The 55675-nt window shown below is 62.1% G+C and carries 57 protein-coding genes (2 of these 57 running past the window's edge); 43 read left to right on the top strand and 14 right to left on the bottom strand.

Features of this window, described 5'->3' with window-relative positions; all coding sequences use genetic code 11:
* Positions 1-300, top strand: partial view of an aminopeptidase gene (locus AC5PZ0_RS07365; protein ID WP_493854594.1) — the 3' portion only. It extends 792 nt beyond the left edge of the window; only the last 300 of its 1092 coding nucleotides appear in the window; its start codon lies beyond the left edge, outside the window; it ends in the stop codon at positions 298-300.
* Positions 301-436: 136 nt separating this feature from the next.
* Here AC5PZ0_RS07365 and AC5PZ0_RS07370 read toward each other — a convergent pair whose 3' ends face one another.
* Positions 437-1087 (bottom strand): HAD family hydrolase, encoded by a 651-nt coding sequence (locus AC5PZ0_RS07370; protein WP_027592022.1) that lies wholly within the window; start codon positions 1085-1087, stop codon positions 437-439.
* 19 nt (positions 1088-1106) lie between these two features.
* Positions 1107-1655 (bottom strand): gamma carbonic anhydrase family protein, encoded by a 549-nt coding sequence (locus AC5PZ0_RS07375; RefSeq protein WP_274884390.1) that lies wholly within the window; start codon positions 1653-1655, stop codon positions 1107-1109.
* 66 nt (positions 1656-1721) lie between these two features.
* Here AC5PZ0_RS07375 and prlC point away from each other — a divergent pair, with 66 nt between their 5' ends.
* The 25 genes from prlC to AC5PZ0_RS07500 all read left to right on the top strand — a co-directional run bounded on the left by prlC (position 1722) and on the right by AC5PZ0_RS07500 (position 28351).
* Complete coding sequence (gene prlC, locus AC5PZ0_RS07380; RefSeq protein WP_493854595.1) at positions 1722-3809, top strand: oligopeptidase A; 2088 nt, start codon at positions 1722-1724, stop codon at positions 3807-3809.
* A complete protein-coding gene (locus tag AC5PZ0_RS07385; protein ID WP_252826323.1) occupies positions 3806-4087 on the top strand; it encodes a YheV family putative zinc ribbon protein in 282 nt (93 codons plus the stop codon). Before prlC ends, AC5PZ0_RS07385 begins: the two co-directional genes overlap by 4 nt.
* A gap of 97 nt (positions 4088-4184) precedes the next feature.
* Complete coding sequence (locus tag AC5PZ0_RS07390; protein ID WP_493854596.1) at positions 4185-6179, top strand: M3 family metallopeptidase; 1995 nt, start codon at positions 4185-4187, stop codon at positions 6177-6179.
* A gap of 65 nt (positions 6180-6244) precedes the next feature.
* Entirely contained in the window at positions 6245-7303 is a 1059-nt protein-coding gene (locus tag AC5PZ0_RS07395) for a PA0069 family radical SAM protein (protein ID WP_099452528.1), read from the top strand.
* 562 nt (positions 7304-7865) lie between these two features.
* Positions 7866-8822: a P-type conjugative transfer ATPase TrbB gene (gene trbB / locus AC5PZ0_RS07400; protein ID WP_027592016.1), complete on the top strand. Its 957-nt coding sequence runs from the start codon at positions 7866-7868 to the stop codon at positions 8820-8822.
* 14 nt (positions 8823-8836) lie between these two features.
* Positions 8837-9229 carry a TrbC/VirB2 family protein gene (locus AC5PZ0_RS07405; protein WP_186679219.1) on the top strand — a complete coding sequence of 131 codons (393 nt, stop codon included), beginning with the start codon at positions 8837-8839 and terminating at the stop codon, positions 9227-9229.
* Between the two features lie 3 nt (positions 9230-9232).
* Positions 9233-9544, top strand: a complete 312-nt coding sequence (locus AC5PZ0_RS07410) for a conjugal transfer protein TrbD (RefSeq protein WP_186679215.1) — start codon at positions 9233-9235, stop codon at positions 9542-9544.
* Complete coding sequence (locus AC5PZ0_RS07415; RefSeq protein WP_186679213.1) at positions 9541-12099, top strand: VirB4 family type IV secretion/conjugal transfer ATPase; 2559 nt, start codon at positions 9541-9543, stop codon at positions 12097-12099. The genes AC5PZ0_RS07410 and AC5PZ0_RS07415 overlap by 4 nt, the downstream gene beginning before the upstream one ends.
* Entirely contained in the window at positions 12096-12845 is a 750-nt protein-coding gene (locus tag AC5PZ0_RS07420; RefSeq protein WP_186679210.1) for a conjugal transfer protein TrbF, read from the top strand. The genes AC5PZ0_RS07415 and AC5PZ0_RS07420 overlap by 4 nt, the downstream gene beginning before the upstream one ends.
* 10 nt (positions 12846-12855) lie before the next feature.
* The gene (trbG, locus tag AC5PZ0_RS07425) at positions 12856-13746 is read left to right on the top strand and encodes a P-type conjugative transfer protein TrbG (protein ID WP_186679206.1); all 891 of its coding nucleotides are present in this window, start codon (positions 12856-12858) and stop codon (positions 13744-13746) included.
* A gap of 2 nt (positions 13747-13748) precedes the next feature.
* On the top strand, positions 13749-14192 hold the full coding sequence (locus AC5PZ0_RS07430; protein ID WP_238209840.1) for a conjugal transfer protein TrbH: 444 nt from the start codon (positions 13749-13751) through the stop codon (positions 14190-14192).
* Positions 14193-14198: 6 nt separating this feature from the next.
* Positions 14199-15584: a TrbI/VirB10 family protein gene (locus tag AC5PZ0_RS07435; RefSeq protein WP_186679190.1), complete on the top strand. Its 1386-nt coding sequence runs from the start codon at positions 14199-14201 to the stop codon at positions 15582-15584.
* A 22-nt stretch (positions 15585-15606) separates the two neighbouring features.
* Entirely contained in the window at positions 15607-16407 is an 801-nt protein-coding gene (gene trbJ / locus AC5PZ0_RS07440) for a P-type conjugative transfer protein TrbJ (RefSeq protein ID WP_238209836.1), read from the top strand.
* A 10-nt stretch (positions 16408-16417) separates the two neighbouring features.
* The gene (gene trbK / locus AC5PZ0_RS07445) at positions 16418-16663 is read left to right on the top strand and encodes an entry exclusion lipoprotein TrbK (protein ID WP_186679188.1); all 246 of its coding nucleotides are present in this window, start codon (positions 16418-16420) and stop codon (positions 16661-16663) included.
* A gap of 15 nt (positions 16664-16678) precedes the next feature.
* Positions 16679-18442, top strand: a complete 1764-nt coding sequence (gene trbL, locus AC5PZ0_RS07450) for a P-type conjugative transfer protein TrbL (RefSeq protein ID WP_493854597.1) — start codon at positions 16679-16681, stop codon at positions 18440-18442.
* Between the two features lie 13 nt (positions 18443-18455).
* Positions 18456-18758 carry a TrbM/KikA/MpfK family conjugal transfer protein gene (locus AC5PZ0_RS07455; RefSeq protein WP_274884378.1) on the top strand — a complete coding sequence of 101 codons (303 nt, stop codon included), beginning with the start codon at positions 18456-18458 and terminating at the stop codon, positions 18756-18758.
* Positions 18759-18769: 11 nt separating this feature from the next.
* Entirely contained in the window at positions 18770-19375 is a 606-nt protein-coding gene (locus AC5PZ0_RS07460) for a lysozyme family protein (protein ID WP_493854598.1), read from the top strand.
* A gap of 77 nt (positions 19376-19452) precedes the next feature.
* Positions 19453-20079 carry a hypothetical protein gene (locus AC5PZ0_RS07465; RefSeq protein ID WP_493854599.1) on the top strand — a complete coding sequence of 209 codons (627 nt, stop codon included), beginning with the start codon at positions 19453-19455 and terminating at the stop codon, positions 20077-20079.
* A 68-nt stretch (positions 20080-20147) separates the two neighbouring features.
* Positions 20148-21842: a phospholipase effector Tle1 domain-containing protein gene (locus AC5PZ0_RS07470; RefSeq protein ID WP_493854600.1), complete on the top strand. Its 1695-nt coding sequence runs from the start codon at positions 20148-20150 to the stop codon at positions 21840-21842.
* A gap of 5 nt (positions 21843-21847) precedes the next feature.
* Entirely contained in the window at positions 21848-22558 is a 711-nt protein-coding gene (locus AC5PZ0_RS07475; protein ID WP_493854601.1) for a TraX family protein, read from the top strand.
* A gap of 11 nt (positions 22559-22569) precedes the next feature.
* Positions 22570-23109, top strand: a complete 540-nt coding sequence (locus AC5PZ0_RS07480) for an IncP plasmid survival protein KfrC family protein (protein WP_493854602.1) — start codon at positions 22570-22572, stop codon at positions 23107-23109.
* Positions 23110-23154: 45 nt separating this feature from the next.
* Positions 23155-24978 (top strand): type IV secretory system conjugative DNA transfer family protein, encoded by a 1824-nt coding sequence (locus AC5PZ0_RS07485; RefSeq protein WP_027592001.1) that lies wholly within the window; start codon positions 23155-23157, stop codon positions 24976-24978.
* On the top strand, positions 24975-25514 hold the full coding sequence (gene traF, locus AC5PZ0_RS07490; RefSeq protein WP_493854603.1) for a conjugative transfer signal peptidase TraF: 540 nt from the start codon (positions 24975-24977) through the stop codon (positions 25512-25514). Before AC5PZ0_RS07485 ends, traF begins: the two co-directional genes overlap by 4 nt.
* 392 nt (positions 25515-25906) lie before the next feature.
* Complete coding sequence (locus AC5PZ0_RS07495; RefSeq protein ID WP_099428002.1) at positions 25907-26626, top strand: carbonic anhydrase; 720 nt, start codon at positions 25907-25909, stop codon at positions 26624-26626.
* 198 nt (positions 26627-26824) lie between these two features.
* On the top strand, positions 26825-28351 hold the full coding sequence (locus tag AC5PZ0_RS07500; RefSeq protein WP_265967501.1) for a SulP family inorganic anion transporter: 1527 nt from the start codon (positions 26825-26827) through the stop codon (positions 28349-28351).
* A gap of 118 nt (positions 28352-28469) precedes the next feature.
* On the opposite strand, the gene AC5PZ0_RS07505 is transcribed toward AC5PZ0_RS07500, so the two are convergent.
* On the bottom strand, positions 28470-29111 hold the full coding sequence (locus tag AC5PZ0_RS07505) for a hypothetical protein (RefSeq protein ID WP_027591997.1): 642 nt from the start codon (positions 29109-29111) through the stop codon (positions 28470-28472).
* Between the two features lie 368 nt (positions 29112-29479).
* On the opposite strand from AC5PZ0_RS07505, the gene coxB reads away from it, so the two are divergent.
* The 4 genes from coxB to AC5PZ0_RS07525 are packed head-to-tail and all read left to right on the top strand — an operon-like array spanning position 29480 to position 33713.
* Complete coding sequence (gene coxB, locus AC5PZ0_RS07510; protein ID WP_085272114.1) at positions 29480-30607, top strand: cytochrome c oxidase subunit II; 1128 nt, start codon at positions 29480-29482, stop codon at positions 30605-30607.
* A 43-nt stretch (positions 30608-30650) separates the two neighbouring features.
* Positions 30651-32240, top strand: coding sequence for a cytochrome c oxidase subunit I (gene ctaD, locus AC5PZ0_RS07515; protein WP_027591995.1), 1590 nt, complete (start codon positions 30651-30653; stop codon positions 32238-32240).
* A gap of 2 nt (positions 32241-32242) precedes the next feature.
* A complete protein-coding gene (locus tag AC5PZ0_RS07520) occupies positions 32243-32809 on the top strand; it encodes a cytochrome c oxidase assembly protein (RefSeq protein ID WP_027591994.1) in 567 nt (188 codons plus the stop codon).
* Between the two features lie 16 nt (positions 32810-32825).
* Positions 32826-33713, top strand: a complete 888-nt coding sequence (locus AC5PZ0_RS07525) for a cytochrome c oxidase subunit 3 (RefSeq protein WP_027591993.1) — start codon at positions 32826-32828, stop codon at positions 33711-33713.
* A gap of 32 nt (positions 33714-33745) precedes the next feature.
* On the opposite strand, the gene AC5PZ0_RS07530 is transcribed toward AC5PZ0_RS07525, so the two are convergent.
* The gene (locus AC5PZ0_RS07530; RefSeq protein WP_027591992.1) at positions 33746-33949 is read right to left on the bottom strand and encodes a twin transmembrane helix small protein; all 204 of its coding nucleotides are present in this window, start codon (positions 33947-33949) and stop codon (positions 33746-33748) included.
* Between the two features lie 51 nt (positions 33950-34000).
* On the opposite strand from AC5PZ0_RS07530, the gene AC5PZ0_RS07535 reads away from it, so the two are divergent.
* From AC5PZ0_RS07535 to AC5PZ0_RS07560, 6 genes are all read left to right on the top strand, one after another.
* Entirely contained in the window at positions 34001-34744 is a 744-nt protein-coding gene (locus AC5PZ0_RS07535) for an SURF1 family protein (protein WP_493854622.1), read from the top strand.
* On the top strand, positions 34710-35294 hold the full coding sequence (locus tag AC5PZ0_RS07540) for a PA_0111/PP_0108 family redox-active disulfide protein (RefSeq protein WP_493854604.1): 585 nt from the start codon (positions 34710-34712) through the stop codon (positions 35292-35294). The genes AC5PZ0_RS07535 and AC5PZ0_RS07540 overlap by 35 nt, the downstream gene beginning before the upstream one ends.
* 9 nt (positions 35295-35303) lie before the next feature.
* Entirely contained in the window at positions 35304-36377 is a 1074-nt protein-coding gene (locus AC5PZ0_RS07545) for a COX15/CtaA family protein (protein WP_027591989.1), read from the top strand.
* Positions 36362-37255, top strand: a complete 894-nt coding sequence (cyoE, locus tag AC5PZ0_RS07550; RefSeq protein WP_265967457.1) for a heme o synthase — start codon at positions 36362-36364, stop codon at positions 37253-37255. Before AC5PZ0_RS07545 ends, cyoE begins: the two co-directional genes overlap by 16 nt.
* The gene (locus AC5PZ0_RS07555) at positions 37252-37884 is read left to right on the top strand and encodes an SCO family protein (RefSeq protein ID WP_339549289.1); all 633 of its coding nucleotides are present in this window, start codon (positions 37252-37254) and stop codon (positions 37882-37884) included. Before cyoE ends, AC5PZ0_RS07555 begins: the two co-directional genes overlap by 4 nt.
* Before the next feature lie 157 nt (positions 37885-38041).
* The gene (locus AC5PZ0_RS07560) at positions 38042-38950 is read left to right on the top strand and encodes an RHS repeat-associated core domain-containing protein (RefSeq protein WP_493854605.1); all 909 of its coding nucleotides are present in this window, start codon (positions 38042-38044) and stop codon (positions 38948-38950) included.
* Positions 38951-39128: 178 nt separating this feature from the next.
* Here AC5PZ0_RS07560 and AC5PZ0_RS07565 read toward each other — a convergent pair whose 3' ends face one another.
* The 3 genes from AC5PZ0_RS07565 to AC5PZ0_RS07575 all read right to left on the bottom strand — a co-directional run bounded on the left by AC5PZ0_RS07565 (position 39129) and on the right by AC5PZ0_RS07575 (position 41642).
* Entirely contained in the window at positions 39129-39899 is a 771-nt protein-coding gene (locus AC5PZ0_RS07565) for a MetQ/NlpA family ABC transporter substrate-binding protein (protein ID WP_493854606.1), read from the bottom strand.
* Between the two features lie 64 nt (positions 39900-39963).
* On the bottom strand, positions 39964-40635 hold the full coding sequence (locus tag AC5PZ0_RS07570) for a methionine ABC transporter permease (RefSeq protein WP_027591985.1): 672 nt from the start codon (positions 40633-40635) through the stop codon (positions 39964-39966).
* Entirely contained in the window at positions 40635-41642 is a 1008-nt protein-coding gene (locus AC5PZ0_RS07575) for a methionine ABC transporter ATP-binding protein (protein ID WP_493854607.1), read from the bottom strand. The genes AC5PZ0_RS07570 and AC5PZ0_RS07575 overlap by 1 nt, the downstream gene beginning before the upstream one ends.
* Before the next feature lie 226 nt (positions 41643-41868).
* Between AC5PZ0_RS07575 and katE the strand changes: the two genes are divergently transcribed.
* Complete coding sequence (gene katE / locus AC5PZ0_RS07580) at positions 41869-44013, top strand: catalase HPII (protein ID WP_493854608.1); 2145 nt, start codon at positions 41869-41871, stop codon at positions 44011-44013.
* Between the two features lie 250 nt (positions 44014-44263).
* Here the strand turns inward: katE and AC5PZ0_RS07585 are convergent, their stop codons facing one another.
* The 4 genes from AC5PZ0_RS07585 to zur all read right to left on the bottom strand — a co-directional run bounded on the left by AC5PZ0_RS07585 (position 44264) and on the right by zur (position 47129).
* Positions 44264-44971 (bottom strand): PA5502 family lipoprotein, encoded by a 708-nt coding sequence (locus AC5PZ0_RS07585; protein WP_085272111.1) that lies wholly within the window; start codon positions 44969-44971, stop codon positions 44264-44266.
* A 127-nt stretch (positions 44972-45098) separates the two neighbouring features.
* A complete protein-coding gene (znuB, locus tag AC5PZ0_RS07590) occupies positions 45099-45881 on the bottom strand; it encodes a zinc ABC transporter permease subunit ZnuB (protein ID WP_027591981.1) in 783 nt (260 codons plus the stop codon).
* Complete coding sequence (gene znuC / locus AC5PZ0_RS07595; RefSeq protein WP_027591980.1) at positions 45874-46647, bottom strand: zinc ABC transporter ATP-binding protein ZnuC; 774 nt, start codon at positions 46645-46647, stop codon at positions 45874-45876. The genes znuB and znuC overlap by 8 nt, the downstream gene beginning before the upstream one ends.
* Positions 46644-47129 (bottom strand): zinc uptake transcriptional repressor Zur, encoded by a 486-nt coding sequence (gene zur / locus AC5PZ0_RS07600; protein ID WP_027591979.1) that lies wholly within the window; start codon positions 47127-47129, stop codon positions 46644-46646. Before zur ends, znuC begins: the two co-directional genes overlap by 4 nt.
* A gap of 18 nt (positions 47130-47147) precedes the next feature.
* Between zur and AC5PZ0_RS07605 the strand changes: the two genes are divergently transcribed.
* Positions 47148-48104, top strand: a complete 957-nt coding sequence (locus AC5PZ0_RS07605) for a zinc ABC transporter substrate-binding protein (protein ID WP_265967453.1) — start codon at positions 47148-47150, stop codon at positions 48102-48104.
* 173 nt (positions 48105-48277) lie between these two features.
* On the opposite strand, the gene AC5PZ0_RS07610 is transcribed toward AC5PZ0_RS07605, so the two are convergent.
* Both AC5PZ0_RS07610 and AC5PZ0_RS07615 read right to left on the bottom strand, forming a co-directional pair.
* On the bottom strand, positions 48278-49228 hold the full coding sequence (locus AC5PZ0_RS07610; RefSeq protein ID WP_099428011.1) for a homoserine kinase: 951 nt from the start codon (positions 49226-49228) through the stop codon (positions 48278-48280).
* A 68-nt stretch (positions 49229-49296) separates the two neighbouring features.
* Complete coding sequence (locus tag AC5PZ0_RS07615; protein WP_010951520.1) at positions 49297-49584, bottom strand: DUF2782 domain-containing protein; 288 nt, start codon at positions 49582-49584, stop codon at positions 49297-49299.
* Positions 49585-49658: 74 nt separating this feature from the next.
* On the opposite strand from AC5PZ0_RS07615, the gene polA reads away from it, so the two are divergent.
* The gene (gene polA, locus AC5PZ0_RS07620; RefSeq protein WP_454242704.1) at positions 49659-52412 is read left to right on the top strand and encodes a DNA polymerase I; all 2754 of its coding nucleotides are present in this window, start codon (positions 49659-49661) and stop codon (positions 52410-52412) included.
* Between the two features lie 427 nt (positions 52413-52839).
* On the opposite strand, the gene yihA is transcribed toward polA, so the two are convergent.
* On the bottom strand, positions 52840-53472 hold the full coding sequence (gene yihA, locus AC5PZ0_RS07625; RefSeq protein WP_252826349.1) for a ribosome biogenesis GTP-binding protein YihA/YsxC: 633 nt from the start codon (positions 53470-53472) through the stop codon (positions 52840-52842).
* Between the two features lie 201 nt (positions 53473-53673).
* Between yihA and AC5PZ0_RS07630 the strand changes: the two genes are divergently transcribed.
* The 4 genes from AC5PZ0_RS07630 to AC5PZ0_RS07645 all read left to right on the top strand — a co-directional run.
* Positions 53674-53976, top strand: coding sequence for a c-type cytochrome (locus tag AC5PZ0_RS07630; protein ID WP_027591974.1), 303 nt, complete (start codon positions 53674-53676; stop codon positions 53974-53976).
* A gap of 31 nt (positions 53977-54007) precedes the next feature.
* A complete protein-coding gene (locus AC5PZ0_RS07635) occupies positions 54008-54625 on the top strand; it encodes a c-type cytochrome (RefSeq protein WP_085272106.1) in 618 nt (205 codons plus the stop codon).
* 203 nt (positions 54626-54828) lie between these two features.
* A complete protein-coding gene (gene dsbA / locus AC5PZ0_RS07640) occupies positions 54829-55461 on the top strand; it encodes a thiol:disulfide interchange protein DsbA (protein WP_085272105.1) in 633 nt (210 codons plus the stop codon).
* Between the two features lie 11 nt (positions 55462-55472).
* Positions 55473-55675 carry the 5' end (the start) of an endonuclease/exonuclease/phosphatase family protein gene (locus AC5PZ0_RS07645; RefSeq protein ID WP_027591971.1) on the top strand. Its footprint extends 652 nt past the window's final position, so 203 of the gene's 855 nt are visible here — the first part of the coding sequence; the start codon lies at positions 55473-55475; its stop codon lies beyond the right edge, outside the window.

The raw sequence follows: 55675 nt of genomic DNA on the forward strand, positions 1-55675 counted from the left end.
GACGCGAGCAAGCGTGTGGCGAAGCAGGCGGAGTTCGAGCGGTTGCGGCGCGAGTACCGAGCCGTGCGTGATAGCCAGTGGGCGGGCGACACGCGTTATGACGCCTGGATGTATGGGCCGATGAGCAATGCCAAGCTGCTGCCGTTTGGGCTGTATGACCAATGGGTGCCGGCGTTTGCGGCGGTGTTTGGTGAGGTTGGGGGGGATTGGGGGCGGTTTTATGAGCGCGTTGAGGCGCTTGGGCGGTTGCCGGTTGAAGCGCGTAAGGCGGCGTTGGCGCGGTTTGTGGTTACCCAATGAGATTTTGGGGCCGCTGTGCGGCCCATTCGCGGGGCAAGCCCGCTCCCACAAGTTTTGCACTGCCATTCATAGCGATGCGGTACCTGTGGGAGCGGGCTTGCCCCGCGAATGGGCTGCAAAGCAGCCCCAATCATTATCAGGCGTTAATGAAGGCCCGATGCATCTCGGCCAACGTAGCGAAATGAAACTCCGGCGCTTGGGCCGTCAACTCTTCTTCGCTACCAAACCCATACCCCACCGCCACCGCCTGCAGCCCATTGCTGCGGGCGCCGATCAGGTCGTGCTTGCGATCGCCGATCATCAGCGTTTGCGCCGGGTCCAGCCCTTCCTCGTCGAGCAAGTGGCGAATCAACTCGACCTTGTTGGTACGGGTGCCGTCCAGCTCACTGCCATAAATCACCTTGAAGTGATGGTCGAACGCAAAGTGTCGAGCAATCTCGCGGGCGAATTCCCAAGGCTTGGAGGTGGCTACATACAGTGTGCGCCCTTGGCCATTGAGGGCCTCGAGCAGCTCCGGTACGCCCTCGAACACCTGGTTTTCGTACAGGCCAGTGACGCGGAAACGCTCGCGATAAAAATTGACCGCCTCCCACGCCTTGGCTTCGTCAAAGCCATAGAACTGCATGAACGCCTGCAGCAAGGGCGGGCCGATGAAGTGTTCGAGGCGGGCCAGGTCGGGTTCATCGATGCCCAGTTTGGCCAAGGCGTACTGGATGGAGCGGGTGATGCCCAACCGTGGGTCGGTCAGGGTGCCATCAAGGTCGAAGAGGATGTTCTGCTGGTGCATGTAAGCGATTCCACTCAAGTCATTCTGGTTGGTCGTAGCCTTCGGCCAGGTGCTGGTCCTTGAGCTTGACGTAATTGCTGGCGCTGTACGGGAAGAACGCGCGTTCTTTGTCGGTCAGCGGCCGGGCCTGTTTTACCGGGCTGCCCACATACAGGAAGCCGCTCTCCAGGCGCTTGCCGGGCGGTACCAGGCTGCCGGCGCCGATGATCACCTCGTCCTCGACGATGGCGCCGTCCATGATGGTGCTGCCCATGCCGACCAGGATCCGGTTGCCCAGGGTACAGCCATGCAGCATCACCTTATGACCGATGGTCACTTCATCGCCGATGATCAGCGGGAAGCCATCCGGGTTGAAAGGGCCGGCATGGGTGATGTGCAGCACGCTGCCGTCCTGCACGCTGGTGCGTGCGCCGATGCGGATGCGGTGCATGTCGCCGCGTACTACAGTCAAGGGCCAGACCGAGCTGTCTTCGCCAATCTCCACGTCGCCCATCACCACCGCCGAGCGGTCGACGAAGGCCCGTGGTGCAACTATCGGAGTGTGTTGCTGGAAGCTTCGAATGGCCATGATAGGGTCTCTCATCTGTGCCGATAGGCAGGCTGCCTGCTGCGGTCGGCGTCGATTGTAATTAAGATGGTCCAGTGTTTCTTCTGCCAAGGTATCCAAACCGTGAGTGCGACCAACCCGCTTCTGCAGCCCTACGATCTGCCGCCCTTCTCGGCGATCCGCGCCGAACACGTGCTGCCGGCGATCGAAGAGATCCTGGCCGACAACCGCAAAGCCATTGCCGATATCCTCGAAAAGCAGGGCAAGAACCCTACCTGGGCTGGCCTGGTGCTGGCCATGGACGAACTGAATGACCGCCTGGGCGCTGCCTGGAGCCCGGTCAGCCACCTCAATGCTGTGTGCAACAGCAAGGAATTGCGCGAGGCCTACGAGTCTTGCCTGCCAGCGCTGAGTGCCTACTCTACCGAACTGGGCCAGAACCGTGCGCTGTTCGAAGCCTACGAGGCGCTGGTCAACAGCCCGGAAGCGGCGAGTTTCGACGTGGCGCAGAAGACCATCCTCGAACATGCCCTGCGCGACTTCCGCCTGTCGGGCATCGACCTGCCGGCCGACAAGCAGCAGCGCTATGCCGAAGTGCAGAGCAAGCTCAGCGAGCTTGGCAGCCGGTTCTCCAACCAGCTGCTCGATGCCACCCAGGCCTGGACCAAGCACGTCACCGACGAAGCCGTGCTGGACGGCCTGACCGATTCGGCCAAGGCACAGATGGCGGCCGCAGCCCAGGCCAAAGACCTGGACGGCTGGCTGATCACCCTGGAATTCCCCAGCTATTACGCGGTGATGACCTACGCCAGCGACCGCGCCCTGCGCGAAGAGCTGTATGCCGCCTACTGCACCCGCGCCTCGGACCAAGGCCCTAATGCCGGCCAGTTCGACAATGGCCCGGTGATGCAGGAAATCCTCGACTTGCGTCAGGAACTGGCCAAGCTGCTGGGCTACCCGAACTACGCCGAGCTGAGCCTGGCCACCAAGATGGCCGAGTCCAGCGACCAGGTGCTGAGCTTCCTGCGTGACCTGGCCAAGCGCTCCAAGCCGTTCGCTGCCCAAGACCTGGAGCAGCTCAAGGCTTACGCTGCCGAGCAGGGCTGTCCGCAGCTGTCCAGCTGGGATGCCGGTTACTTTGGTGAGAAGCTGCGCGAGCAACGCTACAGCGTGTCGCAGGAAACCCTGCGTGCCTACTTCCCGATCGACAAGGTACTGTCGGGCCTGTTCAGCATCGTTCAGCGCCTGTACGGCATCGAAATCGCCGAGCTCAAAGGCTTCGACAGCTGGCACCCGGATGTACGTCTGTTCGAAATCAAGGAAAACGGCCAACACGTCGGCCGCTTCTTCTTCGACCTGTATGCCCGCGCCAACAAGCGCGGTGGCGCCTGGATGGACGGTGCCCGTGACCGTCGCCGCACCGTTGAAGGCGCGCTGCAGAGCCCGGTGGCCAACCTGGTGTGCAACTTCACCCCTGCCGCACCCGGCAAGCCAGCGCTGTTGACCCACGATGAAGTCACCACCCTGTTCCACGAGTTCGGCCACGGCCTGCACCACCTGCTGACCCGCATCGAACATGCCGGTGTGTCTGGCATCAATGGCGTGGCCTGGGACGCGGTCGAGTTGCCGAGCCAGTTCATGGAGAACTGGTGCTGGGAGCCGGAAGGCCTGGCGCTGATCTCCGGCCATTACGAAACGGGCGCTGCCCTGCCCCAAGACCTGCTGAACAAGATGCTGGCGGCGAAAAACTTCCAGTCGGGCATGATGATGGTGCGCCAGCTGGAATTCTCGCTGTTCGACTTCGAGCTGCACGCCACCCACGGCGATGGCCGTAGCGTGCTGGACGTGCTCGAAGGCGTGCGCGACGAGGTCACAGTGATGCGTCCACCGGCGTACAACCGTTTCCCCAACAGCTTCGCGCACATCTTCGCGGGCGGTTATGCCGCGGGCTACTACAGCTACAAGTGGGCTGAAGTGCTGTCGGCTGACGCGTTCTCGCGCTTTGAGGAAGAAGGCGTGCTGAATGCCGAGACCGGCCGTGCCTTCCGCGAGGCGATCTTGGCGCGGGGTGGTTCGCGTGAGCCGATGGTGCTGTTCGTCGACTTCCGTGGCCGTGAGCCTTCCATTGATGCATTGCTGCGCCACTGCGGGCTGAGCGAGGACGCGGCGGCATGAGTGAGGTAGCTGTGAACAAGACCAAGAAGCGCTTTATCGCCGGGGCGGTCTGCCCGGCGTGCAGCGAGCCCGACAAGCTGATGATGTGGAACGAAGATGGCGTGCCGCACCGCGAGTGCGTGGCCTGCGGCTTCACCGATACCCTGAATGAACAAGGGCTGTCGGTGCCTTCGGAGCTCGGCACGCGGGTCAACCACCTGGCGCCCAAGCCGGCGCCGGCCAAGGTGCAGACCGTGCAGTTCTTCCCCAATCCGAAGCTGAAGAAACCGGCCGAATAAGGCCGGCCTGCCTGGCCGGGTGGTAGATAATCAAGCCTCTACCGCCCTGCCAGGTAGGCATGCTCGCCCGCTCCCCCACTGAGCAAGGCGATGCGTCATGGACAATCCCCTCCTGCAAGGCAGCAAGACCCCCGTCGATTATTCCGCGATCACCCTGCAGAACATGCAGGCGGCATTCGATCATGTGCTGAACGCGCACGAACAAGGCATCGCTCGCATCATCGAACGGCAACAGGCGCTGCCCACCTGGGATGACCTGGTGTTGGCAGTCGATGAGCTGGATGCGCAATTGCTGGCGGTGCTCTATGCCGTGATGCCACTGATGGGTAAGGCGCCGAGCTGGGGCGAGGCGGTTATCGACTTCTACGCCCGAACGGTCGCACGCTTCGATCAAAAATTCACCAACGCCAGCCTGCAGGCACTCTACGCACGCTTGGCCAGCAGTGCCCATGGCGTGAACCTGGCTGCGCAGCAGCGCGCCACCCTGAGTTGGCACCTGGACAAGTTCGCCAGCAGTGGCGTTGCGCTCGGCGCAGCCGACAAGGCGCGCCTGGTCGAGTTACAGACGCAGATCGGCAACCTGCGCCAAGCGTTCTTAGGCCACCTCGACCGGCCAGGGCTGCGGGTCGATGATGAAGCCGAATTGCGTGGCCTGCCACCTAGGCTGCGTGAAGAGCTGGCGGTGCGCGCCGAGGAGGCCGGCGAGCAAGGCTGGCTGGTCGCCTGCGAAAGCGCATCCACCGAGGCCGTGCTGCGCCAGGCAGCCCACCGCCCCTTGCGTGAACGGCTCTACCGCGCCTTTCATACCCGTGGCGTCAGCACCGATCTGGCGCAGGATAACGGGACCCATCTGCAGCAACTGGCCGAATGCCTGGATGAAAAAGCCCGCCTGTTGGGTGCTGCCAACCACGTCGAACTGAGCCTTCGCAGCAAGAGCGCCGGGTCACTCAGCGAGGTTGGTGATTTTCTCCAGAGCCTGGCAGCGGCAGTGAAGCCGGCAATGGCGCAGTGGCGCACGAAGCTTCAACAGCAGGCGACTGCGCAAAACCTGGGGCCTGTTCAGCCTTGGGACATCAGCTACCTACAGGCCACAGCGGGCGACGCCAGCACTAATGAGGCATTCCGTGAGTACTTCCCGTTGAGCGCAGTGGTCACCGCCTTGACTGGCCTGGCCCGGCAACTGTTTGCACTTGAACTGCGACCCCAACCCTTGGCTACCTGGGACGACAGCGTGCAAAGCTTCGAGGTCTGGCAAGACCACGCGTGCATAGGCCTGCTGTACCTGGACGCGGTGCAACACGCCGGCAAACAGCCCGACGCCGTGTTCACCACCTATGTGCGTAACCGACGCATCGATGCCGAAGGCATCTACCAGCCTGCGGTGGTGGTGGTGAACAGCGATATCCCCGCTGCACTGGCGGGCGCCGAGCCGTTGCTCGATCACCTGTCGCTGCGCAAGCTGTACCACGAATTCGGCCATGCCCTGCACCACCTGTTGGTGCGTACCACCAACCATGTTATGTCCAATGTGACCGAGCTGGGCAATGATGGCGCGGAGCTGTGCAGTAAGCTGCTGGAGCGTTGGGTGTGGGATGCGCGCTACCTGGCGGGTATCGCGGCGCAGCGTGAGGATGGCAGTGCGCTAAGCGAGGACCAGGCTGAGGCATACCTGAGCCAGTTCAAGCAGGAAGGCATCGAGGAAATCGGCCGCGACCTGAGCCTGGCGCTGTTCGACCTCGACCTGCATGGCGCGCCCCATGACGGCAGAACGCTTGAGCAGCGCCTGCAGCAAGCCCGCAGCCTTTGCGGCTACTGGCCTTTGGCGGATTTCGAGCACCCCGCGCATGCCTTCGATCACTTGGTCACTGGCTACGATGCCGGCTTTTACGCCTACCTGTGGGCAGATGTGCATGCCTTCGACCTGTTCACGCGTTTCGAAGCACACGGCTTGCTCGACCGCGAAACGGGGCGCGCGCTGCAAGAGACACTGTTCGAACCCGGTGCCTCGCAGCCCCTGCGTGATGGCATTGAAGCCTTCCTCGGGCGCCTGCCCAGCCACGCCGCCTATGCACGTTGGTACGGCCTGACCTGACCAGAGGCGCTGGAATAAACCGCGTGCCACCTATACTGTATATGGATACAGTATAGGGGTGGATGATGATTCCTCCAGCACCGCAAAAAGGCCGTGGCACGGCGCATAACCCACACAACCGCTTTGCCCCGAACCATTCGGTTGCGCAGGATGACGGCTGGTACCAGGAAGTACCGCTGACCCAAGGCACCGAGGTGCGGGTCGAAACCGCCAAGACCGTCATCAGCCGCAACACCTCGCCCGACCTGCCCTTCGACCGGTCCATCAACCCCTATCGAGGTTGCGAGCATGGTTGTATCTACTGCTATGCCCGCCCCTCGCACGCGTATTGGGACCTGTCCCCAGGCCTGGATTTCGAGACCAAGCTGATCGCCAAGACCAATGCTGCCGACGTGCTCGAACAGCAGTTGAGCAAACCGGGCTATGTTTGCGCGCCGATCAACCTGGGCTCGAACACCGACCCTTACCAGCCAATCGAGCGTGACCACCTGCTGACCCGGCGCTTGCTTGAAGTGCTGCTGCGCTTCCGCCACCCGGTGACCATCGTCACCAAGGGGTCGCTGGTGCTGCGTGACCTCGACCTGTTGTCCGAGATGGCCAGCCAGCGGCTGGTGCGGGTGATGATCAGCCTGACGACGCTGGACGACGACCTCAAGCGGGTGCTTGAGCCACGTGCGGCATCGCCCAAGGCGAGGTTGCGGGCGATCCGGGTGTTGCGCGAGGCGGGTGTGCCGGTGGGGGTCTTGTGTTCGCCGATGATACCGATGATCAACGACAGTGAACTGGAGCGCTTGCTGGAGGCCGCCAAGGAGGCCGGTGCGCAAAGCGCTGCCTACATGATGTTGCGCTTGCCGCTGGAGGTGGCGCCGCTGTTCGAGCAGTGGTTGCAGGACCACTACCCCCAGCGTGCGGCCCATGTGTTGAGCCTGATACGCCAGAGCCGCGGCGGTGAACTGTATGACAGTCGCTTTGGTGCACGCATGCGTGGCGAGGGCATTTTCGCCGAGCTGCTGGCGCAGCGGTTCGCCAAAGCCATGCGCAAACTGGCATTCGAAGGGCGCGAAGCACAGGCGCTCGATTGCTCGAAATTCTGCCCGCCTGGTGGCCAGTTGGCATTGTTCTGAATGCCCGCCCATAACGCCGAACTGGCACCCTAGATATCAAAGTGGCATCTAATTGCCATTACTCAATGGCACTTCAGCGGCGGCGGTGAAGTTACGGTGCCTGACGAGCCTATATTCATACTGGATTAACTTTCCCTGCCGGCGTTTACGTAAGAATACGTCGCGTGCAAGTGTGAACTCTGTCAAATTTTTCAAGCCATTTAATACTGGCAAAGATAGTGGCAATTAAATATCAAATTAATATAGATGTTCTGTTAAGCCCAGATTTTACGGTGCCTGCAGCCATTCCTGTCTGACTAGTCAATGGGACGTTAGTCCCAAGCGTGTAAGAGAAAGCTTACAAAGCTGTAAGAGATCGACTCTTTCGTTAGTAATTGTTGCCGGGTAACCTGCGCGCCCTTGTGAAGTGGCTCGCATAACACGAACAAATTCTGCAATTGCAGGCTAGTTCGCGGGCGGTGACATTCCGCTTCGCCATTAGTTCAAAGAACTGCACGAGAAAACATTTGGAGTGCCCTCCCCAAGACCTTGGGGCGGTATCTATTTTCATGGACGATCAAGTGTGGAAATCGCAGAAACTGCCAGCCTGAAAGAGCGCGCTAAAAAGAAACTGGAGCGCGATGCCGGCCCCCTCATCATCGATGCACTCAACGATCCGCAGACCGTTGAGCTGATGTGCAATGGCGACGGCAAACTCTGGCTGGAGCAGTTGGGCAAGCCGATGAGGCACATCGGCGACCTGCGCCCGGCCCAGGCCGAGTCCATCATCAAGACCGTGGCCGGCTTCCACGGCAAGGAAGTGACCCGCAGCAAGCCGTTGCTCGAGGGCGAGTGGCCGCTGGACGGTTCTCGCTTCGCCGGCCAACTGCCGCCCGTGGTGCGTGCGGCCACCTTTGCCATCCGTAAGAAGGCGGTGGCCATCTACACCCTGGACCAATATGTCGAATCGGGGATCATGACCCCGATCCAGTGCGACGCCATCAAGCGCGCCATCCGCGATCACCGCAACATCCTGGTCATCGGCGGTACCGGCACCGGCAAGACCACCCTGGTCAACGCCGTCATCAACGAAATGGTCGTGGAGTTCCCCAGCGAGCGGGTCTTCATCATCGAAGACACCGGCGAGATCCAGTGCGCAGCCAAGAACTTCGTGCAGTACCACACCACCGTCGATGTGAGCATGACCCACTTGCTCAAGACCTCCCTGCGCATGCGCCCGGATCGCATCTTGGTGGGCGAGGTGCGCGGTGAAGAAGCGCTCGACCTGATCGATGCCTGGAACACCGGCCACCCTGGCGGCGCGGCGACGTTGCACGCCAACAGCGCCAGCGAGGGGCTGACCCGCCTCAAATCCCTGGTTTCCCGCAATAAATCGGCCCCGGCCGAAATCGAACCGCTAATTGGCGAAGCGGTTCACGTCGTCATCTCCATCGCCAGAACCCCAGAAGGCCGCCGCATTCAGGAAATCCTCGAGGTTTCCGGGTACGACAACGGCCGCTACATCATGCGCAATCTTTAAGGAAAACACTGCACATGCACGCCAACACTTCGCTGTTCCGTTTCAATGCCCAAACGTTTGGCTACCTGGCCTTCAGCTTCCTGCTGCTGGCAGTGATGGTTGCGCCGGAGAATGCCTTTGCGGCTGGCACCGGCGGCGGTTTGCCCTATGAAAGCTGGCTGGAAAACCTGCGTAAATCGGTGACTGGCCCGGTAGCGTTTGCCCTGTCGATCATTGGCATCGTGGTAGCCGGTGGTGTGCTCATCTTCGGCGGCGACCTCAACGGTTTCTTCCGTAGCCTGATCTTCCTCGTGCTGGTAATGGCGCTGATCGTGGGTGCCAACAACATCATGCAGAGCTTCTTCACCTCCAGCGCCGAGCTGGCACAGCTGCTGCCTCAGCACAGCCTGGTACAGGGTCAGGTCTGAAGTATGGCACTGCGCACGATTCCCATCCGGCGGGCCGGCAACCGGGACAACCTGTTCATGGGCGGGGATCGCGAGCTGGTGATGTTCTCCGGGTTGCTCGCCTTCGCGCTGATTTTCAGCGCCCAGGAAGTACGGGCAACCGTGGTGGGCCTGGTGCTCTGGTTCGGCTCGCTGTTCGTCTTCCGCGTAATGGCCAAGTCCGACTCCAAAATGCGCCACGTCTACCTTCGTCACCGCCGCTACAAGCCTTACTACCCGGCGCGTAGCACACCGTTCAGGGACAATCCTCCAAGTCAGGGAAGTCAATACAAATGATCGAAGGTATTGCGTACGCCATCGCAGCCCTCGGTGCTCTGCTGGTGCTGCTGCTGATCCAGCGTCTGCTGCAGGTGGATGCGGAGCTCAAGCTGAAGAAGCACCGTTCGACAGAGGCCGGGTTGTCCGACCTGCTGAACCACGCGGCGATGGTCGACGACGGGGTGATCGTGGGCAAGAACGGCGCCTTTATGGCCGCCTGGCTTTACCGGGGTGACGACAACGCCAGCAGCACCGACGCCCAGCGTGAACTGGTTTCGCTGCGGATCAACCAAGCCTTGGCTGGCTTGGGCAACGGTTGGATGATCCACGTGGATGCGGTTCGCCGCCCGGCGGCGAACTACTCCGCCCAAGGCGTCTCACACTTCGCTGACAGCCTGACCGAAGCCATGGACGAAGAGCGCCGCGCCTACTTCGAGTCGTTGGGGACCATGTACGAAGGCTACTTCGTGCTGAGCCTCACCTATTTCCCGCCGATGCTGGCCCAGCAGAAGTTCGTCGAACTGATGTTCGACGACGACACCGCGCCACCGGACGCCAAGCTGCGCACGCGCAACTTGATCGAGCAATTCAAGCGCGACTGCTTGAGCGTCGAGGGCAGCCTGGCCGCAGTGCTCAAGCTGACCCGCCTGAAGGGTAACCGTCAAATCACCGAGGAAGGCGCGCACATCACCCATGACGACTTGCTCAGCTGGGTGCAGTTCTGTGTCACCGGCGTGAGCCAGCCCGTCTTGCTGCCGAGCAACCCGATGTATCTGGATGCTGTCATCGGTGGCAAGGAGCTCTGGGGCGGCGTGGTGCCGAAGATCGGCCGCAACTTCATTCAGGTGGTGGCCATCGAAGGGTTCCCGCTGGAGTCGGCACCCGGCATTCTCTCGGCGCTGGCCGAGTTGCCCTGCGAGTACCGGTGGTCCAGCCGCTTTATTTTCATGGATACCCATGAAGCGGTGCAGCACCTGGAAAAGTACCGCAAGAAGTGGAAGCAGAAAGTCCGTGGCTTCTTCGACCAGGTATTCAACACCAACAACAGCAACATCGACCAGGATGCCCTGGCCATGGTGCAGGACGCGGCCGATGCCATCGCCGAGGTCAACAGCGGCCTGGTTGCGCAGGGTTACTACACCAGCGTGGTGGTACTCATGGGCGAAGACCGTGTGCGTGTCGAAGAGTCTGCACGTAGTGTCGAGAAGGCCATCGAGCGCCTGGGCTTCGCCGCCCGCATCGAGACCATCAACACCCTCGACGCCTACCTGGGCAGCCTGCCGGGCCACGGCGTAGAGAACGTGCGTCGTCCGCTGATCAACACCTTAAACCTGGCCGACCTGCTGCCCACCAGCAGCATCTGGACCGGCAGCGCCGATGCGCCCTGCCCGCTCTACCCGCCGCTGTCGCCAGCCTTGATGCATTGCGTGACCAGTGGTGCCACGCCATTCCGCCTGAATCTGCATGTACGCGATCTGGGGCATACCTTCATGTTCGGCCCGACCGGTGCGGGCAAGTCGACCCACCTGGCGCTGATCGCCGCACAACTGCGCCGCTATCGGGGCATGTCGATCTTCGCCTTCGACAAGGGCATGTCGATGTACCCGCTGGCGGCCGGTATTCGCGCCGAAAGCAATGGCCGCTCCGGGCGCCACTTCACCGTGGCGGCAGACGACGAACAGTTGGCCTTCTGCCCGTTGCAGTTCCTCGAAACCAAAGGTGATCGCGCCTGGGCGATGGAGTGGCTGGATACCGTGCTGGCGCTCAATGGCCTTGAAACCACTGCAGCGCAGCGCAACGAAATCGGCCACGCGGTAATGACCATGTTCCGCGACGGCTCCCGCACCCTGTCTGAGTTCTGCATCATCGTGCAGGACGAAGCCGTGCGCGAGACCCTGCGCCAGTACACGGTCGACGGCACCATGGGGCACTTGCTCGATGCCGAGGAAGATGGCCTGTCGCTCTCCGACTTCACCGTGTTCGAGATCGAAGAGCTGATGAACCTGGGCGACAAGTACGCCCTGCCGGTACTGCTGTATCTGTTCCGCCGCATCGAATGCGCGCTCAAAGGCCAGCCGGCGGTGATCATCCTCGACGAAGCCTGGCTGATGCTCGGCCACCCGGTCTTCCGCGAGAAGATCCGTGAGTGGCTCAAAGTACTGCGTAAGGCCAACTGCCTGGTGCTGATGGCCACCCAGAGCCTGTCGGACGCGGCGAACTCGGGGATTCTCGACGTCATCGTCGAGTCCACCGCTACCAAGATCTTCCTGCCCAATGTCTATGCCCGCGACGAGGACACCGCTGCCCTTTATCGCCGCATGGGCCTCAACGCCCGGCAGATCGAGATTTTGGCCACCGCTATTCCCAAGCGCCAGTACTACTACGTGTCGGAAAACGGCCGACGCCTTTACGACCTGGCGCTGGGCCCACTGGCCCTGGCTTTCGTCGGCTCTTCCGACAAAGAGTCCGTGGCTGCCATCAAGCGCCTGGAAGCCAAATATGGCAATGCCTGGGTGGCGGAATGGTTGGCTGCCAGGGGCCTGAGACTGAATGATTATGGAGTCGCCGCATGAACCTCGCAGACAGCATCAAGGGACTCATTTTCAAGCGTCCCGCCAATGCTACCGCCAAAGCAGAGACGCCCCAGGGCGCCGTCCTCGACAACCCGTACCTGACGGCCCGCCGCACCTGGAATGACCATGTCGGCAGTTTGGTGACCTCCCGCCAGTCCTGGCAGGTGGTGGGTATCCTCTCGATGATGGTCGCCCTCGCCGGTGTCGGCGGCATCATTCACATCGGCAGCCAGTCGAAGTTCGTGCCCTACGTGGTGGAGGTCGACAAGCTTGGCCAGCCAATGGCTGTAGCGCCTGCGCAGGTCGCGGTGCCGGTCGACCTGCGGGTCATCAAGTCGCAGATAGCGTCCTTTATCGCCGATGCGCGCACGGTCACCCCCGACGTCGCACTGCTGCGCAAGTCCATTTTCCGGCTATACGCCCTGCTTGGGCCGAATGACCCGGCGACCCAGAAGATGAACGAGTGGCTCAACGGCAGCAAGGAGGCCAGCCCGTTCGTACGTGCCGCCGAAGAAACCGTCAGTGTCGATATCCGTTCGGTCATGCAGCAGACCCCGGAGACCTGGCAGGTGGATTGGGAAGAAGTCACCCGTGACCGCCAGGGCATGCTCAAGGGCAAGGCCACCTGGCGCGCCCTGGTCACCACCTACACCGCCGAACCCACTACCCAGACCAGCGAGGAGCAAGTACGGATGAACCCGATCGGGACCTACGTCCGTGACTTCTCTTGGTCCAAGCAACTCTGAAGGATCGACCATGAACCGTTACCTTTGCGCCATGCTCGCGGCGGCTTTGCCCGCGTTCGCGCAGGCTGCGCCGGGCACCAGCGCCGCCGATCTGTACTTTTCCGATGCCAACCCGACCCTGACCGCGCAGGAGAAGGCCGCACTGGCGATTTCCCAGCGCTGGCAGCAGGCCAGTGCCACCGGCATCAAGCCAGTGGATGGCGGTGACGGCACCGCACGTTTCATTTTCGGCGCCCAGCAGCCGAGCATCGTCTGTGCCGTGCTGCAGGTCTGCGACATCGCCTTGCAGGCGGGTGAGCAGGTCAACTCGATCAACCTCGGCGACACCGCGCGCTGGACAGTCGAGCCGGCGATTACCGGCGTGGGCGAGAGCGAAGTCCAGCACCTGATCATCAAACCGATGGATGTGGGCCTGGAGACCTCGTTGGTGGTCACCACCAACCGCCGCACCTACCACTTCAAGCTGCGTTCGCACCGTACCGAGTACATGCCGCAAGTCGCCTTCACCTACCCGGAAGAAGCGCTGGCGAAGTGGAACCTGATCAAGAACCGCGAAACCACCGAGCGCCGCAAGGCGACCATCCCGGAGACCGGCGAATACCTGGGCAACCTGAACTTCGACTACAGCGTCAGCGGTGAAACCTCCTGGAAGCCGGTGCGTGTGTACAACGACGGCAGCAAGACCATCATCCAGATGCCACGCACCATGGGCCAGACCGAAGCGCCGGCCCTGGTGGTCGTGCGCAAGGACGGTGGCTGGTTCAAGGATGATGAGACCGTGATGGTCAACTACCGGGTTCAGGGCGACCGCTACATCGTCGACACCGTATTCGACAAGGCCATCCTGATTGCTGGCGTCGGCAAGTCGCAGGACCGCGTCACCATCCAGAGGGGTAAATAACGATGCGCGCATGGATCGCACCCTTCGTTTGCCTGTGGCTGGCGGGTTGTGCTCACGGGCCCTACGGCAACTTCGCCGACCGAACCACGCCGGCGATCAATCAGCAGCTGGCCAGCGCCACCGCGCGCCAACTGGCAGTCGTGCACGCGCCGGCCAGCACGCGCTTGCGTATCGCCCAGGAAACCACTGACGGCTACGGCGTATCCCTGGTCAGCGCATTGCGCGCCTCCGGTTTCTCGGTACAGGAATTTGACCCTAAGGCTCAGCCGGTACCCGCAACGGCGCGTGCGGCTGCGCCGCTGCAGGTCAACTACATCGTCGATGCGCCCAAGGACAGCGACCTCTATCGGGTCACCCTGCTGGTCGGGCGTGAGTCCTTGAGCCGTGTTTACGCGGTGCAGAACGGCCAGGTGCTGGCCGCCGGGGCCTGGGTACGCAAGGAGTGACGTGTGATGAGTAGCAAGAACGATGTCATGTCGCCGGACGCATCGCCCGGCAAACTGCATCGCAACAGCGGTGTGCGTCGGGTCAACAACTGGCCGATTTATCTGATTGGCGCCGCCGCCATGGTGTTTCTGCTGATCATGCTGCTGGTGGCGGCCGATCGTGCCGAAGAGCAGGACAAGCCTGAGGAAAAGAAAGCGGAAAAAGCCGGCAACAGCAGCATGTTTGCCCAGCAGATCAATGGCATGGACCAAGATGGGATCATCCCCAGCAAAGTTGAGCCGCCGGCCATGCCGACTCTGGACGACACGCCCGCACCGCAGCCCGCCAGCTTGCAGGTGGTACGCCCGAGCAACCTCGATGCCCCCCCTATGCCGCCGCGCGAGATGCCGCCGAGCGTCAACGGTGAAGAACTGGAACGCATCCGCCAAATGAAGATGCAGCAGTTCCAGGAGGCCGTCCGGGCGCAGAGTACCGTCCGGGTAGAGGCCCCGCGCAGCGCTGGCTCAAGCCTCGGCGCTGCCGGCGCCCCGTCCAGCCAGCAGGACGCCTTGGCCCGCATCGCTGCCGCACGCCAGCGTATGCAAGAGGCCTCGCGCAGTGACCCGACCGCAGCCTACAAGGCGCGCATGGCCGAGTTGAAGGCGATCAGCTCAGGCGGGGGCGGTGGCGGCGGTGCGCAGGGCGATTCGCCGTTCCTGGTGCAAGCCGCCAGCAACGCTGGCAAGGACTACAACCAGTTCGGCACCACGGAGAACAGCGACCGCTGGAAGATGGACGTGACCATGGAATCACCCCGTAGCCCTTACGAGCTGCGCGCGGGCTACGTGATCCCTGCCACGATGATTGCCGGTATCAACTCCGAGTTGCCTGGGCAGATCATCGCTCAGGTCGCGCAGGCTGTGTACGACACCGCTACCGGCAAGCACTTGCTGTTGCCACAGGGCTCGCGCCTGGTCGGTTCCTACTCCAGCAGCGTGGCCTATGGCCAGTCGCGGGTACTGGTCGCCTGGCAGCGCATCATCTTCCCGGATGGCAAGGCGATGGACATCGGTTCGATGCCGGGTAGCGACAGCGCCGGCTATTCCGGCTTCAACGATCAGGTCAACAACCACTATGTACGGATCTTTGGCTCGGCCTTGTTGATGTCCGGCATCGTCGCCGGCATCAGCCTCAGCCAGGACCGTGCCAGCAGTGACAGCAGTGACCGTGAGACCGCCAGCAGCGCCATGAGCGAGGCGCTCGGCCAGCAGTTGGGCGAGGTGACCGCGCAGATGATTTCGAAGAACCTGAACATCGCGCCAACCCTCGAAATCCGTCCGGGCTATCGCTTCAACGTGATGGTGACCAAGGACCTGACGTTCTCGAAGCCTTACCAGTCCTTCGATTACTGAACCATTTGCCAAGGAGAGCAACATGAAGCACACGGCCTTGTTGAAACCCACCATTGCGCTGCTGGCCGGTCTGGGGTTCACCCTGCAGGCGCATGCCGGTATCCCTGTTGTGGACGGGATACACGCGGGCATCAGCCAGCTGGGGGTAGCCGAGAACATTGCCCAGACGGCCAAGCAGATCCAAGAATACAAAACACAGATCGAGCAGTACACGACCCAGGCGTTGCAGTACAAGAAGCAGCTCGACCAGTACGAGAATATGTTGAAGAACACGGCGGCACCGGCTGCCTATATCTGGGACCAGGCCAATTCGACCATCAACAAGTTGATGGAAGCCCAGAGCATGATCAATTACTACACGACTCAGGCGGGGAGCCTTGATTCGTACCTGAGCAAGTACCGCGACACCAGTTACTACAAAAGCTCACCCTGCTTCGGCCTCGGCACCTGCACCGAGGAGGACCAGGCGGAGCTCGCCGAGCATGAAGCAATGGCCTCCGAATCGCAAAAAACGGCTAACGACGCGTTGTTCAAAAGCATCAAGCAGCAACAAGAGAACTTGCAGGCCGATTCCAGGCAGCTGGAGCGTCTTCAGCAAGCGGCCAGCACGGCAGATGGCCAGGTCAAGGCGATTCAGTATGCCAACCAGTTGGCCAGTCAACAGACCAACCAACTACTGCAGTTGCGCAGCCTGATGCTGGCTGAGCAGTCTGCGACTGCCAACCGCGCGGCGGCTGAGTTGGATGAAAAGGCCCGCGGTGAGGCCCAGGCAAGACGCGTCACGACGTGGGAATACGAAAAAAGCCCTGAAGGCAAATACTGAGGAAAGCACCATGAAGAGCAAAATTTTGCAACTCGCCATCGCCGTGGGCGTGCTGTTCAACCTGGCCGGTTGTTCCGAGGAAAAAGTCCCTGAGCCAACGGCCGAAAACTGCGCCAAAGGCACCTATGAAAAGAACCTGTCGAGCCTCTCTAAAGAGGCCAATCGAAACGAATTCATCGACGGGTGCAGAAGCTTCAACGCGGCGCAGGAAATGACCGAGTGGAAGTTTGAGAAAAGCCCGGAAGGCAAATACTAAGGTGGGATTACGCACATGATTGGCACGCGTCGGGAACTGTTCCTGAGTGTACTGCTGGTTGCTGTTTGCCTCGCAACTCCGACGCTTGCCCATGCGGCGACAGGGCAGTTAGGCAGCTCAGGTGTCATGGATGAGGTGCTTGAGAGGTTCCATAGCGCCACCAGCACCTGGTTGCCAGCGATCCAAAGCGCTGCAACGCGGCTGTTCTTTGCCCTGGCGTCCATCTCCATGGTCTGGACGTTCGGCATGTTGCTGATGAAAAAAGCCGACATCGGCGAGTTCTTTTCCGAACTCATCCGTTTCATGGTGGTGTTTGGGTTGTATTGGTGGTTGCTGCAGAACGCGATGGGCGGGCTGAAAATCGCCGACAGCATCGTCAAGTCGATGAGCCAACTCGGCGCCACTGCGGGGCACATCGGCAATACCGAGCTGAAGCCGTCCTCCATCGTCGACCTGGGGTTCGAGCTTTATGACAAGACCGTCAAGGCAACCAGCAAACTGAGCTGGCACCAAATGGGCCGCCAGCTGACGATGGAGTTCATGGCCATTGGTATTTTGCTGGTGCTGGCCATCGTGTCTATCAACCTGCTGGTGCTGTTGGCATCAAGCTGGTTCCTGCTGTACGCGGGGGTGTTCTTCTTGGGCTTTGGCGGCTCACGCTGGACGTCTGATATGGCGCTTAACTACTTCCGCGCAGTACTGGGGCTTGGCGCGCAACTGTTCGCCATGGTGCTGTTGGTTGCGATTGGCAAGAGCTTTATCCAGACCTTTGCCGCCCGTATCAGTGACAAAGTTGCCGTGCAGGAACTCGCGGTCATGATGGTGACCTCGGTGCTGCTGTTGATACTGGTGAACAAGATACCGCCGATGATTGCAGCCCTGGTGGGCGGCGCCGGAAGTGCTTCTACCGGCATCGGCAACTTCAGTGCTGGCGCCGTGGTGGGGGCTGCAACCACCGCTGCGTCGATGATGGGCAAGAGCGCCTCGGCGATGATGACGGGTGGGGCGAACCTGATGGGCGCCGCGCAGGCCTTGCATTCCGCTTTCAAGGGCGCGCAGTCGACGGCCTCCGCCGGTGGGGATATCGCGTCGCGTATGACGGGGATGCTGGGGTCACCCAGTAGCTCAAGTGGAGGGAGCACTGGCGGCGGCAGCTCCAACGGCGGTGCCAGCCCGCTCGGCTCGGTAATGGGCTTGGCCTCCTCGGCATCTTCGGCCTCATCAGGCCTTGCCCAGGCGGCCTCGTCTGCGGGAGGCGAATCGTCCTCTCGGGGTGGATCCTCTGAATCATCGTCAGGTGCTGAATCATCCGGCGCATCTTCCGGTGGCGGTTCGTCCGAGGGGGCATCCGGCGCATCTGGCGCATCTGGCGCGGGTGGGGCATCAGAGTCATCTTCAGCAGGGGGCTCCGGCTCTGGCGCTGCAGAGGCGGCATCAGCCGGCGGCGGCGGATCTGCCGAGGGCAGTTCGGGTTCACAGGGTGGCACGGGTGTCACCGGTGGCAAGGGTGGCGCTGCAGAGGGGGGCAGCAACGCAGCCTCCAGCAAGATGGCATCAGCAGGCCGCGTAGCCCTGCAAATGGGCGCCAACCTGGCCTCTGGCGTGGGGCGGGTTGCGCAGTCCCGCATCGACAAGTCGCTTGCCGGGCGCATTGCCAATGAAATCTCCGACCCCGGTTCCAGCAGCCGTTCGAACCTGGACACCCGATCGCCCAGCCGTGACTTCGAACCCGATGCTGAAGTGAAAAACTTCAGCGAAAGCAAACAGGACAGGACTTGAACAAGGAGTGCTCATGAAAATTGCAAAAGTTCTCCCAGCCGCCGTGCTGGCCGCCAGTTTCGCCGTCGCCCTGCCCGCCCAGGCCAAAGACCCCTGCGCCACTGTGCTGTGCATGTGGGGCAAGCTCAAGGGGGCGGGTGTGGTCGATAACTGCAGTGGCCCGGTCAATGACTACTTCAGCATCGTCAAAAAGAAGAAGGGCAAGATCAAGCTGAGCCAGACCTCGGACGCTCGCCAGTCCTTCCTCGACAAATGCGAGGCCGCCGACTCGGGAAAGACCAAGTCGATCAATAACAAGTTCGGCAAGGTCATCTGAGGCGCGCCACGATGCCATTCGTCGCTGACGTTCCGCCCCCGGCCCTGAGCGAACCCATCGCCTGCTCGATCATGGCGGCGGTCAAATACGAGCTGCCGGTGAACATCGTCCTGGCCGTGTCCGGCCAGGAAGGTGGCAAGCCTGGCCAGTGGGTGCGCAACCACAATGGCACCTACGACGTGGGCCCCATGCAGTTCAACACCGCCTACCTGCGCGAGCTCTCGCGCTACGGCATCACCCCTGAGGATGTCGAGCAAGGCGGCTGCTACTCCTACGAGCTGGCCGCCTGGCGCATCCGTGGCCACGTGCGCAATGACCGCGGCGACTTGTGGACGCGAGTAGCGAATTACCACTCGCGCACCCCCGCCATCAATGCGCGCTACCGCCAGCAGATCATGCGCCGCGCCGTCTACTGGGCCGATTGGCTGGATGCCCGCTTTGCCACGCAGCAGGTGGCGCAGAGCGCGGTATTCTCCGGCGCGCCGGCCGAGGCGTCCGTGGCAGTGGTCGACACCGCGCAGGCGGTGAAGGCGGCTGTCGTGCAGCAGCCGGTCATGCCGCAACCCGTGGACACGTCAGCCTATGTGCCCCGGGGGCTGGTGATGGGGAGCAAATGATGGATTCGCTGGTCACAGTAGCCGCATCTCGAAACGATACAGGGACCCGCCGCGAGGCGGATGCAAGGAGAGAAAGATTGAACCTACCCACTTTCGGTATGGGCACTGCCGTTACCGACAAGGCATCGCGCCGCCCCAGTCGCCTCTGGCCGCGGCTGCGCCTTGGCGCGCTCGTACCCCTCGTGCTGGGAGCCTGCATGCTCCTGCCTGCCACCTCTTCTGAACTTCAAGCCAAGGAGCTTTCCATGCAACACAATCAAGGCCAAAACCAATCCAAAACCTCGGGCATGAAGCTCCCCGACGGCGTGTTCCCTCCGATGAAGGGTTATACCCGTGAGGACTTGATTGGCGCTGCTGCCCTACCCGTAGAAGCGGTGATGAAGGCTGAGGGAATTGACCCCACCCTGATCAAGGAATCGCTGTTCGCCCTGGCCAAACACCTCAATGAGGCACTGGAGGCGCAGAACGTCGAGTATCAGATTTCGACCTGGTACCAGAAGCCTTACGACAATCCCGCTGACCGCACCAAGAGTGTTGCCGCCATGGGCGAAAGCTTTGGTGCTTTGGCGATCCGTGCTGCAGGGCAGTCGCTGCGAGGGTCCCCACTCTTGAACTTGGGCGAAGCATTCTTTGAACGCTACACCCGAAGCGCCGGTGATGGTGTCCACGATCTGATCGTGACCCTAAACAAACCGGGTGCCTGATACGGGTTCGAGAATGTCTTGGAGCGTTCGTCCTGTCCTGGCGGCGGGATGATCCATAGGGATATGAAATGAGCGATGCAATGCGTTTTACGGTGTACTTCGACGGCACCGGTAACAACAAAGATCTGAATACACCTGAAGGCACGCAGACCAACGTTGCCCGCCTGTATGACCTGGACACCGCCAAAGGTACCAACCTGGCGCGCAACTCTGGGCATGAACCGCAGCAGTACGACGCCAAGGAGCGCTCCGGCCAATCGGAGAAGGTCTACTTCGATGGTGTTGGCAGCCAATCCAGTACCAGCGGGCGTTCGTTGCTCGAAGGCGCAACCGGCCGCGGTGCCCAGGAGCGTATCGACCAGGCCTACGACTCCATCGTGGCCTTTCACAACAAGTACCCGGACCAGCAGATCGACGTCAACATTGTCGGCTTCAGCCGCGGGGCATCGCAGTCCCGCGCCTTGGCCAACGAGTTCATCGAACGTGGCGTCCCCAAACTCGATGACCAGGGCAAAGCGACCGGGGAATACTTGATTCCCCCAGGCCAGGCGCACGTCAACAAGCTGGGTATCTTCGACACGGTCGCCACTGACGGTTTGTCGAATACCGATACCCATCTGGGCAAGAACCTGGAGATCAGCAAGAACATCGATTCGACCACCCACCTGGTGGCGATGAACGAGTACCGCGACACGTTCCCCCTGACCAGTGCCCTGCGTAACGACGACAACTCGCGCATCGAGGAGTTGAAGTTTGCCGGCGCGCATTCGCAGGTCGGCGGTGGTTACAAGGACGATGTGCTGGCAGCCGGGCCATTGGCGGTGATGCACGATCGCCTGCAGTCGGCCGGTATAGAAATGAAGCCGATGCAGCAGGAGGATGTTCAGCGCATCGAGCAGTACAATACGTTGATCAAAAGCCCGGAGAAAGTTGAGCAAGCGCTCATCGACTCGCGCCTGTTGAAGGGTGAGAACGCGTTCAGCCGCAACGCGGATGGCTCGTTCCAGACAGTGGACAATATGCCCTTCCCGATGGAACGCGGCATGATCAACGTCTTTGACCGCCAGGCTCGCCCCTTCGATCACGAGACCAATGGCCGCGGGGTAATCTTCGAGAACGATGATCGGCTTAGCCGCAACAGCGTTTCCAGAGCCGTTGAGGGGATCGGTGATCGCCTTAAATCGCTGGGGCAAGATGCCTTGTCCGCTTCGGCACGCTTCCTGGGCATTGACACGCGCGAGCAGGCGATAGAAGAGGGCAAAGGGCTGTATGCCGAGCTCATGTCGGAAAGGGCCGCCACTTCACAGCAGCAAGTGGCTACGCTGTCTGGCGAGCTTACGGCTTCACGGCCCAGCGCTGGTTATATCGAGAGCCTGAACCTGCAAGCGGTGCCAGTCCCTGAGGGCGCCAAGCAGGGCCAGCAGCAAGACCCGCAGGCCCAGCAGCGCAGCGACTCGTTCAAGGCCATGGAAGACAAAGCGCGCGACCTCAACCCCTCAGCCAGTATCGGCGAAGCTTCAGAGAGCGGGCGCAAGGCGGTCAGCGGGATGGTCGTCGACATGGACGAGCACCACATCCTGCAGAAGGTCGGCCAGACCGACCAGTTCGTCATTCATGACCGCCGTGACGTCGACCCGAGCCGCAACTTCCAGGTAGGCAAGAGCACGGCGATCGTCCACGAGAAAGGCATCGGCGACCTGGCCCGTGATGTGGCGCCGAAGCTGGAGCTCGATACCGGGCTTTCCCAGGCCATGCGTCGGTGATTTCGATGCCGCGCCTGCAACTCGCCGACGGTACGGTAGAAGCGCTGAAGTGGCTGGCGCTGTTGCTGATGACCGGCGACCACGTGAACAAGTACCTGTTCAACGAGACCCTGCCTTACCTGTTCGAGGCAGGGCGCTTGGCGATGCCGCTGTTCGTGGTCGTGCTGGCGTACAACCTGGCGCGGCCGGGAACAGTGGAAAACGGTGCCTACCGGCGCACAGCGCTGCGCCTGTTTCTGTTTGGGGTGTTGGCGACGCCGCCGTTCATTGCCCTTGGGGGGCTGCTGTACGGCGGCTACCCGCTGAACATCCTCTTCACGTTGCTGGTGATTACCCTGGCGACCGAAGCCTGCGAGCGTGCCGCGCAAGGGCGGCCGCTGTTCTGGGGGCTGGCGCTACTGGTGGTGGTCGTGGGCGGTGCCTGGGTCGAGTTCTGGTGGCCGGCCGTGCTGTTGGGGCTGTGTGTGGGTTGGTACGTGCGGCGCCCGAACCTGCTGGCCGCCGTGGGGGCCGTGCTTGCGCTTGCGGCGTTAACGCCGATCAACGGCAATGCCTGGGCGCTGGCCGCGTTGCCGGTGCTGCTGGCCGCCCGCTGGGTCAGGCCTGACCTGCCGCGCTGGCGCTGGCTGTTCTACGCCTATTACCCGCTGCACCTGGTGGCGCTGTGGTTGATTCGCATCCCGATGGCCAAGGCCGGATACCTCTTCCTGATATGAAGCAGATGCCCATGAACGAGCCTAAACCGCCCAAGCCGCCGCTCGACGATGCCGGGCAGGCATTAGAGGCGCAGGCTCAGGCGCTGGCCGCCGAGCAGACCGCGCTGCTGGACGCCAGCCCGGTGCAAGCACGCTACAACCAGGCCCTTGGCGAGTGCGTCGAGCAAAAGGCCGAGCAGGCCGAGGCCCTCGAGCAGCGCCTGGAGGCCATGCTGGACCGCCAGCAGGCGCAATTGCAGCAGAACCAGGCCTCGCGCCCGGGCTGGCTGGCCCTGCCTTCCACCCGCGCCGCCTGGGAGCAGGGCAACCAGCGTTGCCAGGCGCGGCTGCAGCAACTGCAAGGCCGCCTGGAGCGGGTGCAGGAGCTGCACCACGGCATGGGCCTGTACACCCCACGCATCGAGGAGTTGGCGGTGCGCCAACTGCGCGCCGAACAGCCAGAGCTGGTCGAGCAATGGAGCTTGCAGCGTCAAGCCGAGCGCACGCTTACTGAGGCGCAGCGGCGTACCCAGGCCCAGGACATCGGGCGTTCGCGCACAACCTCGCCATGAACCAGCACCTTCCCTATCCCATCCTTTCGTTCACGGAGCGAACCCATGAAACATAACAACGCTGTGGGCCCGCAGATCCGCGGCGGCCAGCGCAGTGGCGGCAACACGGGGCAGGCCATCCTGGCCATTTTCTGCCTGCTGGCCGGCCTGGCTACTGCCACCCAGTACTTCGCCTACCTGTTCAATAACCATGCGGCGTTGGGGGCCAACCTGAACGGCGTCTACGCCCCATGGATGATTCTGGTGTGGGCCGCCAACTGGTCCGATCAGTACCAGGACACCCTGCTGCGCGCCGGGTCCCTGGGGGTTCTGGTCAGCGGCGTCGGCATGATGGCGATGGTCGTGATCCGCATGATCAGCAGCAACAGCTCCAAGGCCAATCAGTTCCTTCATGGCTCTGCGCGTTGGGGCGAGCGCAAGGATATCGAGAGCGCCGGCCTGTTGGCTGATGATGGCGTGTACGTAGGCGCCTGGCTGGACAAGCGCAACAAGCTGCATTACCTGCGCCACAACGGCCCGGAGCACATCCTCACCTTCGCCCCGACGCGCAGCGGTAAGGGCGTTGGCCTGGTGATCCCGACGTTGCTGTCGTGGAAGCACAGCGCGGTGATCACCGACCTCAAGGGCGAACTCTGGGCGCTCACCGCTGGCTGGCGTCAGCAGCATGCCGGCAACCGGGTATTGCGTTTCGAGCCGGCCACCGCCAATGGCTGCGTGGGCTGGAACCCGCTGGAAGAAATCCGCCTGGGCACCGAGTTCGAAGTGGGCGATGTGCAGAACCTGGCCACGCTGATCGTCGACCCGGACGGCAAGGGCCTCAACGACCACTGGCAGAAGACCTCCCAGGCGATGCTGGTGGGTTGCATCCTGCACCTGTGCTACCGCTCGCAGGACGAGGGCGGTGTCGCCAGCCTGCCGGCGCTGGACGCCATGCTCGCCGACCCGTCGCGGCCAATCAGCGAACTGTGGGCGGAAATGACCCACTACGGCCACCTCGATGGCGAAAACCACCCGCTGGTGGGGTCTGCTGCACGCGACATGCTCGACCGGCCGGCCGAAGAGGCCGGCTCGGTGCTGTCGACCGCCAAATCGTACCTGTCGCTGTTCCGTGACCCGATCGTGGCGCGCAACGTGAGCCGCTCGGAGTTCAAGATCCGCGACCTGATGAACCACGACGACCCGGTCAGCCTGTTCATCATCACCCAGCCCAACGACAAGGCGCGCTTGCGCCCCTTGGTGCGCATCCTGGTGAACATGATCGTGCGCCTGCTGGCCGACAAGATGGACTTCGAGGACGGCCGGCCCAAGGCGCACTACAAGCACCGGCTGCTGATGATGCTCGACGAGTTCCCGAGCCTGGGCAAGCTGGACATCATGCAGGAGTCGCTGGCCTTCGTGGCCGGTTATGGCATCAAGTGCTACCTGATCATCCAAGATTTGTCGCAGTTGCAGGAGTTCTACGGGCAGAACGAGAGCATCACCTCCAACTGCCACATCCAGAACGCCTACCCGCCAAACCGGGTGGAAACGGCGGAGCACCTGTCCAAGCTCACCGGGCAGACCACCATCGTCAAAGAGCAGGTGACCACCAGCGGGCGACGTTCCAGCGCATTGCTGGGCCAGGTGTCGCGCACCCTTCAGGAAGTGCAGCGACCGCTGCTGACCACCGACGAGGCCCTGCGCATGCCAGGCCCACGCAAGGATGGCCAGGGCAATATCCAGGAAGCCGGCGACATGGTGGTGTATTGCGCAGGCTACCCGGCGTTTTATGGCAAGCAACCGCTGTACTTCCAGGACCCGGTATTCCTGGCCCGCGCCAAGGTGCCGGCACCGCGTGAAAGCGACCGCACCATCGAGTTGCCGGCATGAAACGGCCGTTGAGCGTGGCCGCTATCGTGGCCATTCTGGCGTTTTGCGCAGTGCCGCTGGTGCTGTGGGGCGGCGCGCGGCTTAACGTCACCAGCAGTTTTCCGCCGGGCATTTACTGGGTGGTCGACAAGGCACCGGAAAAAGGCGACCTGGTGATGTTTTGCCCGCCGCAGGAGGCTGTGTTTCAGCTAGCGCACGCGCGCGGCTACCTGGCTGGGGGAACCTGCCCTGGGGGATACATGCACCTGCTCAAGCGGCTGGTCGCGGTATCGGGTGACGACGTGCAGATCACTGCCGAGGGGGTCAGCGTCAACGGGCAGTTGCAGGTGCGTAGCCAGCCGTTGCAGCAAGACCCCAGTGGCCGCCCCATGCCACAGCCACCGCTGGCGCACTTTCGCTTGGGCAGCGACGAGGTGCTGATGCTCTCCGATTACAGCCGCTTGTCGTTCGATGGCCGTTATTTCGGTGCCGTGCCGCAAGGGCAATTGGGCGAAGTGGTCGAGCCTTGGCTGGTGTGGCGAAAAACGCCGTTGTAATCCAGCAGCTCGGTCGGGCCGTTGTAGGAGCAGCCTTGCGCTGCGAAGAGGCCGGTAGCCTGCAATCGATGTTTGGTGCGGCTACCGGCCTCTTCGCAGCACAAGGCTGCTCCTACAGGTAACCCTAGTACCACTAATCCAAGTGAATAATTACAGTAATGGTACTAGGCAATTGATGTTTTTTTGCTATTATTGAAATCCCGCCTTACCTATCTGGAACGCCTGTTCTAGAGCCTCCGAATTAAGTTTCAGTTAAGTTTTCCCCGCTAGCGTAGGCAATCAGTCAACGAAGACTGTGATCTGTGGCCTGTGCGCGTCATCTAAATCCCTGCATAGCCTGAATCTTTCACCGGTAAAATGGACTTACCTTCACACCGTCAAGAGGATGAATCATGCCCGTCAAGGACCCATCCAAGGTCGTTCCGGATGTACCCGCCGAGAGCGCCGATGCCGCCCTGAAGCACATCGTCGACGGCTTTCTGCGCTTTCACCATGACGTCTTCCCCGAGCAGCAACAGCTGTTCAAGAAGCTCGCCACCGCGCAAACGCCACGCGCCATGTTCATCACCTGTGCCGACTCGCGCATCGTCCCCGAGCTGATTACCCAAAGCTCGCCAGGCGACCTGTTCGTGACCCGTAACGTCGGCAACGTGGTGCCCCCGTATGGTCAGATGAACGGCGGCGTCTCCAGCGCCATCGAATACGCGGTACTGGCACTGGGTGTACACCACATCATCGTCTGTGGCCACTCGGACTGCGGCGCGATGCGTGCGGTACTCAACCCGCAATCGCTGACCAAGATGCCGACGGTTTCCGCTTGGCTGCGCCATGCCGAAGTGGCACGCACCGTGGTTGAGAACAACTGCTCCTGCGGCAGCGAGCACGAGACCATGCAGGTGCTGACCAAAGAAAACGTCATCGCCCAGTTGCATCACCTGCGCACTCACCCCTCGGTCGCCTCGCGCCTGGCGGCGGGTGAGCTGTATATCCACGGTTGGGTCTACGACATCGAGACCAGCAAGATCGAAGCCTATGACGCTGCCAGCGACAGCTTCCTGCCCCTGGCTGCGGGCGAGCCGGTCCCCTGCGCTACCCCGAGAGGCCGCTACTAAGCGACCCTTCCACCGCTAGAACCTTGATAGCCGGCTGCACCCTGTAGGGGTGTGGCGCGGCCTTCGGCTGCCTTGAATTCCCTGATTGCCTTGCCGGCATGCTCGCTGGCGGTCCGCGCCTGCGCGTCTTTCAGGGGCCAACGTGCTCACGGCCAGAGGAATGGCCGTGCAACAGATAAATGGAGAAACACGGTGAACATGACACAGTTGAAAGCGGCCTTGCCGCGAGAGTTGTTGGCGTCGGTGGTGGTATTTCTGGTCGCCCTGCCCTTGTGCATGGGCATCGCCATCGCCTCGGGGATGCCGCCTGCCAAGGGCCTGATCACCGGCATTATCGGTGGCGTCGTGGTGGGCTTCCTGGCGGGCTCGCCGCTGCAGGTCAGTGGCCCTGCCGCCGGCTTGGCGGTGCTGGTGTTCGAGTTGGTGCGCCAGCACGGCGTGGCCATGCTCGGGCCGATCCTGCTGCTGGCCGGGCTGTTGCAATTGCTGGCGGGGCGCTTGCGCCTGGGCTGCTGGTTCCGCGTCACGGCACCGGCCGTGGTGTACGGCATGCTGGCGGGTATTGGTGTGCTGATCGTACTGTCGCAGGTGCATGTGATGTTCGACACGGCGCCGCAGCCTTCGGGCATGCAGAACCTGCTGGCGTTTCCGGCAACCCTGGCCGCAGCCCTGCCGTTGGAAAGCGCAGAGGCCGGCTGGCAAGCCGGTGCACTTGGGCTGGGTACCATCGCCATCATGTGGGGCTGGGAGCGCTTGCGGCCGCAACAGCTGCGGTTCGTGCCCGGTGCCTTGCTGGGCGTAGCAGCGATGACTGCCATCAGCCTGTGGCTGGCGCTGCCGGTGAACCGGGTGCAGGTGCCGGCAGACCTTTCCGAGGCCATCGACTGGATCCGCCTGGATGACCTGATGAACCTGGCCGACCCGACCTTGCTGGTGGCGGCATTCGCCCTGGCGTTCATTGCCAGTGCCGAGACCCTGTTGTCGGCTGCCGCGGTGGACCGTATGCACAGCGGCCAGCGCTCGGACTTCGACCGTGAACTGTCCGCCCAGGGCATCGGCAACATGCTGTGCGGTGTGCTCGGCGCCCTGCCAATGACCGGGGTGATCGTGCGCAGCTCGGCGAATGTCCAGGCCGGCGCGCAGACCCGAGCCTCGGCGATTTTCCATGGCTTGTGGCTGTTGGCGTTTGTCGTGGTGTTGAGCAGTGTGCTGCAGCAGATCCCGGTGGCGAGCTTGGCGGGTGTGCTGGTGTTTACCGGCATCAAGCTGGTGGACTTCAAGGCGTTTCGTGGATTGGGACGGTATGGCCGCATGCCGATGTTCACCTATGCGGCGACGGCCCTGGCGATCATCTTCACCGACCTGCTGACCGGTGTACTGCTGGGCTTTGCCTTGACCTTGCTCAAGCTGGCCTTCAAGGCGGCGCGGTTGAAAATCAACCTGGTGAGCCTGGGCAAGCCTGGGCACATGGAACTGCGCCTGAGTGGCGCTGCGACCTTCCTCAAGGTGCCGGCGTTGACCCAGGTGCTGGACACGGTGCCGGCGGGGACCACCTTGCATGTGCCGTTGGGCAACCTCAGCTATATCGACCACTCATGCCTGGAACTGCTGGAGGACTGGGGCCGGAGCAATGCAGCCAATGGGTCGCGCTTGTTGATCGAGCAGCGGCGCTTGAAGCGGCGCATCGAGGGGCGGCTGCGGACGACGGCGGGGGTTGGGGCTTAGTATTTAGCTGTTGTGTTGCCTGATCTGGCCTCTTCGCGGGCAAGCCCGCTCCTACAGGGTGAATTGCATACCCTTTGTGGGAGCGGGCTTGCCCCGCGAAGAGGCCGGGACAGGAGTATCAGGCAGGCTGGCCCAGCTCCACACCCAGCTGACGCGACAGGCACGGCCAACGCTTCCAGGCGTTGCCGGTTTCCGGGCTGCTCAGTTTCTCGCGATAAGCCTCCACCGATTCCACCGCAAAGCTCTCGTCATTGAGCATCTCGTCGACCGAATGATGCACCACTTCATCGAGCTGGTTGGCGAAGGTCTCGCCGATCAGTTGATGGGCAATCAGGTTGGCCATCGTGGTGTCGAACGGAATCAACGGCTGCTTGAAGTGGCGGATGTACAGGTCGTTGACCTCCTCCACCAGGCGATGCGCCAGGTAGGCCTCGTCCAGCAGGCAATCCAGCCCGACATGCCCTTGCATCACCGTGGGCGGCTGCTGGAAATAAGCTTCGGCAATTTTCAGTACCGGTTTGATCTGCGACTCGATCCCCGCTTCACGGGCTACCTCGTGGGCAGCCTCCAGCAGCTCTGGAACCTGGTCGATATAGGCGCTGACGAAACGCGCCAAACTACCCTGGGCGTCCTGCTCAGGTAGCTGGATCGAGGGGTGCAAATGCGGCAGTTGTAGCTCTAGACGTTCTTTCAGTTGGCCGGTTTCAAGTTCGTGTTGATGGGCTTGGCTAATCTGCTCGCGTACAGCAGCGATGTTCATGACAACTCCAGGGACATTACGTGTCAAACGGAAGACACTAAATTAGCTCGGTATACAGAATACCTAAGACGTATTTGTTATAAACCGCGCAAACGTGTGCTTGCTCTGGCATATCGGTATGCCACTATTGCGCCATATCCTATCAAGCGCGCGGTTTTCAGGGCATTGCGCAATTTCGTGAAGTTCATTTCACAGGCTGCATTGCGTGCCATTGGTCGCTGTCTATACTCCCGTTGAACGTGATTCGTTGATGAGGCCCGTCTGCTTTTGCAGGGGCTCGGTCGTCGAAGCCAGGCAGTCTTGACCGCCGTTCCCTCTTGCCGCAGGCCACGCCTTCGGGACTACAAGAATTAGAAGGGGAACCCGCAATGATGCGACATCCACATGTCTGGATGGGCCTCCTGTTGTGGACGGTTTTCGGACAGGCCAACGCCGCCTGGACCGTCAACATGCACCCGGGGGCGACGGAAGTCTCCAACGCCGTCTTCGACCTGCACATGACCATCTTCTGGATCTGCGTGATCATCGGCATCGTGGTGTTCGGCGCGATGTTCTGGTCGATGGTCGTCCACCGCCGTTCCACAGGCCAACAGGCAGCGCATTTTCACGAGCACACCTGGGTCGAAATCATGTGGACCGTGGTGCCGTTCCTGATCCTGGTGGCCATGGCCATCCCCGCGACCAAGACCCTGATCGACATCTACGACGCCAGTGAGTCGGACATCGACATCCAGGTCACGGGCTACCAGTGGAAGTGGCACTACAAGTACCTGGGCCAGGACGTGGAGTTCTTCAGCAACCTGGCCACCCCCGCCGATCAGATTCACAACAAGGCCCCCAAGGACGAGCACTACCTGCTCGAAGTCGACCAGCCGCTGGTGCTGCCGGTGGGCGCGAAAGTGCGCTTTCTGGTAACCGCCGCCGACGTGATCCATTCCTGGTGGGTGCCGGCGTTCGCGGTCAAGCGTGATGCCATCCCAGGCTTCGTCAACGAGGCCTGGACGCGCATCGAGAAGCCCGGCATCTACCGCGGCCAGTGCACCGAGCTGTGCGGCAAGGACCACGGCTTCATGCCGGTGGTGGTCGAGGTCAAGTCCAAGGCCGATTACGACACCTGGCTGGGCGAACGCAAGGCCGAGGCGGCCAAGCTCAAGGAGCTGACCAGCAAAGAGTGGACCCTCGAAGAGCTGGTCGAGCGCGGCGACAAGGTCTACCACACCACCTGCGTGGCCTGTCACCAGGCCGAAGGCCAGGGCCTGCCGCCGATGTTCCCGGCCCTCAAGGGCTCGAAGATTGCCACCGGGCCGAAGGAAGGCCACCTGAGCATCGTCTTCCACGGCAAGCCCGGCACGGCCATGGCCGCGTTCGGCAAGCAGCTCTCGGAAGTCGACATTGCCGCCGTGGTCACTTACGAGCGCAACGCCTGGGGCAACAACAAGGGCGACATGGTCACGCCGAAGGATGTGCTGGCGCTCAAGCAGGCAGAAGCGCAATGAACCGGGTTACTCGCGGCAATCAATGGATTGCAGGAGACAGGACATGAGTGCAGTGATCGACGACCACGCCCACGGCCATGAGCATGCCCACGGCCCGGCCAAGGGCCTGATGCGCTGGGTGCTGACCACCAACCACAAGGACATCGGCACGATGTACCTGTGGTTCGCCTTCATGATGTTCCTGCTCGGTGGCTCGTTCGCCATGGTGATCCGCGCCGAGCTGTTCCAGCCGGGGCTGCAGATCGTCGAGCCAGCGTTCTTCAACCAGATGACCACCATGCACGGGCTGATCATGGTGTTCGGTGCGGTGATGCCAGCCTTCGTAGGCCTGGCCAACTGGATGATCCCGCTGATGATTGGCGCGCCGGACATGGCCCTGCCGCGGATGAACAACTTCAGCTTCTGGCTGTTGCCTGCGGCCTTCCTGCTGCTGGTCTCGACCTTGTTCAGCCCCGGCGGCGGGCCGAACTTCGGCTGGACCTTCTACGCGCCACTGTCGACCACCTATGCCCCGGCCAGCGTGACCTTCTTCATCTTTGCCATCCACCTGATGGGCATCAGCTCGATCATGGGCGCGATCAACGTCATTGCCACCATCCTCAACCTGCGCGCCCCCGGCATGACCTTGATGAAAATGCCGCTGTTCGTCTGGACCTGGCTGATCACCGCGTTCCTGCTGATTGCCGTGATGCCGGTGCTGGCCGGTGTGGTGACCATGATGCTGATGGACATCCACTTCGGCACCAGCTTCTTCAGCGCCGCGGGGGGCGGTGACCCGGTGCTGTTCCAGCACGTGTTCTGGTTCTTCGGCCACCCCGAGGTGTACATCATGATCCTGCCGGCGTTCGGCGCGGTCAGCTCGATCATCCCGGCATTCTCGCGCAAGCCGCTGTTCGGCTACACCTCGATGGTCTATGCCACGGGGGCGATCGCCTTCCTGTCGTTCATCGTCTGGGCGCACCACATGTTCGTGGTCGGCATCCCAGTGGTGGGCGAGCTGTTCTTCATGTACGCCACCATGCTCATTGCCGTGCCGACCGGGGTGAAGGTGTTCAACTGGGTCAGCACCATGTGGGAAGGGTCGCTGACCTTCGAGACGCCGATGCTGTTCGCCATCGCCTTCGTCATCCTGTTCACCATCGGCGGGTTCTCCGGGTTGATGCTGGCCATCGCGCCTGCCGACTTCCAGTACCACGACACGTACTTCGTGGTCGCGCACTTCCACTACGTGCTGGTGCCTGGGGCGATCTTCGGCATCTTCGCCTCGGCCTACTACTGGCTGCCGAAATGGACCGGCCACATGTATGACGAAACCCTCGGCAAGCTGCACTTCTGGCTGTCGTTCGTCGGCATGAACATGGCCTTCTTCCCCATGCACTTCGTGGGCTTGGCGGGCATGCCGCGGCGTATTCCGGACTACAACCTGCAGTTCGCCGACTTCAACATGGTCTCCTCGATCGGCGCGTTCATGTTCGGTGCCACGCAGATCTTCTTCCTGTTCATCGTCATCAAGTGCATCCGCGGCGGCGCCCCGGCGCCGGCCAAACCCTGGGACGGTGCCGAAGGCCTGGAGTGGTCGATCCCCTCGCCTGCGCCTTACCACACCTTCCAGACGCCACCGGACGTGAAATAGCCATGAACGGCCTGTCGCTCAAACGCCTGGTCATGCGCCTGCTGATGCTGACGGTGGTGATGTTCGCCTTCGGTTTCGCCCTGGTGCCGATCTACGACGTGATGTGCAAGGCCTTTGGCATCAATGGCAAGACCGGCGGCCAGTACGAAGGCAGCCAGGTCAGCGACCCGTCGCGCTCGGTACGGGTGCAGTTCATGTCGACCAACGCCAGCGACATGGTCTGGGATTTCTACTCCACGGCCGATCAGATCGACGTGAACCCAGGTGCGGTCAACCAGATGATCTTCGTCGCGCGCAACCCGACCGACCGGCCGATGAGCGCCCAGGCGATACCCAGCATCACCCCGGCCGAGGCCGCGGCGTACTTCCACAAGACCGAGTGCTTCTGCTTTACCCAGCAGGTGCTGCAGCCCGGCGAACGCATCGAGATGCCGGTGCGCTTCATCGTCGACCGCGATCTGCCGGCCAGCGTGAAGCACCTGACACTGGCCTACACCTTGTTCGACATCACCGCTCGCCACCCGCCGGTCGCGCATGTTGCGGCCCAGGACGTCCAGGGCGCCCGTTAAGGGAAGGAGAACAGCAATGGCAAGTCATGAGCACTACTACGTTCCGGCGCAGAGCAAGTGGCCGATCATCGCGACGGTCGGCATGTTCATTACGGTGTTCGGCCTTGGCACCTGGTTCAACGACATGAAAGCCGGGCACCCCGACTCCCATGGGCCGTTGATTTTCTTCGTCGGCGCGCTGTGCCTGGCCTACATGCTGTTCGGCTGGTTCGGGGCGGTGGTGAAAGAAAGCCGTGGCGGGCTGTACAGCCCGCAGCTGGACCGTTCGTTCCGCTGGGGCATGAGCTGGTTCATCTTTTCCGAGGTGATGTTCTTCCTGGCCTTTTTCGGCGCGCTGTTCTACGTCCGCGTATTGGCCGGGCCGTGGCTGGGCGGTGAAGGGGCCAAGGGCGTTGCGCACATGCTGTGGCCCAGCTTCGAGTTTGCCTGGCCGCTGCTGCACACGCCTGACCCGAAACTGTTCCCGCCGCCCAAGGAAGTCATTGACCCTTGGCACTTGCCGTTGATCAACACCATTTTGCTGGTGAGCTCGAGTGTGACCATCACCATTGCCCACCATGCCTTGCGGCGTGACCACCGGGGTGCGCTGAAACTGTGGATGGCGCTGACCATCGCGCTGGGCATCAGCTTCATCACGCTGCAGGCCTACGAGTACCACGAGGCCTATACCAAGCTGGGGCTGACGCTGGGCTCGGGGATCTACGGCGCGACCTTCTTCATGCTCACCGGCTTCCACGGCGCCCACGTGACGCTGGGCACGATCATCTTGATCGTGATGTTCGTGCGCATCCTGCGCGGGCACTTCAACCCCGACAAACACTTCGGCTTCGAGGCAGCCAGCTGGTACTGGCACTTCGTCGATGTGGTGTGGGTGGGGCTGTTCATCTTTGTGTATGTGCTTTGACACATGTGCAGGCCAGTCAAGGCGATACAGGTTCAGAAGGGGGCGTGTGACACCAGCTGGCCACTGATGAAGCCGTAGGCCACCAGGCCGATGGTCAGGGCCGCCAGGGTCACGCGCACGGTCAGTGCCTTCAGCAAGCGGGTCGAGTTTTCGTCGTCCTTGACCAGGAACACCAGGCCACTGAACAGGCTGGCAACCGTGGCCAACAGCATCAGGACAATCGCGGCCTTGAGCATGGCGCTTCTCCGGGGGGATGCGGTGATGTGGATAAGTATAGCGAGGCGCCTGTGAGGCCGTTTCGCCCAGGTTGGGTACCGACCCTGGTGGTGCTTGCGCTGCTACCGGGGTTGATCGCGCTTGGCTGCTGGCAATTGGGCCGCGCCGACGAAAAGCGCGCGCTGCTGGCGACCTATGCCGAGCGCAGCCTCGACACGCCGCTCTCCACTGCCCAGTTGCAGCAACGCGACGATGCCGCCTACCGCCGTGTGCACCTGTACGGCCGTTTCGATGGTGAACACAGCCTGCTGCTGGATAACCGAATGCGCGACGGCGAGGCCGGCGTCGAGCTGTTGCAGCCCTTCCATGACCAGGCCAGTGGGCTGTGGTTGCTGGTCAACCGCGGCTGGTTGCCGTGGCCGGACCGCCGCGTGCCGGTGCACTTCACAACCCCGGCGCAGCCGCTGGCGCTGGACGCGTCGGTGTATGTGGCGCCTGGCAGCACCTTCCAGCTGCACCCGGACCCAGCCGGCGGCCAATGGCCGCACTTGCTGACGGCCATCGATGCCGCCCAGCTGTGGCAGCAATTGGGCCGCGAAGGCTACGCCCATGAGCTGCGCCTGGAGCCCGGGCCGGCCAGCTATCGCCTGGGTTGGCCGGTCGTTGCGCTGGGGCCGGAAAAGCACCTGGGCTATGCGGTGCAGTGGTTTGCCTTGGCCACCGCGCTGGTGCTGCTTTACCTCTACTTTGGCTGGCACAACAACAAAAAGGAGAACCACCATGGCCGCCGCCACCCGTCCACTGGACGTGCCTGAACGCAGCAAGCCCAGAACCCGCGGGCGTTTGCAGCTGATTCTGATTCTGCTGGTAGTGCTCGGCCCGATGATCCTGGCCACCAGCATGTACAAGCTCAAGTTCTGGGTGCCAGACGGCCGCAGCTACCACGGCGCGATGATCGGTAACGGCGAGAGCCGCAGCGATATCGGCATCGATGGCCAGGACGCGCGCTGGCAAGTGTTGGTCAGCACGCCCGAGGCCTGCGCCGAAGATTGCCAGCGCCTGGTGTACCTGGCCCGGCAGATACAAGTTGGCCTGGGCCGTGATGCCGGCCGTGCCAGCCATGCGCTGGCTGCCGCGCAGCCGTTGAGCGCTGACTACCAGGCGCAGCTCGGCCGTGAGTACCCGCAGTTGCAACGCTACCCGCTGGATGCCCAGCGCTACCTGAACAAGGTCGGTGAGCTTGGCCCGCAACTGTGGATCGTCGACCCGCACGGCAACTTGGTGTTGCGTTACGACGCCAAGGTCAACGGCAAGCACGTGCTGGACGACCTGCGCCACCTGCTCAAGTTGTCCAACATCGGCTAGGAGCCTGTCATGGCCAGACCCGGATTCCGCCTCGCTGTGTTCGCCACCCTGCTGGCACTGCTGGTCGTGCTGCTGGGCGCCTATACCCGCCTGACCCATGCAGGCCTGGGCTGCCCCGATTGGCCCGGCTGCTATGGCTTTATCAGTGTGCCGAAGACCGACGCCCAGCTGGCCCATGCCGAAATGCACTTCCCCGAACACCCGGTGGAAGCCGCCAAGGGCTGGGCCGAGATGGTCCATCGCTACTTCGCCGGCACCCTGGCGCTGGTGATTGCCTGGCTGGCGTTGCAGGCCGTGCGCCGGCATGCACGTGATGGCCAGCCCTACCGCTTGCCGGTGCTGTTGCTGGGAGTAGTGTTGGCCCAGGCGGCGTTTGGCATGTGGACAGTAACCCTCAAGCTGTGGCCGCAAGTGGTCACCGCGCACCTGCTGGGTGGGTTCACCACCTTGAGCCTGCTGTTTCTGCTGTCTCTGCGTCTATCCCGGGCCTTTGCGCCATTGCCAAAACTGCCGTTAAGCCTGCGCCGGATCGCGGCCCTGGCGCTGTTGGTGGTGATCGGCCAGATCGCCCTGGGGGGCTGGGTCAGCGCCAATTATGCGGCGGTCGCCTGTATCGACTTGCCGACCTGCCACGGCCAATGGTGGCCGGCAGCGGACTTCAGCAACGGCTTTCACCTGACCCAGCACGTCGGCCCCAACTACCTGGGCGGGCAACTGGACAGCGATGCGCGCACGGCCATCCACATCAGCCACCGGCTGGGTGCCTTGCTGGTCAGTGCCGTGCTGCTGATGCTGAGCTTCAAGCTGTACCGCTGCGGCCTTTCTGGCCTGGCCCGGCTGGTGTTGCTGGCCTTGGCCGTGCAGGTCGGCCTGGGCATCAGCAACGTGCTGTTCCACCTGCCGCTTGGCGTGGCAGTGGCCCATAACGCAGGTGGGGCCATGCTGTTGATGAGCATGGTGCTGGTCAATTACCGCATCCGCGTGGTCGACAAAGTGCGCGTCGGCCATGGCTGGCGCCTGACGCCGGTGGTGGGCGTGGATATCTCCCACCCTATGAGGAACGATTCGTGGCGACGCTTCTAAGCGTACGACGGGCAGGTTGGCGCGATTATCTGGAGCTGACCAAGCCCAAGGTGGTGGTGCTGATGTTGATCACCTCCCTGGCAGGCATGTTCCTCGCCAGCCGCGCAGGCGTTGCCTGGAGCGTGCTGCTGTTCGGCAACCTGGGCATTGGCCTGTGTGCGGGCGCCGCGGCGGTGGTCAACCACGTGGTAGACCGGCGCATCGACGCCTTGATGGCGCGTACCCACAAACGGCCGTTGGCCACAGGCCGGGTCGCGCCGCTACCGGCGCTGGCCTTTGCGTTGGCACTGGCGGTGCTGGGCATGGCGCTGTTGCTGGTGTTCACCAACAGCCTGACCGCCTGGCTGACCCTGGCGTCGTTGCTGGGCTATGCGGTGCTCTACACCGGCTTCTTGAAGCGTGCCACGCCGCAGAACATCGTGATTGGTGGCCTGGCCGGCGCGGCGCCGCCACTGCTTGGCTGGGTGGCGGTCAGCGGCCATGTCAGTGCCGAGCCGCTGTTGCTGGTGCTGATTATCTTCGCCTGGACCCCGCCGCACTTCTGGGCCTTGGCCATCCACCGCAAAGCGGAGTACGCCAAGGCCGATATCCCGATGCTGCCGGTGACCCATGGCGAACGCTACACCGCGCTGCATATCCTGCTCTACACCCTGATTTTGCTGGCGGTGAGCCTGCTGCCCTATGCCATCCACATGAGCGGCCCGTTGTACCTCGCCTGTGCCCTCGCCTTGGGCCTGCGCTTCCTGCAGTGGGCCTGGGTGTTGTACCGTGGCAGCCGGCCGCACGCGGCGATTGGCACCTTCAAGTACTCTATCGGCTACTTGTTCGCGCTGTTCATCGCATTGCTCATTGACCACTACCTGTTGTTGAACCTATGACCCGAACCCAGAAAACCGTCTTCATCCTCGTCGCCCTGGTCGCGTTGATCCTGGGCCTGACCGTCAACAAGGTGCTCAATGGCCGCGATCAGCCGAACCCCACCGAGCTGATCGACGCCGGCATCATCCTCTTGCCGCAGAGCCGTACGGTGGCGGATGTGACCATGACCAACCAGGATGGCCAGCCCGTGCAGCTGGATGACCTCAAGGGGAAATGGTCGCTGCTGTTCTTCGGCTACACCTATTGCCCAGACATCTGCCCCACCACCCTGGCCCAGTTGCGCCAGGTGAAGAGCGAATTGCCCAAGGAAGCCGTGGACCGGTTGCAGGTGGTGCTGGTGAGCGTGGACCCGAATCGCGACACGCCGAACCAGCTCAAGCAGTACCTGGGCTATTTCGACAAAGATTTTGTGGGGGTGGCGGGGTCGGTCGAAGACACCCAGAAGCTGGCCAATGCCTTGAGCATTCCGTTCATTCCGGCCGATACCAGTAAGCCTGGGTACACCGTGGATCACAGCGGCAACCTGGCGATCGTTGGGCCGGATGGGCGTCAGCGCGGGTTCATTCGTGCGCCGTTCAACAACCAGAAGCTGGTGGCGCAGTTGCCGGGGCTGGTTAAGCGGGATTGACTTTGGCCCCATGTTCGCAGTTAAGCCGGTTCTAGGATGTTCATAGAAGGTGGCTTGCCTGCGATCGAGGAACCTCAGACCTGGTATTTTTACTAGTTGAATGGGAGTCTTATTTAACGCAGGCTTGCGCTCATGCCAATACAAGTGAGCGAATGATATGTTCCCTGACTGCAAACTTAGGCTTTTTTATAAGAACGGCGAAGTGCAGGCGGCGTTGCAGCCAGGGCATGCCCGACACTTTGTCATTACGCAGAATATGGTTTTGGCAGAGTGCAGTACCCTTGAGGGCCGAGTGTCAACCTTGCTTTTGAGTACTGACAAGCAAGCCTCCCCCCTGAGTGAAATCGATCGAAACGAAATACGTGCTGGCGGTTATACGCCATATGGGCTGGAAACCTTGTTGCAATCCTGGCTGGGCTTCACCGGGCAGTTGAAAGCAAGCGGGCTGAACGGCTACTTCCTCGGCAATGGATACCGTTTCTACAATCCAGCCCTCATGCGTTTCCATTCGCCTGACAGCTTGAGCCCCTTTTCTGTTGGCGGGACGAATGGCTATATGTATTGCAGTGGTGACCCAGTTAACTTCAGTGATCACAGCGGCCATGCGCCGGGACCGCCAAAAGCTGGAACCAGCACTTCCTCAGGCCGCTCTCGCTCTCCCAGCCCTCGACGAGTTTCTGAAGGTCTAGGACTCTCTCTTGCTGAAGTGTTGGAGCGCGTGGAGTACAACCCCGAGTGGTCGCCGCCCACAGTCAGTCAGCCCGAGCAACGCTTGGATTTGCAGGCCACCATGCCTGTACACGGCACTGCTAGTGGAAGCCCAGGTCGCGACATCGCTTCAATAAAAACAAATGTGAAGGCAGCCGTAAAGCAAAGGGATCAGGAGTTGATACCGAGTACGGGGGCCTTGACCCCTGACCAACGGCAGTATGTTTTTGGAGCGCTTAAGAGCACTGCAAAAAATGTGGCTGATGTTCGCGGTTCGGTTAAAGACCCGCAACTAGGCTTGACTTACAATAATTACTTAGATGCCCTTGCTTTGCTGTCGCGCAGGGATAACGCTTAGCCTAATTTTCAGGCAGTGAAACCAATTGCTGGATTTTATATCATTAATTGAAACGTTGTTATTTCAAGACTGCCAGCGACCCTGTGCAAGGGGAGGTGTGGCGTGCGCCAGTTAAAAAACTCGCAAGCAGGGCGCTGGTTGCCTGAGACTGGGCCGCTAAGCGGCCCAGAAATTTGATTCAGAACGCCGGCACCACTGCACCCTTGTACTTCTCGTTGATGAACTGCTTCACCTCTGGCGAGTGCAGCGCGGCCGCCAGTTTCTTCATGTCTTCGGAGTCTTTGTTGTCCGGGCGGGCAACCAGGATGTTCACGTATGGCGAGTCGCTGCCTTCGATGGCCAGCGCGTCTTTCTCAGGGTTCAGCTTGGCTTCCAGCGCATAGTTGGTGTTGATCAGGGCCGCATCGACCTGGGTCAGCACGCGCGGGATGGTGGCCGCTTCCAGCTCACGGAACTTCACGTTTATCGGGTTTTCGACAACATCCTTAACGGTCGACAGGATGTTCTTGTTGTCCTTGAGCTTGATCACGCCGGCCTTGTCCAGCAGCAGCAGCGCGCGGCCGCCGTTGGTGGCGTCGTTGGGGATGACCACGGTAGCGCCGGGGAGCAGCTCGCCGAGCTTCTTGACCTTGGTCGAGTAAACGCCCAGCGGCTCGATGTGCACGCCGGTCACGCTGACCAGGTCGGTGCCCTTGGCCTTGTTGAACTCATCCAGGTACGGCTGGTGCTGGAAAAAGTTGGCGTCCAGGCGCTTCTCGGCCACCTGCACGTTCGGCTGGATGTAGTCGGTGAATTCCTTGACCTTCAGCTCCACGCCTTCTTTCGCCAGTTGCGGTTTGACGAAGTTGAGTATCTCGGCGTGCGGCACCGGCGTGGCGGCGACGGTCAGGGTATCGGCGTGGGCCGAGAAGGCCGCGACAGCGGCAGCAACAGCAAGCAGCTTCTTCATTGATCACTCCTTGTGAGGGCCGCGACGGCCCCCGAACGGGTCGGCCAGGCCGACCCCATTGGGGTTACTTACGGGAAAAATGCACGACCAGTTTGTCGCCCACGCTCTGCAGGACTTGAACCAGCACCAGCAACAGCACCACGGTCACGACCATGACATCGGTCTGGAAGCGCTGGTAGCCGAAGCGGATGGCCAGGTCGCCCAGGCCGCCCGCGCCGACCACACCGGCCATGGCGGTGTACGACACCAGGGTAATGGCGGTCACGGTGATGGCCGCGAAGATGCCGGGGCGGGCTTCGGGCAGCAGCGCGCTGGTGATGATCTGGCGCGTTGTGGCGCCCATCGACTGGGTGGCTTCGATGATGCCGCGGTCCACTTCACGCAGGGCGGTTTCGACCAGGCGTGCGAAGAACGGCGTGGCCCCGACCACCAGTGGCGGAATGGCGCCGGCGACGCCCAGCGAGGTGCCGGTGATCAGCACGGTGATCGGGATCATCACGATCAGCAAAATGATGAACGGCAGCGAACGCAGGATGTTGACGACCAGCGACAGCAGCGCGTACACGCCTTTTTGCTCAAACATCTGGCGCGGCCCGCAAAGGAACAGCAGCACGCCCAACGGCAGGCCCAGCAGCACGGTGAAGAACAGCGAGCCGAACAGCATGATCATGGTGTCGATGGTGGCCAGCCAGATTTCGGCCCAGTCGACGTTGGCAAAGAAATTCAGGGCGTCCATCAACGCAGTACCTCCATATGTACGTCAGCTGCCTTGAAGCGGTCGAACGCCGCGTCCATGTCGCCGCCGGTGACGGCCAGGGTCAGCTGCCCATAGGGGACATCCTTGATGCGGTCGATACGCCCGGCCAGGATGCTGTAGTCAACGCCCGTCTCGCGGGCGACGGTGCCCAGCAGCGGTGCGTAGGTGGCCTCGCCCTGGAAGGTCAGGCGCACGATGCGGCCGGGTACGTGGGCGAAGTCATCACGCTGCTCGCCTTCATCGACCTGCTCGTCCTCCTGGACGAAACGCTTGGTAGTCGCGTGCTGCGGGTGCAGGAACACATCGGCCACCGGCCCTTGTTCGACGATCTGCCCGGCGTCCATCACGGCCACGCGGTCGCAGACCCGGCGGATCACGTCCATTTCGTGGGTGATCAGGACGATGGTCAGCTTCAGCTCACGGTTGATCTCGGCCAGCAGTTGCAGCACCGACGCAGTGGTCTGCGGGTCAAGCGCGCTGGTGGCTTCGTCGCACAGCAGGATCTTCGGGTTGGTAGACAGGGCGCGGGCGATGCCGACGCGCTGCTTCTGGCCGCCCGACAACTGCGCGGGGTACTTCTTGGCGTGGTCTTGCAAGCCGACGCGGGCCAGCAGCTCGGTGACGCGCTTGTCGATGTCGCTGCGCGACAGCTCGCCGGCCAGGGTCAATGGCAGGGCCACGTTGTCGGCCACGGTCTTGGAGGCCAGCAGGTTGAAGTGTTGGAAAATCATCCCGACCTGCTGGCGGAAGCCGCGCAGCTGGTTGGCGTTGAACGCGGTAACGTCCTCGCCATCGACGATGATCTTGCCGCCCGAAGGCTCTTCGAGGCGGTTGATCAGGCGCAGCAGGGTGCTTTTGCCGGCGCCGGAGTGGCCGATCAGGCCGAACACCTGGCCATCTTCGATGGTCAGGCTGGTCGGGTTGAGGGCGGGGATTTCCCTACCGGCGACGCGGTAGGTCTTGTGCACATGTTGGAACTCGATCACGTAGCGAACCTTGTGGGGCGCATGGAATTTGGGGCAGCGGTTAGCTGGGGTGGCGCATTTTAGCCTTTTCCCATAGCTGTTCTTAGCATTTATTTCGTAATGCACCAACCCGGCGGGCATAACGCGACAACCGGTAAAGCTTATTGAACGTAGCCAATCGGGCTCCAGTCACTAATAGAACAAGCCCTCACGGGCAATGCCTGATGACTGATGAGGAAAGCCGACCATGCCCAGCAAGAAAGTTGATGCACCCAAAGAAAGCCAGGCAGCCGGGGTCAACAGCCCTGATCATGCCAATACCAATACCAAGCTGCAGAGCCTTGAAAATGTGCGCAGCGATGCCACAGGCCAGGCCCTGCGCACCAATCAAGGCGTGAAGATCGCCGATAACCAGAACACCCTCAAGGCCGGGCCACGTGGGCCTTCGCTGCTCGAAGACTTCATCATGCGCGAGAAGATCACCCACTTCGATCATGAGCGCATCCCTGAACGCATCGTCCATGCCCGAGGCACCGGCGCCCATGGTTACTTCCAGAGCTACGGCAACCACGCCGAGCTGACCAAGGCCGGTTTCCTGCAGGACCCCGAGAAGATCACCCCGGTGTTCGTGCGCTTTTCCACCGTGCAGGGCCCGCGTGGCTCAGGTGACACGGTGCGCGACGTGCGTGGTTTTGCCGTCAAGTTCTACACCGATGAAGGCAATTTCGATCTGGTTGGCAACAACATGCCGGTGTTCTTCATCCAGGATGCGATCAAGTTCCCCGACTTTGTGCATGCGGTGAAGCCCGAGCCGCACAACGAGATGCCCACCGGCGGTTCGGCCCACGACACGTTCTGGGACTTCGTTTCGCTGGTGCCGGAGTCGGCGCACATGGTCATGTGGGCCATGTCAGACCGCGCCATTCCGCGCAGCCTGCGGATGATGGAGGGCTTTGGCATCCACACCTTCCGCCTGATCAATGCCGAAGGCGTGGCCAGCTTCGTCAAGTTCCACTGGAAGCCGCGCCAAGGCGTGCACTCCGTGCTGTGGGACGAAGCGCAAAAGCTTGCGGGCAAGGACACCGACTTCCACCGCCGCGACCTGAGCGAGGCCATCGAGACCGGCGACTACCCTGAGTGGGAGCTGGGCGTACAGATCGTGCCGGAAGCCGATGAGCACAAATTCGAGTTCGACCTGCTCGACCCCACCAAGATCATCCCCGAAGAACTGGTGCCGGTTACACCGTTGGGTAAGATGGTGCTCAACCGTAACCCCGACAATTTCTTTGCTGAAGTGGAGCAGGTCGCGTTCTGCCCTGGGCATATCGTGCCGGGCATCGACTTTTCCAATGACCCCCTGCTGCAAGGCCGGTTGTTCTCCTATACCGACACGCAACTGAGCCGGCTGGGTGGGCCGAACTTCCATGAGATTCCGATCAACCGCCCGGTCGCGCCGAACCATAACAACCAGCGTGACGCGCTGCACCGGCAGACTATCCACAAGGGCCGCGCGTCCTACGAACCCAACTCGATTGACGGCGGCTGGCCGAAAGAAACCCCTGCCGCGGCCCAGGATGGCGGCTTTGAGAGCTATCAGGAACGCATCGACGCGGTGAAAATTCGCCAGCGCAGCGAGTCGTTCGGCGATCACTTCTCGCAGGCGCGTTTGTTCTTCCACAGCATGAGCCCCAATGAGCAGCAGCACATTATCAAGGCGTACAGCTTCGAGCTGGGCAAGGTGGAGCGCGAGCACATCCGCGTGCGTGAGGTGAACGAGATTCTGGCCAACATCGACCTGAAGCTGGCAGCAGCGGTGGCGGCCAACCTGGGCTTGCCTGCGCCCAAGGCTGGCACGGTGCAGGTCAAAGGCAGCAAGTTGGCGCAATCACCGGCCTTGAGCCAGATGAATCACCCGGGCAGTGTCGGTATCAAAGGCCGCAAAATTGCCGTGCTGGTGGCCGATGGGGTAGATGGGGCGAGTGTCGATCAGTTGGTCAAGGCGCTGGAGGCGCACAGTGCGCGCATTCTGGTGCTGGGGCCAAGTTCGGCGCCGGTTAAAACCGCCCAAGGCAAGCCGCTGCCGGTGGATGCGTCGATGGAGGGCATGCCTTCGATCATGTTCGACGGCATTCTGGTGCCGGCTGGCAAGGCGTCGCTGGATGCGTTGGGCGCCAGTGGCTTGGCCAAGCACTTCCTGCTGGAAGGCTACAAGCACCTGAAGGCGATCGCGTTGGCCAAGGAAGGCAAGGCATTGCTGGGCAGCTTGGGGCTCAAGGAAGACAAGGGCTTGCTGCTGGGGGATGACCAGAAAACCGTGGATGCCTTTGTGAAAGCGGTAGAGGGGCATCGGGTTTGGGAGCGGGAGGCGGCTGCTGAGGCGGTGCCGGCCTAAGGGGGGCTGCTTTGCAGCCCATCGCCGGCAAGCCAGCTCCTACAAGTGCACCACAGTTCCCGAGGGCATTGGTGGCATTTGTGGGAGCGGGCTTGACCCGCGAAGCTGTTCAGCGCTGATGCGGGACCAGTACTGGCCTAAGGGGGGCTGCTTTGCAGCCCATCGCAGGCAAGCCAGCTCCTACAAGTGCACCACAGTTCCCGAGGGCAGTGGTGGCATTTGTGGGAGCGGGCTTGCCCCGCGAAGCTGTTCAGCGCTGATGCGGGACCAGTACCACCTGGGCGGGCAGCTTGCGCTGAATTTCGTGCTTCTGGTTTAGCTTGAACCCGCTGTCAATCTTGTGCACCCGCTTTTCCAGCAGCGTCTTCAACCAAGGCGCATCCTCGGTGCGCGGCACCTGGAACACCACGTCGCACTGATAACTCACCACATCGGCAGCAATCTCATCGAGCTGGCGGCGCATGGCGGCAATGTCCGTGGTCTTCAGCGCAATCACGGTGCTCGGTGCAGTCGGGTCGATCACGCGCGCCTGGGGCTTGGCCTCGGCCGCCTTCAGCGCAGCCTCGGCCTTTTCCAGCTCGGCCTTACGGGCCTGGCTGACGGCATCGCCACCGGTGACCGCCGGGGCCTGGGGCATCAGCGCGCGGGCACGTGCCAAGGCGGTGGCTGCAGCGTTGACGTCGCCCTTCTGCAGGACGATCTGGCTACGCTGCAGGTACGCTTCGGCCAGCTGCCGCTGGTACTGCTCCAGGCGCGGGTCAACGGGTGACTGGGCCTGCAAGGCAGCCAACTGGTCTTCGGCGGTAGCCAGCTCATTGCTGGCGATGTTCTGTTGCAACTGCTGCCAGGCATCGGCTTGGGCAGGTGCATCGGCCTGTTCGACCGGGGCACTGGAACAGGCAGCCAGGAACAGGGAAAACGCGGCAACAAGCAGATAACGGGAGGCGAACGGCTTCATTCCTGCGACTCTCTATTTGCGCAAAAAGCGAGCAAGTCTACACCCAGGTGCGCACGCTCGAAAACAAGTCTTACAGACCTTTTACCCGCGAAAAGGTTGCAGGGTGCGCTGTTGCGCACCCCGGTTTTCAGCGTTTTGGCAGGGCCAGGCTCAGCAAGAATAGCACTGCCGCGCAGACCACGATGGAAGGGCCGGCCGGGGTGTCCTTGAACCAGGACATGGCCAAGCCACCACACACCGCCGTCACCCCCAGCAGGCTGGCGCCCAAGGCCATCTGCTCGGGCGAGCGGGCGTGGCGTTGCGCGGCGGCGGCGGGGATGATCAGCAGCGAGGTAATCAACAGCACACCGACGATCTTCATCGCCACGGCGATCACCACGGCAATCAACAGCATCAAGGCCAGGCGCAGGCCCGCCACTGGCAGGCCCTCGACCATGGCCAATTCTTCATGCACGGTCACGGCCAGCAACGGCCGCCACAGCGCGGCGAGCAGCAGCAATACCAACACGCTGCCGCCGAGGATCCAGGCAAGGTCAGTGGTGCTGATGGCCAGCAGGTCGCCGAACAGGTAGGCCATCAGGTCGATGCGTACATCGTGCATGAAGCTCAGGACCACCAGGCCCAGGGACAGCGTGCTGGGGGCGAGGATGCCAAGCAGGGTGTCGGAGGCCAGCGGTTGGCGTTGCTGCAAAGTCACCAGCAGCAACGCCAGCAGCAGGCAGCCCACGGTTACCGCCAGTGCTGGGCTGACATCCAGGGCAAAACCCAGGGCTACCCCGAGCAGCGCGGCGTGGGACAGGGTATCGCCGAAATAGGCCATGCGCCGCCACACCACGAACGACCCCAGAGGGCCGGCCACCAACGCCAGGGACAGACCGGCAAGCAGGGCATAAAGAAGAAAATCAGCCATGCTTGCAGTGCTCTCCGTGAACATGGGTGCCAGGGGCGACCACCGAGCCGTGCAGGTCGTGGCTGTGGTCGTGATGGTGGTGATAGATCGCCAGGCTTGGCGCGTTCTGGCCGAACAGCTCGACGAAGGCCGGGTCGTTGCTGACCTGCTCGGGGTGGCCGGAGCAGCACACATGCCGGTTGAGGCAGACCACCTGGTCGGTGGCGCTCATCACCAGGTGCAGGTCGTGGGAAACCATCAGCACGCCGCAACCGTGGCGGTCGCGCAGGCGGGTGATGAGGTTGTACAGCTCGGTCTGGCCGACCACGTCGACCCCTTGCACCGGCTCATCGAGCACCAGCAGTTGTGGCTCGCGCAGCAGCGCCCGGGCCAGCAGCACGCGCTGCATCTCGCCGCCGGAAATGGTCTGGATCGGGTTGTCGATGACCTGCTCGGCCCCCACTTCCTGCAGCGCCGACAAGGCAGCTGCGCGGTCTACGCCAGGTACCAGGCGCAAAAAGCGCAGCACCGACAGCGGGAGCGTGGCATCCACCTGGATTTTTTGCGGCATGTAGCCAATGCGCAGCTTCGGCTTGCGCCAGACTTTGCCCCGGTGCGGCTTGAGCAGCCCCAGCACGGCGCGTACCAAGGTGGTCTTGCCTGCCCCGTTGGGGCCGATCAGGGTCACGATCTGGCCCGGTGCCACTGACAGGTCGATGCTGTCGAGCACCGCCTCGCCGGCGAAGGTGACACCGACCTGCTCCAGGCGGATCAGTGCGTCGCTCATGCCGCGCTCCGGCAGTTGCTGCACAGGCCGACTACTTCCACGGTCTGGGTTTCGACGCTGAAGCCGACGCCCTTGGCGCTGCTGATGATGGCGTCGCTGATGCTGTCCTGCTCCAGCTCGATGGCCACATGGCAGGCGCGGCAGATCAGGAACTGGCCCTGGTGCACATGCTCTGGGTGGCTGCAGCCGATGAAGGCGTTGAGCGAGGCGATGCGGTGCACCAGGCCGTTGTCGAGGAGAAAATCCAGGGCGCGGTACACGGTCGGCGGTGCGGCGCGGCGGCCGTCCTGCTCGCTGAGCACGGCGAGAATGTCGTAGGCCCCCAGCGGCTTGTGGCTTTGCCAGACCAGCTCCAGCACACGGCGGCGCAGTGCGGTCAGGCGCAACCCCTGGCGGGTGCACAAGGCATCGGCTTCGGCCAGTGCGCTGTGTACGCAATGGGAGTGATCGTGGGGGCGGTTGGCCAGCGGCGTGATGGACATGGGCAGCGACGGTTCTGGATGGAGACGTTATTATGTTACCTGTTTCTGTCGAGCCGAGTATTCACCGTGTCCCGATTCCTAGCCCTTTTTGTCGCTTTCATCGCATTTTCAGCCCAGGCCGACGTGCGTGTGCTGACCAGTATCAAACCGCTGCAGCAGATTGCCGCCGCCGTACAGGACGGGGTTGGCAGCCCGGATGTGCTGTTGCCGCCTGGCGCTTCGCCGCACCATTACGCCCTGCGCCCCTCCGACGTACGGCGCGTCGCGGATGCCGACCTGCTGTACTGGATCGGGCCGGACATGGAGAACTTTCTGCCGCGCGTGCTGAAAGGGCGGGACAAGGCCACCGTTGCGGTTCAGTCGCTGACTGGCATGCAGTTGCGCCATTTTGGCGAAGACAGCCACTCGCATGATGAAGACGACCACGACGACCATGACCACGATCACCGCCCAGGCAGCCTCGACGCGCACCTGTGGCTGTCGTCGGTCAATGCCCGGGTGATCGCAGCGAAGATGGCGGCGGACCTGGCCGAGGTCGACCCCGCCAATGCCGCGCGTTACCAGGCCAACCTGAAGGCCTTCGTCGAGCGTCTTGATGCCCTGGATGGGCGTATCAAGGCGCGGGTGGCGGGTATCGCCGACAAGCCGTACTTCGTGTTTCACGAGGCGTTCGATTACTTCGAGGCCAATTATGGTCTGAAGCACACCGGGGTATTCAGTGTGGCTTCCGAGGTGCAGCCGGGCGCGCAGCATGTGGCCGCCATGCGCAAGCGCCTGCAGGAAGTGGGCAAGACCTGCGTGTTCAGCGAGCCGCCGCTGCGGCCGCGCCTGGCGGAGACGCTGACGGCGGGGTTGCCGGTGCGGTTGGCCGAACTGGATGCCTTGGGTGGCACGGACCCGGTAGATGCCAAGGGCTATGAGCGCCTGCTGGAGAAGCTGGGTAGCGACCTGGCGGGGTGCCTGGAACAGCTCTAAGGCGCGCGGCCTTTTGGCGGGGTTGCGCCCGGCCTGCGGCCATGCGCGACCCTGGTAGGAGCAGCCTTGTGCTGCGAAGAGGCCGGTAAAAACACAGAGGATCTTTGCTGTTATTACCGGCCTCTTCGCAGCACAAGGCTGCTCCTACAGGTTCATCATCGCCCTTGGTGGGTTCAGAGGGCGAACGGCAGGTGTAATGCCACCTGCTGGCGCTGCGCCAGGCGCACCTCGAACTCGCTCGGGTCATGGATCATCACATCCATCCCGGCAAACGATTCCGCCGCAATCAGGCGCGACAGCCAGAAACGCACACATCCGACCCGCAACATCTCGGGCCACAGCTCGGCCTCGGCGGCGGTGAACGGGCGCAGCGTCGCGTAGGCCGCCAGCAGCGCCTGGGCGCGTGGCACATCGAGGGCCCCGTGCTCATCGATACACCAGTCGTTCACGGTGATGGCGATGTCATAAAGCATCGGCCCCGAGCAGGCGTTGTAGAAGTCGATCACACCGGTCAGGTGGGTGCCTTCGAACATCACGTTGTCGCGGAACAGGTCGGCGTGCAGGTTGGCCCGTGGCAAGGCCAGGATCTGCGCCTTGTGTGCATTGATTTCGTCCAGCGCCGGCTGTAACAGCGCAACCTGTTCGGCACTCAGGCGCGGCATCAGCTCGGCGCCAGACGCCAGCATCCAGTCCAGGCCACGGTCGGTCTTGCGCTCGATGACGTGGTTGCGGGTGGCCAGGTGGATGTGCGCGAGCAACTCGCCGACCTGGGCGCAGTGCTGGTTGTTGGGTACCTTGATGTGCTTGCCCGACAGCCGCGGCTGCAGCAACGCAGGCTTGCCACACAGTTCGCGCAGGCCATTGCCATCACGGTCACGCAGGGCGTACGGCACGGGCATGTCGGCGTCATGCAGCACGTCGAGCAGCTCAATGAAGAACGGCATGTCTTCGCTCGGGCCGCGCTCGATCAGCGTCAGGACGAACTCACCCTGTTCCAGGCTGACGAAGAAGTTGCTGTTTTCGGTACCGGCGGCGATGCCCTGGAAGTCGAGCAGACGGCCCAGCTGGTACGGCGCCAGAAAGGTTTCCAGCTCAGGCCGGGTCACGGGGGTGAAAACTGACATGATGAAAAATGCCCATACGGGCACTTCCGCCGGGAAGTGCCAGGTTAATGTGAACGATACGCGTCAGCTTACCACTCGAAGATCTTCCAGGACGGAATCAGCATGTCCGGCTGGTCGGAACGAATGAAATTGGCATCAGTGCCGTCGGCGCGTACCAGGAAATAAGGCTTGCCGTTTTTTGGCGTGATCTTGATCGCATACAGGAAGCCGTTCTGACGGTATTCCTGGATGGTTTTATCGCCTTCCGTGCGAATGGTCACCTCGGGATCGGCCGAGGGGGCGTCGTCCGCCGCCAGGGTGACGACTGGCATGGTTGCCAACAGACCGAGCAGTAACAGGCGATTGAGTGTACGCATGATAACCTTGTCCCTTTGTCGTCATTGATCCGGCTATTCTAGCTCCGGACCCGCCGAAAAGGTTGATTCTGCTCATGAGCCAAGCGCCCCTCGTCCTGGTGGACGGTTCCTCCTACCTCTACCGCGCTTTCCACGCATTGCCGCCGCTGACCACCTCCAAAGGCATGCCTACCGGCGCGGTCAAGGGTGTGCTGAACATGCTCAAGAGCCTGCGCAAGCAATACCCTGACAGCCTGTTTGCAGTGGTGTTCGACGCCAAGGGCGGTACCTTCCGCGATGCGATGTTCGCCGAGTACAAGGCCAACCGCCCGAGCATGCCCGATGACCTGCGGGTGCAGATCGAACCCCTGCATGCCAGCGTCAAGGCCTTGGGCTACCCCTTGCTGTGCGTCGAAGGCGTGGAGGCCGACGATGTCATCGGCACCCTGGCGCGCAGCAGCGCGGCGCAAGGCCGGCCGGTGATCATTTCGACGGGTGACAAGGACATGGCGCAGTTGGTGGACGGTCACGTCACCTTGGTTAACACCATGACCGGCAGCGTGATGGATGTTGCCGGCGTGCACGAAAAGTTCGGCGTTGGCCCCGAGCACATCATCGATTTCCTGGCCCTGATGGGCGACAAGGTCGACAACATCCCGGGCGTGCCGGGTGTGGGCGAGAAGACCGCTGCCGGCCTGCTGACCGGTATCGGTGGCGGCCTGCGTGATGTCTACGACAACCTCGACAAGGTCCCGGGCCTGAGCATCCGTGGCGCCAAGACCTTGCCGGCCAAGCTTGAGGAACACCGTGAGGCGGCGTTCCTGTCCTATGAGCTGGCCACCATCAAGATCGATGTGCCGCTGGATATCGAAGTCGAGGCGCTGGTCTGCGGCGAGCCAGACCGCGATGCGCTGCTGGCGTTGTACACCGAGATGGAGTTCAAGAGCTGGGTCGCCGACGTTCAGCGTGAAGCTGCCAGGGCCGGGGCAACCGTGGCCGTGCCTGAAGAAGCGGCACCGGCGGCCAAGGTCGAGCCGAAGTACGAGACGGTCCTCGACCAGGCCCGTTTCGACGCCTGGCTGGCCAAACTGCGCCAGGCCCCGCTGTTTGCGTTCGACACCGAAACCACCGGCCTGGACGCGCAGCAGGCGCAACTGGTCGGCCTGTCGTTCGCGGTCGAGCCGTTCGAAGCCGCCTATGTGCCGCTGACCCATGACTACGAAGGCGCGCCGGTTCAGCTGGACCGCGAGGCTGTGCTGCTGGCGCTCAAACCCCTGCTCGAAGACGCAGCCAAAGCCAAGGTCGGGCAAAACGCCAAGTACGATATCAACATCCTGGCCAATGGCGCCCCGGCTATCCACATGCGCGGCGTGGCCTACGACACCATGCTCGAGTCCTATGTGCTGGACTCCACGGCCACCCGCCACGACATGGACAGCCTGGCGCAGAAGTACCTCGACCACACCACCATCACCTTCGAGCAGATTGCCGGCAAGGGCGCGAAACAGCTGACCTTCAACCAGATCCCGTTGGACAAGGCCGGCCCGTACGCCGCCGAGGACGCCGACATCACCCTGCGCCTGCACCAAGCGCTGCAGGCGCGCCTGGCCAAAACCCCAAGCGTGCAGCCGGTGCTGATGGACATCGAGATGCCGCTGGTGCCGGTGTTGGCCAAGATCGAGCGCCAGGGTGCGCTGGTGGATGCCGAGCTGCTGCACGTGCAAAGCGGCGAACTGGGCGTGAAGATGGCCGAACTGGAGCGCCGCGCCTACGAACTGGCTGGCGAGACATTCAACCTGGGCTCGCCCAAGCAGTTGGGTGCGATCCTCTACGACAAACTGGGCATGCCGGTGCTGAGCAAGACCGCCAAGGGCCAGCCGTCTACCGCCGAGGCGGTACTCGACGAACTGGCCGAGCAAGGCTACCCGCTGCCTGAGGTACTGATGCAGTACCGCAGCCTGAGCAAGCTCAAGAGCACCTACACCGACAAACTGCCAGGGCAGATCAACCCACGCACCGGGCGCATTCACACCTCTTACCAGCAGGCGGTGGCGGCCACCGGGCGCCTGTCGTCGAGCGACCCGAACCTGCAGAACATCCCGATCCGCACCGCCGAAGGGCGGCGTATCCGCCAGGCCTTCGTGGCCAGCCCTGGCTACAAGCTGCTGGCGGCGGACTATTCGCAGATCGAGCTGCGCATCATGGCTCACCTTGCCAAGGACGAAGGTTTGCTGCATGCCTTCCGCAACAACCTCGACGTGCACCGCGCCACTGCGGCTGAAGTGTTCGGCGTGCCGCTTGAGGCTGTTACCACCGACCAGCGCCGCAGTGCCAAGGCCATCAACTTCGGCCTGATCTACGGCATGAGCGCCTTTGGCCTGGCCAAGCAGATCGGCGTCGACCGCAAGCAGTCCCAGGACTACATCGACCGCTATTTCGCCCGCTACCCGGGCGTGCTGGCCTACATGGAACGCACCCGCGCTCAGGCCGCCGAGCAAGGCTTCGTCGAAACGCTCTTTGGCCGTCGCCTGTACCTGCCAGACATCAACGCCAAGAACCCGGCCCTGCGCAAAGGCGCTGAGCGGACGGCGATCAACGCACCGATGCAGGGTACGGCTGCCGATATCATCAAGCGGGCGATGGTCAATGTGGACAACTGGCTGACCGAGAGCGGCCTGGATGCCCGCGTGATCCTGCAGGTGCACGACGAATTGGTGCTGGAGGTGCGTGAGGAGTTGGTCGAGCAGGTAAAAGATGAAATTCGTCTGCACATGAGCCGCGCCGCGCAATTGGATGTACCGTTGTTGGTGGAGGCAGGAATTGGCGCGAATTGGGACGAAGCTCACTGATTGAGCCGACAAAGCTGTGTAGGATCTGCGACGTGGTGACGCGGATCCTGGCATGGCTAGATGCTATTAGTGCTGGAGTTTCATGAAACTATCGCAAATAGTTTTCAGGGCTTCGGAACTAAACCGGTGAAGCGGAACTCAGAGTAACTGAATGGCTGGTGAAGCCCTTCGATGCTCCTATGTTGTGTTAAGTGTTGGCAGATATCTGGACCCCGCCCTAGCGGTCCGGACTTGGACCCCGAACTTCCCCCTCCCCATACGAAGTCCGGGGTTTTTTTTGCCTGCGATTTGCCTGACAGGCGCTGCTGCTCCCCACTGTAGGAGCAGCCTTGTGCTGCGAAAGGGCCAATACAGGCAACAGATATCTACAACCTTGCATGGCCTCTTCGCAGCACAAGGCTGCTCCTACTGGGGTCTATGCAGGCCGTCAGGCTGCCGGCTTGTCTTCCAGCTCCATCCAGTCCGCCAGCACGCGGTAGGCTTCGTCCAGCCCCAGGCGCTTCGGTGCCGAGAACAGTTGGATGGTCACTGCGTCGCCCCAGCCCTTGCGGATCTCCGACTGCACCTTGAGCAAGGTGTTCTTGCCGGCGCCGTGGGTGAGTTTGTCGGCCTTGGTCAGCAGGATGTGCATCGGCATGCCGCTGGCCTTGGCCCAGTCGAGCATCATCTTGTCGAAGTCGGTCATCGGATGGCGCACGTCCATCATCAGGATCACACCGCGTAGGCACTCACGGCTGCCCAGGTAGGCTTCCAGGTGGCGCTGCCAGTGCTGCTTGAGTGGAATCGGTACTTTTGCATAACCGTAGCCCGGCAGGTCGACCAAACGCCGTTCATCGTCCAGACTGAAGAAATTCAACAGCTGGGTGCGCCCCGGGGTTTTCGAGGTACGCGCCAGGCTGGCATGAGTCAGGGTATTGAGGGCGCTGGATTTGCCGGCGTTGGAACGGCCGGCGAAAGCCACCTCGTAACCCTGGTCGTCCGGGCATTGTTCGACCTTGGCTGCGCTGAGGGCGAATGTGGCTTTCTGGCAGAGGCCGAGGATGGGGTTCTTGACTTGCATGGGATATCCGATGTGGGTGTTGCCTGACTCTGAAGGCTCGAGCCTGGCAAGCGGTGTCGTTTCCGTTTGGATGGCGGAAGTATATAATGCCCCAGTTTTTGTGTGCTCATTCTCCCAGCGAAGGAGAGCGAGCATGGGGTGTCGAACAATAGCTCGCGCATCAGAACGCAGCGCGGCCCCCAACCCTGAAGGTCGTTCCGCATGGCGAAATGGCTGCTTGCTGTCGGTATGTTCCTGCCGTTTTTCAGCGCACAGGCTACACAGGATCCCGAGGTGTTGTACAACCGCACGTGTGCGGCCTGTCACGCCGGTCAGTTGCCACAGGCCCCCCAGCAGGGTGACCGGGCAGCATGGGAGCCAAGGCTGGCGCAAGGTGTGGATGTACTCGTGAGGCATGTGACCCAGGGTTTCAAGGCTATGCCGCCGCGTGGATTGTGCATGGACTGCAGTGCCGAGGACTACCGTTTGGTCATCCTTTGGATGAGCGGCAGTCCCGATACATAACATTTCACCCTTAGCCGTGTTGGATTAGCTGATGAACAAACTAGTCGTGAGTCTGCTGTTGACCATGGGTGTCGCAGGTGCGGCCATTGCTGCGGAACCTATCAAAGGCGATGCCGCCGCCGGCCAGGCCAAGACGGCCGTCTGTGGTGCCTGCCACAACCCCGACGGCAATAGCCTGGCACCGAACTTCCCGAAACTGGCAGGCCAGGGCCAGCGTTACCTCGAAAAACAACTGCACGATATCAAGTCTGGCAAGCGCACCGTGCTGGAGATGACCGGCATGCTGGCGGCCTTCAGTGACCAGGACCTGGCCGATATCGCGGCGTACTTCGCCAGCCAGAAAGGCAGCGTCGGGGCGGCCGACCCCAAGCTCGTCGAACGCGGCCGCGCCTTGTTCAATGGCGGCGACCTGGAAAAAGGCATGCCCGCCTGTACCGGCTGCCACTCACCGAACGGCGCAGGTATCGCCCTGGCCGGCTTCCCGCACCTGAGCGGGCAGCACTCGCAATACGTGACCAAGCAACTGACCGAGTTCCGTGAAGGCGTGCGTACCAACGATGGCGATGCCATGACCATGCGTACCATCGCGGGCAAGCTGAGCAACCACGATATCGAAGCGTTGGCCAGCTACATCCAGGGCCTGCACTGAGGTAAATGGCGAGTTCTTCGCGGGCAAACCCGCGAAGAAGCTGGCGTATTAACATTCGGTTAATGTTGTAAGCCAAAGATGAAAGGGCGGCCGGACCGCCCTTTTTTACGTCCGCAGCCGTTACACTACAGAACTCGGGCCTGGCCCGGCCTGTCTCAACACAGGTCGCGTCGAGGCGACCCATGAATGCTCAGGAGTAAAGCATGCGTAAACTGATTCTCAGCGCTGCGCTGGTCGCCGCCAGCGTATTCGGTATGACCGCCGTACAGGCCGCCGAGCCTGTTGCCGGCAAGGAATATCTCGAGCTGAGCAACCCTGTTCCGGTTTCCGTGCCTGGCAAGATCGAAGTGGTCGAGCTGTTCTGGTACGGCTGCCCTCACTGCTACCACTTCGAGCCGGTAATCAACCCGTGGGCTGAAAAACTGCCGAAAGACGTTAACTTCAAGCGCGTACCGGCCATGTTCGGTGGCCCGTGGGACGCTCACGGCCAGATGTTCCTGACCCTCGAAGCCATGGGCGTCGAGCACAAGGTGCATGCCGCTGTCTTCGACGCCATCCAGAACCAGAAAAAGCGCCTGACCGACCCTCAGGACATGGCCGACTTCCTCGCCACCCAAGGCGTGGACAAGGACAAATTCCTCGCCACCTTCAACTCCTTCGCCATCAAAGGCCAGGTCAACCAGGCCAAGGAACTGGCGAAGAAGTACGAAATCACCGGCGTACCGAGCATGGTCGTCAACGGCAAGTACCGCTTCGACCTGGGCACCGCAGGCGGGCCAGAGGGCGTGCTGAATGTTGCCGACCAGCTGATCGCCAAGGAGCGCGCCGCTAAGTAAGCGGCGTACCCATGCCCCGCTTCCGAAGCACGCGTGGCATTGGCCTGCACCAGCCGCAGGTCAACGAACATCACCTGCAGGCGCCCGGCCTGCCAGAGGATGGGCGCCTGCGGCTGCTCAGTTTCAATATTCAGGTCGGCATCAGCACTGAGCGCTACCGGCATTACCTGACCCGCAGCTGGCAGCACCTGCTGCCGCACACCGGGCGTGCCAG

Source organism: Pseudomonas sp. 5.2 (genome assembly GCF_059025405.1).

Excerpts from the sequence above, each read along its gene's own strand:
- AC5PZ0_RS07370 (WP_027592022.1), bottom strand. The coding sequence starts at position 1,087 with ATGCACCAGCAGAACATCCTCTTCGACCTTGATGGCACCCTGACCGAC.
- AC5PZ0_RS07375 (WP_274884390.1), bottom strand. The coding sequence starts at position 1,655 with ATGGCCATTCGAAGCTTCCAGCAACACACTCCGATAGTTGCACCACGG.
- prlC (WP_493854595.1), top strand. The coding sequence starts at position 1,722 with ATGGTCCAGTGTTTCTTCTGCCAAGGTATCCAAACCGTGAGTGCGACC.
- AC5PZ0_RS07385 (WP_252826323.1), top strand. The coding sequence starts at position 3,806 with ATGAGTGAGGTAGCTGTGAACAAGACCAAGAAGCGCTTTATCGCCGGG.
- AC5PZ0_RS07390 (WP_493854596.1), top strand. The coding sequence starts at position 4,185 with ATGGACAATCCCCTCCTGCAAGGCAGCAAGACCCCCGTCGATTATTCC.
- AC5PZ0_RS07395 (WP_099452528.1), top strand. The coding sequence starts at position 6,245 with ATGATTCCTCCAGCACCGCAAAAAGGCCGTGGCACGGCGCATAACCCA.
- AC5PZ0_RS07405 (WP_186679219.1), top strand. The coding sequence starts at position 8,837 with ATGCACGCCAACACTTCGCTGTTCCGTTTCAATGCCCAAACGTTTGGC.
- AC5PZ0_RS07410 (WP_186679215.1), top strand. The coding sequence starts at position 9,233 with ATGGCACTGCGCACGATTCCCATCCGGCGGGCCGGCAACCGGGACAAC.
- AC5PZ0_RS07415 (WP_186679213.1), top strand. The coding sequence starts at position 9,541 with ATGATCGAAGGTATTGCGTACGCCATCGCAGCCCTCGGTGCTCTGCTG.
- AC5PZ0_RS07420 (WP_186679210.1), top strand. The coding sequence starts at position 12,096 with ATGAACCTCGCAGACAGCATCAAGGGACTCATTTTCAAGCGTCCCGCC.
- trbG (WP_186679206.1), top strand. The coding sequence starts at position 12,856 with ATGAACCGTTACCTTTGCGCCATGCTCGCGGCGGCTTTGCCCGCGTTC.
- AC5PZ0_RS07430 (WP_238209840.1), top strand. The coding sequence starts at position 13,749 with ATGCGCGCATGGATCGCACCCTTCGTTTGCCTGTGGCTGGCGGGTTGT.
- AC5PZ0_RS07435 (WP_186679190.1), top strand. The coding sequence starts at position 14,199 with ATGAGTAGCAAGAACGATGTCATGTCGCCGGACGCATCGCCCGGCAAA.
- trbJ (WP_238209836.1), top strand. The coding sequence starts at position 15,607 with ATGAAGCACACGGCCTTGTTGAAACCCACCATTGCGCTGCTGGCCGGT.
- trbK (WP_186679188.1), top strand. The coding sequence starts at position 16,418 with ATGAAGAGCAAAATTTTGCAACTCGCCATCGCCGTGGGCGTGCTGTTC.
- trbL (WP_493854597.1), top strand. The coding sequence starts at position 16,679 with ATGATTGGCACGCGTCGGGAACTGTTCCTGAGTGTACTGCTGGTTGCT.
- AC5PZ0_RS07455 (WP_274884378.1), top strand. The coding sequence starts at position 18,456 with ATGAAAATTGCAAAAGTTCTCCCAGCCGCCGTGCTGGCCGCCAGTTTC.
- AC5PZ0_RS07460 (WP_493854598.1), top strand. The coding sequence starts at position 18,770 with ATGCCATTCGTCGCTGACGTTCCGCCCCCGGCCCTGAGCGAACCCATC.
- AC5PZ0_RS07470 (WP_493854600.1), top strand. The coding sequence starts at position 20,148 with ATGAGCGATGCAATGCGTTTTACGGTGTACTTCGACGGCACCGGTAAC.
- AC5PZ0_RS07475 (WP_493854601.1), top strand. The coding sequence starts at position 21,848 with ATGCCGCGCCTGCAACTCGCCGACGGTACGGTAGAAGCGCTGAAGTGG.
- AC5PZ0_RS07480 (WP_493854602.1), top strand. The coding sequence starts at position 22,570 with ATGAACGAGCCTAAACCGCCCAAGCCGCCGCTCGACGATGCCGGGCAG.
- AC5PZ0_RS07485 (WP_027592001.1), top strand. The coding sequence starts at position 23,155 with ATGAAACATAACAACGCTGTGGGCCCGCAGATCCGCGGCGGCCAGCGC.
- traF (WP_493854603.1), top strand. The coding sequence starts at position 24,975 with ATGAAACGGCCGTTGAGCGTGGCCGCTATCGTGGCCATTCTGGCGTTT.
- AC5PZ0_RS07495 (WP_099428002.1), top strand. The coding sequence starts at position 25,907 with ATGCCCGTCAAGGACCCATCCAAGGTCGTTCCGGATGTACCCGCCGAG.
- AC5PZ0_RS07500 (WP_265967501.1), top strand. The coding sequence starts at position 26,825 with ATGACACAGTTGAAAGCGGCCTTGCCGCGAGAGTTGTTGGCGTCGGTG.
- AC5PZ0_RS07505 (WP_027591997.1), bottom strand. The coding sequence starts at position 29,111 with ATGAACATCGCTGCTGTACGCGAGCAGATTAGCCAAGCCCATCAACAC.
- coxB (WP_085272114.1), top strand. The coding sequence starts at position 29,480 with ATGATGCGACATCCACATGTCTGGATGGGCCTCCTGTTGTGGACGGTT.
- ctaD (WP_027591995.1), top strand. The coding sequence starts at position 30,651 with ATGAGTGCAGTGATCGACGACCACGCCCACGGCCATGAGCATGCCCAC.
- AC5PZ0_RS07520 (WP_027591994.1), top strand. The coding sequence starts at position 32,243 with ATGAACGGCCTGTCGCTCAAACGCCTGGTCATGCGCCTGCTGATGCTG.
- AC5PZ0_RS07525 (WP_027591993.1), top strand. The coding sequence starts at position 32,826 with ATGGCAAGTCATGAGCACTACTACGTTCCGGCGCAGAGCAAGTGGCCG.
- AC5PZ0_RS07530 (WP_027591992.1), bottom strand. The coding sequence starts at position 33,949 with ATGCTCAAGGCCGCGATTGTCCTGATGCTGTTGGCCACGGTTGCCAGC.
- AC5PZ0_RS07540 (WP_493854604.1), top strand. The coding sequence starts at position 34,710 with ATGGCCGCCGCCACCCGTCCACTGGACGTGCCTGAACGCAGCAAGCCC.
- AC5PZ0_RS07545 (WP_027591989.1), top strand. The coding sequence starts at position 35,304 with ATGGCCAGACCCGGATTCCGCCTCGCTGTGTTCGCCACCCTGCTGGCA.
- AC5PZ0_RS07555 (WP_339549289.1), top strand. The coding sequence starts at position 37,252 with ATGACCCGAACCCAGAAAACCGTCTTCATCCTCGTCGCCCTGGTCGCG.
- AC5PZ0_RS07560 (WP_493854605.1), top strand. The coding sequence starts at position 38,042 with ATGTTCCCTGACTGCAAACTTAGGCTTTTTTATAAGAACGGCGAAGTG.
- AC5PZ0_RS07565 (WP_493854606.1), bottom strand. The coding sequence starts at position 39,899 with ATGAAGAAGCTGCTTGCTGTTGCTGCCGCTGTCGCGGCCTTCTCGGCC.
- AC5PZ0_RS07570 (WP_027591985.1), bottom strand. The coding sequence starts at position 40,635 with ATGGACGCCCTGAATTTCTTTGCCAACGTCGACTGGGCCGAAATCTGG.
- katE (WP_493854608.1), top strand. The coding sequence starts at position 41,869 with ATGCCCAGCAAGAAAGTTGATGCACCCAAAGAAAGCCAGGCAGCCGGG.
- AC5PZ0_RS07585 (WP_085272111.1), bottom strand. The coding sequence starts at position 44,971 with ATGAAGCCGTTCGCCTCCCGTTATCTGCTTGTTGCCGCGTTTTCCCTG.
- znuB (WP_027591981.1), bottom strand. The coding sequence starts at position 45,881 with ATGGCTGATTTTCTTCTTTATGCCCTGCTTGCCGGTCTGTCCCTGGCG.
- znuC (WP_027591980.1), bottom strand. The coding sequence starts at position 46,647 with ATGAGCGACGCACTGATCCGCCTGGAGCAGGTCGGTGTCACCTTCGCC.
- zur (WP_027591979.1), bottom strand. The coding sequence starts at position 47,129 with ATGTCCATCACGCCGCTGGCCAACCGCCCCCACGATCACTCCCATTGC.
- AC5PZ0_RS07605 (WP_265967453.1), top strand. The coding sequence starts at position 47,148 with ATGGAGACGTTATTATGTTACCTGTTTCTGTCGAGCCGAGTATTCACC.
- AC5PZ0_RS07610 (WP_099428011.1), bottom strand. The coding sequence starts at position 49,228 with ATGTCAGTTTTCACCCCCGTGACCCGGCCTGAGCTGGAAACCTTTCTG.
- AC5PZ0_RS07615 (WP_010951520.1), bottom strand. The coding sequence starts at position 49,584 with ATGCGTACACTCAATCGCCTGTTACTGCTCGGTCTGTTGGCAACCATG.
- polA (WP_454242704.1), top strand. The coding sequence starts at position 49,659 with ATGAGCCAAGCGCCCCTCGTCCTGGTGGACGGTTCCTCCTACCTCTAC.
- yihA (WP_252826349.1), bottom strand. The coding sequence starts at position 53,472 with ATGCAAGTCAAGAACCCCATCCTCGGCCTCTGCCAGAAAGCCACATTC.
- AC5PZ0_RS07630 (WP_027591974.1), top strand. The coding sequence starts at position 53,674 with ATGGCGAAATGGCTGCTTGCTGTCGGTATGTTCCTGCCGTTTTTCAGC.
- AC5PZ0_RS07635 (WP_085272106.1), top strand. The coding sequence starts at position 54,008 with ATGAACAAACTAGTCGTGAGTCTGCTGTTGACCATGGGTGTCGCAGGT.
- dsbA (WP_085272105.1), top strand. The coding sequence starts at position 54,829 with ATGCGTAAACTGATTCTCAGCGCTGCGCTGGTCGCCGCCAGCGTATTC.